44 protein-coding genes and 1 tRNA gene (1 of these 45 running past the window's edge) are annotated in these 57,671 nt (G+C 44.8%); 24 read left to right on the top strand and 21 right to left on the bottom strand.

Annotated elements, in window-relative coordinates; translation table 11 throughout:
- The first annotated feature begins 178 nt into the window (after window positions 1–178).
- The gene (locus PLE34_RS07380; RefSeq protein ID WP_324555460.1) at window positions 179–1,351 is read left to right on the top strand and encodes a class I SAM-dependent rRNA methyltransferase; all 1,173 of its coding nucleotides are present in this window, start codon (window positions 179–181) and stop codon (window positions 1,349–1,351) included.
- Between the two features lie 223 nt (window positions 1,352–1,574).
- A complete protein-coding gene (locus tag PLE34_RS07385) occupies window positions 1,575–7,763 on the top strand; it encodes an alpha-2-macroglobulin family protein (protein WP_324555462.1) in 6,189 nt (2,062 codons plus the stop codon).
- Between the two features lie 1,092 nt (window positions 7,764–8,855).
- On the opposite strand, the gene fusA is transcribed toward PLE34_RS07385, so the two are convergent.
- A complete protein-coding gene (fusA, locus tag PLE34_RS07390; protein WP_324555463.1) occupies window positions 8,856–11,000 on the bottom strand; it encodes an elongation factor G in 2,145 nt (714 codons plus the stop codon).
- A 346-nt stretch (window positions 11,001–11,346) separates the two neighbouring features.
- On the opposite strand from fusA, the gene PLE34_RS07395 reads away from it, so the two are divergent.
- A complete protein-coding gene (locus PLE34_RS07395; RefSeq protein WP_324555464.1) occupies window positions 11,347–12,621 on the top strand; it encodes an NAD(P)/FAD-dependent oxidoreductase in 1,275 nt (424 codons plus the stop codon).
- Window positions 12,622–12,628: 7 nt separating this feature from the next.
- Here PLE34_RS07395 and PLE34_RS07400 read toward each other — a convergent pair whose 3' ends face one another.
- The 5 genes from PLE34_RS07400 to PLE34_RS07420 form a co-directional block, all read right to left on the bottom strand.
- A complete protein-coding gene (locus PLE34_RS07400) occupies window positions 12,629–13,336 on the bottom strand; it encodes a DUF2490 domain-containing protein (protein ID WP_324555466.1) in 708 nt (235 codons plus the stop codon).
- A gap of 127 nt (window positions 13,337–13,463) precedes the next feature.
- Complete coding sequence (rpsG, locus tag PLE34_RS07405; protein WP_324555467.1) at window positions 13,464–13,931, bottom strand: 30S ribosomal protein S7; 468 nt, start codon at window positions 13,929–13,931, stop codon at window positions 13,464–13,466.
- Between the two features lie 51 nt (window positions 13,932–13,982).
- Entirely contained in the window at window positions 13,983–14,363 is a 381-nt protein-coding gene (rpsL, locus tag PLE34_RS07410) for a 30S ribosomal protein S12 (RefSeq protein ID WP_116876838.1), read from the bottom strand.
- Between the two features lie 89 nt (window positions 14,364–14,452).
- The gene (locus PLE34_RS07415) at window positions 14,453–14,920 is read right to left on the bottom strand and encodes a hypothetical protein (RefSeq protein ID WP_324555469.1); all 468 of its coding nucleotides are present in this window, start codon (window positions 14,918–14,920) and stop codon (window positions 14,453–14,455) included.
- Window positions 14,921–15,193: 273 nt separating this feature from the next.
- On the bottom strand, window positions 15,194–16,258 hold the full coding sequence (locus PLE34_RS07420) for a branched-chain amino acid aminotransferase (RefSeq protein ID WP_324555472.1): 1,065 nt from the start codon (window positions 16,256–16,258) through the stop codon (window positions 15,194–15,196).
- Window positions 16,259–16,323: 65 nt separating this feature from the next.
- Here PLE34_RS07420 and PLE34_RS07425 point away from each other — a divergent pair, with 65 nt between their 5' ends.
- Genes PLE34_RS07425 through PLE34_RS07445 form a run of 5 tightly spaced genes read left to right on the top strand, consistent with a single transcriptional unit; the run spans window position 16,324 to window position 19,420 of the window.
- Window positions 16,324–16,821 (top strand): hypothetical protein, encoded by a 498-nt coding sequence (locus tag PLE34_RS07425; protein WP_324555474.1) that lies wholly within the window; start codon window positions 16,324–16,326, stop codon window positions 16,819–16,821.
- Between the two features lie 9 nt (window positions 16,822–16,830).
- Window positions 16,831–17,409, top strand: a complete 579-nt coding sequence (gene rdgB, locus PLE34_RS07430; RefSeq protein WP_324555476.1) for an RdgB/HAM1 family non-canonical purine NTP pyrophosphatase — start codon at window positions 16,831–16,833, stop codon at window positions 17,407–17,409.
- Between the two features lie 57 nt (window positions 17,410–17,466).
- Entirely contained in the window at window positions 17,467–18,024 is a 558-nt protein-coding gene (locus tag PLE34_RS07435) for an RNA polymerase sigma factor (RefSeq protein WP_324555478.1), read from the top strand.
- A 21-nt stretch (window positions 18,025–18,045) separates the two neighbouring features.
- Window positions 18,046–18,942 carry a hypothetical protein gene (locus PLE34_RS07440; protein WP_324555480.1) on the top strand — a complete coding sequence of 299 codons (897 nt, stop codon included), beginning with the start codon at window positions 18,046–18,048 and terminating at the stop codon, window positions 18,940–18,942.
- Window positions 18,943–18,985: 43 nt separating this feature from the next.
- A complete protein-coding gene (locus PLE34_RS07445) occupies window positions 18,986–19,420 on the top strand; it encodes an acyl-CoA thioesterase (protein WP_324555481.1) in 435 nt (144 codons plus the stop codon).
- A 25-nt stretch (window positions 19,421–19,445) separates the two neighbouring features.
- On the opposite strand, the gene purE is transcribed toward PLE34_RS07445, so the two are convergent.
- From purE to proB, 3 genes are all read right to left on the bottom strand, one after another.
- A complete protein-coding gene (purE, locus tag PLE34_RS07450; RefSeq protein ID WP_324555483.1) occupies window positions 19,446–19,970 on the bottom strand; it encodes a 5-(carboxyamino)imidazole ribonucleotide mutase in 525 nt (174 codons plus the stop codon).
- Between the two features lie 64 nt (window positions 19,971–20,034).
- A complete protein-coding gene (locus tag PLE34_RS07455; protein WP_324555485.1) occupies window positions 20,035–21,276 on the bottom strand; it encodes a glutamate-5-semialdehyde dehydrogenase in 1,242 nt (413 codons plus the stop codon).
- A 9-nt stretch (window positions 21,277–21,285) separates the two neighbouring features.
- Window positions 21,286–22,320: a glutamate 5-kinase gene (proB, locus tag PLE34_RS07460; protein ID WP_324555487.1), complete on the bottom strand. Its 1,035-nt coding sequence runs from the start codon at window positions 22,318–22,320 to the stop codon at window positions 21,286–21,288.
- A 232-nt stretch (window positions 22,321–22,552) separates the two neighbouring features.
- Between proB and PLE34_RS07465 the strand changes: the two genes are divergently transcribed.
- The 9 genes from PLE34_RS07465 (at window position 22,553) to PLE34_RS07505 (ending at window position 30,176) form a co-directional block, all read left to right on the top strand.
- Window positions 22,553–23,275, top strand: coding sequence for a Crp/Fnr family transcriptional regulator (locus PLE34_RS07465; protein WP_324555489.1), 723 nt, complete (start codon window positions 22,553–22,555; stop codon window positions 23,273–23,275).
- 127 nt (window positions 23,276–23,402) lie between these two features.
- Window positions 23,403–23,645, top strand: coding sequence for a hypothetical protein (locus PLE34_RS07470; protein WP_324555491.1), 243 nt, complete (start codon window positions 23,403–23,405; stop codon window positions 23,643–23,645).
- The gene (locus PLE34_RS07475; protein WP_324555493.1) at window positions 23,630–23,926 is read left to right on the top strand and encodes a type II toxin-antitoxin system RelE/ParE family toxin; all 297 of its coding nucleotides are present in this window, start codon (window positions 23,630–23,632) and stop codon (window positions 23,924–23,926) included. The genes PLE34_RS07470 and PLE34_RS07475 overlap by 16 nt, the downstream gene beginning before the upstream one ends.
- 545 nt (window positions 23,927–24,471) lie before the next feature.
- Window positions 24,472–24,657 carry a hypothetical protein gene (locus PLE34_RS07480; RefSeq protein ID WP_324555495.1) on the top strand — a complete coding sequence of 62 codons (186 nt, stop codon included), beginning with the start codon at window positions 24,472–24,474 and terminating at the stop codon, window positions 24,655–24,657.
- Between the two features lie 23 nt (window positions 24,658–24,680).
- A complete protein-coding gene (locus tag PLE34_RS07485) occupies window positions 24,681–25,601 on the top strand; it encodes a c-type cytochrome (protein ID WP_324555497.1) in 921 nt (306 codons plus the stop codon).
- A gap of 17 nt (window positions 25,602–25,618) precedes the next feature.
- Window positions 25,619–27,286, top strand: a complete 1,668-nt coding sequence (locus tag PLE34_RS07490) for a cbb3-type cytochrome c oxidase subunit I (protein ID WP_324555499.1) — start codon at window positions 25,619–25,621, stop codon at window positions 27,284–27,286.
- Window positions 27,287–27,364: 78 nt separating this feature from the next.
- Window positions 27,365–28,111, top strand: a complete 747-nt coding sequence (locus PLE34_RS07495; protein WP_324555501.1) for an SCO family protein — start codon at window positions 27,365–27,367, stop codon at window positions 28,109–28,111.
- Window positions 28,104–30,050, top strand: coding sequence for a cytochrome b N-terminal domain-containing protein (locus PLE34_RS07500; protein WP_324555503.1), 1,947 nt, complete (start codon window positions 28,104–28,106; stop codon window positions 30,048–30,050). Before PLE34_RS07495 ends, PLE34_RS07500 begins: the two co-directional genes overlap by 8 nt.
- 39 nt (window positions 30,051–30,089) lie before the next feature.
- Window positions 30,090–30,176, top strand: a tRNA-Ser gene (locus PLE34_RS07505).
- A gap of 110 nt (window positions 30,177–30,286) precedes the next feature.
- On the opposite strand, the gene PLE34_RS21845 is transcribed toward PLE34_RS07505, so the two are convergent.
- The 4 genes from PLE34_RS21845 to PLE34_RS07520 all read right to left on the bottom strand — a co-directional run bounded on the left by PLE34_RS21845 (window position 30,287) and on the right by PLE34_RS07520 (window position 33,511).
- On the bottom strand, window positions 30,287–30,391 hold the full coding sequence (locus PLE34_RS21845) for a hypothetical protein (RefSeq protein ID WP_502875863.1): 105 nt from the start codon (window positions 30,389–30,391) through the stop codon (window positions 30,287–30,289).
- A gap of 179 nt (window positions 30,392–30,570) precedes the next feature.
- On the bottom strand, window positions 30,571–31,158 hold the full coding sequence (locus PLE34_RS07510; protein WP_324555505.1) for a tail fiber domain-containing protein: 588 nt from the start codon (window positions 31,156–31,158) through the stop codon (window positions 30,571–30,573).
- A gap of 398 nt (window positions 31,159–31,556) precedes the next feature.
- A complete protein-coding gene (locus PLE34_RS07515) occupies window positions 31,557–32,309 on the bottom strand; it encodes a hypothetical protein (RefSeq protein WP_324555507.1) in 753 nt (250 codons plus the stop codon).
- A gap of 5 nt (window positions 32,310–32,314) precedes the next feature.
- Entirely contained in the window at window positions 32,315–33,511 is a 1,197-nt protein-coding gene (locus PLE34_RS07520; RefSeq protein WP_324555509.1) for an RHS repeat domain-containing protein, read from the bottom strand.
- 595 nt (window positions 33,512–34,106) lie between these two features.
- Between PLE34_RS07520 and PLE34_RS07525 the strand changes: the two genes are divergently transcribed.
- The 5 genes from PLE34_RS07525 to PLE34_RS07545 all read left to right on the top strand — a co-directional run bounded on the left by PLE34_RS07525 (window position 34,107) and on the right by PLE34_RS07545 (window position 40,005).
- Complete coding sequence (locus PLE34_RS07525; protein WP_324555511.1) at window positions 34,107–34,307, top strand: four helix bundle suffix domain-containing protein; 201 nt, start codon at window positions 34,107–34,109, stop codon at window positions 34,305–34,307.
- Between the two features lie 221 nt (window positions 34,308–34,528).
- Window positions 34,529–35,302, top strand: a complete 774-nt coding sequence (gene xth / locus PLE34_RS07530; protein ID WP_324555513.1) for an exodeoxyribonuclease III — start codon at window positions 34,529–34,531, stop codon at window positions 35,300–35,302.
- Window positions 35,303–35,514: 212 nt separating this feature from the next.
- On the top strand, window positions 35,515–36,915 hold the full coding sequence (locus PLE34_RS07535; RefSeq protein ID WP_324555515.1) for an arylsulfatase: 1,401 nt from the start codon (window positions 35,515–35,517) through the stop codon (window positions 36,913–36,915).
- A 2-nt stretch (window positions 36,916–36,917) separates the two neighbouring features.
- A complete protein-coding gene (locus tag PLE34_RS07540) occupies window positions 36,918–38,453 on the top strand; it encodes a sulfatase family protein (RefSeq protein WP_324555517.1) in 1,536 nt (511 codons plus the stop codon).
- Between the two features lie 43 nt (window positions 38,454–38,496).
- On the top strand, window positions 38,497–40,005 hold the full coding sequence (locus tag PLE34_RS07545; RefSeq protein WP_324555518.1) for an alpha-L-fucosidase: 1,509 nt from the start codon (window positions 38,497–38,499) through the stop codon (window positions 40,003–40,005).
- 85 nt (window positions 40,006–40,090) lie between these two features.
- Here the strand turns inward: PLE34_RS07545 and PLE34_RS07550 are convergent, their stop codons facing one another.
- The 8 genes from PLE34_RS07550 to PLE34_RS07585 all read right to left on the bottom strand — a co-directional run bounded on the left by PLE34_RS07550 (window position 40,091) and on the right by PLE34_RS07585 (window position 45,963).
- A complete protein-coding gene (locus tag PLE34_RS07550; RefSeq protein ID WP_324555520.1) occupies window positions 40,091–40,522 on the bottom strand; it encodes a QcrA and Rieske domain-containing protein in 432 nt (143 codons plus the stop codon).
- A gap of 23 nt (window positions 40,523–40,545) precedes the next feature.
- Window positions 40,546–41,442, bottom strand: a complete 897-nt coding sequence (locus PLE34_RS07555; protein ID WP_324555522.1) for a DUF5777 family beta-barrel protein — start codon at window positions 41,440–41,442, stop codon at window positions 40,546–40,548.
- A gap of 113 nt (window positions 41,443–41,555) precedes the next feature.
- Window positions 41,556–42,101 carry a YceI family protein gene (locus PLE34_RS07560; protein WP_324555524.1) on the bottom strand — a complete coding sequence of 182 codons (546 nt, stop codon included), beginning with the start codon at window positions 42,099–42,101 and terminating at the stop codon, window positions 41,556–41,558.
- Between the two features lie 298 nt (window positions 42,102–42,399).
- On the bottom strand, window positions 42,400–42,768 hold the full coding sequence (locus PLE34_RS07565) for a c-type cytochrome (protein WP_324555525.1): 369 nt from the start codon (window positions 42,766–42,768) through the stop codon (window positions 42,400–42,402).
- Window positions 42,769–42,780: 12 nt separating this feature from the next.
- Window positions 42,781–43,167 (bottom strand): OB-fold protein, encoded by a 387-nt coding sequence (locus tag PLE34_RS07570; protein ID WP_502875864.1) that lies wholly within the window; start codon window positions 43,165–43,167, stop codon window positions 42,781–42,783.
- A 46-nt stretch (window positions 43,168–43,213) separates the two neighbouring features.
- Window positions 43,214–44,461 (bottom strand): outer membrane beta-barrel protein, encoded by a 1,248-nt coding sequence (locus PLE34_RS07575; RefSeq protein ID WP_324555527.1) that lies wholly within the window; start codon window positions 44,459–44,461, stop codon window positions 43,214–43,216.
- Entirely contained in the window at window positions 44,449–45,024 is a 576-nt protein-coding gene (locus tag PLE34_RS07580; RefSeq protein WP_324555529.1) for an RNA polymerase sigma factor, read from the bottom strand. The genes PLE34_RS07575 and PLE34_RS07580 overlap by 13 nt, the downstream gene beginning before the upstream one ends.
- A gap of 594 nt (window positions 45,025–45,618) precedes the next feature.
- Window positions 45,619–45,963, bottom strand: coding sequence for a hypothetical protein (locus PLE34_RS07585; RefSeq protein WP_324555531.1), 345 nt, complete (start codon window positions 45,961–45,963; stop codon window positions 45,619–45,621).
- A 315-nt stretch (window positions 45,964–46,278) separates the two neighbouring features.
- On the opposite strand from PLE34_RS07585, the gene PLE34_RS07590 reads away from it, so the two are divergent.
- Entirely contained in the window at window positions 46,279–55,011 is an 8,733-nt protein-coding gene (locus PLE34_RS07590) for a GH36-type glycosyl hydrolase domain-containing protein (RefSeq protein WP_324555532.1), read from the top strand.
- A gap of 191 nt (window positions 55,012–55,202) precedes the next feature.
- Window positions 55,203–57,671 carry the 5' portion of an aconitate hydratase AcnA gene (gene acnA, locus PLE34_RS07595; RefSeq protein WP_324555534.1) on the top strand. 255 nt of this gene lie beyond the right edge of the window, so 2,469 of the gene's 2,724 nt are visible here — the first part of the coding sequence; it begins with the start codon at window positions 55,203–55,205; its stop codon lies off the right edge, out of view.

Raw genomic sequence — 57,671 nt, forward strand, 5'->3', positions numbered from 1 at the left:
CACACCCCTATTCAATACTAAAAGCTATTTGAGAATAAAATACCTAATCCTATTGTCGGATTAACAATGGCTTCCGTCTTTAGCGACAGCGGGGGGACAGCAGCGCTGCCACGGGCAAAAATACCGGACGGATCAAATTTTAAATTTCAAATTTTAAATCCCATCTACCTTTGCCCTCATGATAAAAGTACAATTAAAGCAAACAGCCGGCAACAGGATCCAAAACGGGCACCCCTGGGTATTTGGCAATGAAGTAAAAACAATAGAAGAAACCTGTACCGGGGGAGAAATAGCGGAAGTATTTACGCACGACAATAAATTCATAGGCAGGGGATATATTAATCCCAAATCACAGATCATTGTACGGTTACTGACCCGGAACAGGAATGAAACAATTAATGATGATTTTTTTTATACCCGGCTATTAAAAGCATGGCAATACCGGCAGCGGCTGGGATACACAGAAAATTGCCGGCTGGTTTTTGGCGAGGCCGACGGCTTACCCCAGCTTATTATTGATAAGTTTAATGATTATTTTGTTCTGCAAACCCTTGCCTTAGGCATTGATGTGTGGAAGCCGGCCATTACAGGGGCATTACACAGGATATTCAATCCAAAAGGTATTTATGAACGCAATGATGTACCCGTGCGGGAACTGGAAGGACTGCCGCAGCAAAAAGGGTTTTTATCTGCATCATTTGATACCAATATTATCATCCGGGAAAATGGATTACAATTTCATGTTGATATAGCGAACGGACAAAAAACTGGTTATTTTTTAGACCAGCAGGATAACCGGCGCGCCATACAGCATATAGCAAAAGGAGCGGAAGTGCTGGGCGCTTTTTGTTATACCGGCACTTTCGAAATTCATGCGGCACATTATGGGGCCAAATCTGTTTTAGGTTTGGATATTTCGGAGAACGCCTGCGCACAGGCCCGGGAAAACGCCCTGCTCAATGGCTATAGCGATGTTTGCCGCTTCAACTGTATAAACGCCTTTGATGCGTTGAAAACCTGGTCGAAAGAAGGAAAACAATATGATGTGGTAATGCTCGACCCGCCTTCCTTTACCAAAAGCCGGGCAAATATTGAAAGAGCCGTTGCAGGCTATAAAGAAATTAATTTACGGGGGATGAAGCTCCTGAAACCCGGGGGATTTCTTGTTACATCCAGTTGCACCAGTTTAGTGCAACCGGAATTATTCCTTGATATTATTACAATGGCGGCCAAAGACGCCCGCAAAAAATTACGCAGGGTAACATTCCAGGCACAATCGGCCGATCATCCCATCGTTCCGGGTATGGAAAACACCAACTACCTGAAATTTTTGATCGTGGAGGTGAGTTGAGCAATAGTGCTCTAGGAAGCACCGCAGCTATCGCTGAATTTTGCAGAACAGAAAAATCTGCGGGTATGCTGCGTAATCAGCGAAGCTTATTTTGGAATACATGCTTTTGGCATTTGCCGATTGATTTGTTTATTTTTATGCAATTCCTTTTACCCCGGCATCTCTTATTGCGAATGGGTTCCCTGTTACCCGTTAATTTTGAATATCATCCAAATAGAACAACATGAAATTTTTGAAACACCTGCTACTCTGTATACTATCCTGCTTATTATTCATACAACTTAAAAGTCAAACCAAAATGAGCTATGATGATGCCTGGAAAAAAGTTGACCAGTTGATCAATGAAAAGGGATTGCCGCAGTCGGCGCTCACGGAAGTGCAAAAAATATATGAGCGGGCAAAGAAAGAAAAGAACAATGCGCAATTAATCAAAGCCCTCATCTACCAGGTCCATCTCAATATTCCCTCCACAGAAAACGGTGCGGAAGAAAGTATCCGGAAAGTGGAAACAGAGATACAAACAGCGCAACCGCCTGTACGTTATATTTTGCAGTCGGTAGCTGCCGGCATGTACTGGCAATACCTCCAAAATAACCGTTGGAAATTGTATAACAGGACCAATACGGTGGCTGTTAATAAACAAGACGTTGCTACCTGGACCTTAGACGACCTCCATGAAAAAATAAGCGCGCTCTACCTGGCTTCAATAGAAGATGAAAAATTATTGCAGCAAACCCGGCCCGAAGCATACGAACCTGTTATCATTAAAGGTAATACCCGGAACTTACGCCCTACCCTGTATGATCTCTTAGCGCACAGGGCACTGGATTATTTTGAAAATGACGAAAGGAATATAACAAAACCCGCTTACGCTTTTACCATCAATGAAAATGCAGCATTTGACCCGGTGGCTGATTTCATTCATCATACTTTTCAAACGAATGATTCTTCTTCCCTGCACTATAAGGCACTGCTCATTTTCCGGCAATTATTATCTTTTCATAGCAATGATGCGGCACCCGATGCGCTGATGGATGCCGATTTACGCAGGCTGCAATTCGTTTACCGCCATGCGGTAATACCCAATAAAGAGGAGGTTTACCGCCTGGCTTTAACTCACCTTACAACGCAATACGGCAACCAGCCCGTAACCGCGCAGGCCCGGGCGCTGCTGGCCCGGTATTATTTTCAGCAGGGCAGCATCTATGATGAAGCAAAAGGGAATGAAGACCTGAAGTATGCCTTTAAAACGGCCAAAGAAATTTGCGAAAGCACAATGACTGATTTTCCCAAAACAGAAGGCGCTGCTAATTGCAGCAACCTGCTCAACAGCATACTCCGCAAATCGTTAACGCTCAAAACAGAAAAAGTAAATGTTCCGGGAGAGGCCTTCAGAACCTTAGTGAACTATAAAAATTTCTTCACCTGCCATTTCCGGGTTATACCAATAAACAAAGTACTTAAAGCACAGTGGGAAAACCGCTACGAAACCGCTTACTGGAATAAGCTCACTGCCCTGCCCGCTGTACGCTCATGGCAACAGGAGCTGCCGGCAACAGACGACTTCCGCGATCATTCGGTTGAAATAAAAATTGACGCCCTGCCCGCCGGAGAGTATATTTTGCTGGGAAGCATAAACAATGATTTTACCACTGCTGAAAACCTGCTGGCAGCACAGCTCTTTTATGTATCCGACATCAGTTATATTAACAATGGCAATACCTATTTCGCTTTGCACCGTAATACCGGCCAACCCCTGTCGGGCGCTTCGGTGCAGGTATGGACTTCCAAATATGATTATACAGACAGGAAAAACAAATTACAGAAAGCGGAACAGGTAATAGCAGGTAAAAATGGTTTATTTGAACTGAACGCTGACGGCAAAACCAACCGGAACGCCCGGTTGGAGATCAGGTGGCAAAAGGACTACCTGTTCATGGATGATTACCAATACCTGTATACCCGCTATAATGCAAATGATATAAGTGCAACAGCGGAAGAATTTGAGCGGGAAAACGCAAGGGTATATTTTTTTACCGACAGGAGCATTTACCGGCCAGGACAAACCATATATTTTAAAGGTATAGGCATTACAAAAAATGCTACTGCCCGTAAGCCCACACTTATTACCGGCAAAACCGTAAAAGTATATCTCCGGGATGTGAACAGCCAGGCATTGGATTCACTCGCCTTAAACCTGAATGAATATGGTTCCCTGCACGGACAATTTCGCTTACCTCAAAATACCCTCACCGGAAATTTTGCCATATGGGTAGAGGAATATAACCAGAGCAGCCAGTATTTTGCTGTAGAAGAATATAAACGCCCGAAGTTCCTGGTAGCCATCAACAAGCCGAAAAATAGTTATAGGGTGAACGATACCGTTACCATTACGGGTTCAGCCAAAGCCTATGCCGGTAATAACATCAGCGGCGCCTACGTAAAATACAGGGTATCACGTAGTGCCAGGTTTATTTATCCCTGGTTGTATTACCGCAGGGGAATGCCCAATACAACCCCAATGGAAATTACGAACGGCACCACAACCACTGATGCTGCCGGAAATTTTACTATTCATTTTAATGCCATACCCGATCTTACCATCAGCCAGTTACTCGACCCCATCTTTGATTATACCATTGAAGCGGATGTAACGGATATTAATGGTGAAACCCGCAGCAGCACGGAAATCATACAGGTAGGATATAAAGCCATTCAATTAGCTATTACTTTGCCCCAAAACGGGCCGCTTGCGGCAGACAGCTTTACAACGCTTACGATCAGCAGCAAAAACCTGAATGGTGAATTTGAACCGGTTAATGCGCAGGTGAATATATATCCATTACAGGATCCGGGGCGCCTTATTCGCAGCAGGTACTGGGAAAAGCCCGACCAGTTCCTTTACAGCGAAGTTGAGTTCATTGCACTTTTTCCGCACGATGAATACAAAGATGAAGCCGATTACCACAACTGGAAAAAAGAGGCGGTTGTATATGCTGATTCCCTTACTACGGCAGCCAATCTCAAATTTCAAATCTCAAATTTCAAATTCCCCCGGGGCGGCTGGTATGCCATAGAAGTAACAGCCAAAGACAGGTTTGGCGCCGAAGTAAAAGCGATGGAATATGTGCAGTTGTACGACAATAAATCCAAAACGCTGCCATCACCGTCATATACCTGGAACACAGGCCTACCCCATGCTATACAGCCGGGCGAAACCGCTTCCTTTCTCAGCGGCACTTCGGCTAATGATGTGTTTATGATTCAGCAAACAGACAGGGACATTCAAGGCACTCCCCGTCCGTTGAGCACTGCGGCACAAAACAATTCCGAAAGCGCTTACCAGTTTCTTATATTGAATAATGAAAAGAAGGATTTCCGTTTCGCGGCAACGGAGGATGACCGTGGCGGTTTTGGCATCCTGCAGTTCTTTGTAAAGAATAACCGTTTTTATGCCAACAACCATATTATTAATATTCCATGGAGCAATAAACAACTCGATATCAGCTTTACTACTTTCAGGGATAAGATGGAGCCCGGCAGCCATGAAAAATGGGAAGTGAAAGTAAGCGGCAAACAAGGTGAAAAAGTAGCAGCGGAAATGCTGGCCGCCATGTATGATGCATCGCTTGATCAGTTTAAGCCGCACAGTTGGTCTGTGCCGGGCATATGGCCGGTATACTATTTTAGCAGCTACTGGAACGGAGGGCAGAACTTCACGGAAGTGCAATCGCAGGAAAGAAACGACCTGGGAAATGCATCAGGGAAAGCACACGAAGTATTCATCAAAAATTACGACCGGTTGATTGATGCGGAGATCTCCCGGATGAATGAAGTTGTTGTGGTTGGTTATGGCAGCCAAAAACGCAGCATGGGAGTAGCGGCAGAAGCAGCGCCTGCAGCACCACCTACCCAAATGGCAATGAATGAAGGCTTTATGGAGGCCTCAAAACTTACCGGCACAGCCCCTGCTCCCGGCACAGAAGAGGCTTCAGCTACAACTCCGGGAAACAATACGGTTATCCGTAAAAACTTCAACGAAACCGCTTTCTTTTTTCCGGACCTGAAAACCGACAGCGCAGGCAATGTATCATTTAGCTTTACCGCGCCGGAAGCATTGACCCAATGGAAACTAATGACATTGGCCCACACCCCTTCCCTGGCTTTAGGGTATGCCCAACAGTTAGCCGTTACCCAAAAAGAGCTGATGGTGCAACCCAATGCGCCGCGCTTTGTACGGGAAAAGGACAGCATGTTTTTCAGCGCTAAGCTTGTGAACATAGGCGACAGCCTGATTAATGGATTTGCCAGATTAGAGCTCATTAACGCCGCCACCAATCAACCGGTGGATGATCTGTTTCATAATGCCGTGCCGGTAAAAAGCTTTTCCCTGTTACCGGGTCAAAGTGAAGCATTGCTGTTTCAGCTTACTATTCCCGAAAACTTTAATACGCCATTATTATACCGGATCAGCGCAACTTCTTCGCCACGTGTTAGCGGAATCACACTTTCCGACGGTGAAGAAAATGTATTGCCGGTATTGAGCAACCGCATGCTGATAACAGAAACCCTTCCGTTGAATATGCGCGGCCTGGGCGCCAAACAATTCAAATTTGAAAAGCTGCTGAAGCTGGATAATACACCCGCTTCAACCCAAAAGAATTATGCACTAACGGTTGAATATACCGCAAACCCTGCGTGGTATGCCGTGCAGGCACTGCCTTACCTGACCGAATACCCGTATGAATGTTCGGAGCAAACCTTCAACCGGTATTACGCCAATACATTAGCCACGCTTATTGCCAACAGCGCCCCACGCATAAAAGCGGTATACGATAAATGGCGTACCGATTCCGCAAACAGCAAAAGCCTTGTTTCGGGCCTTGAAAAAAATGAAGAGCTGAAAAGCATATTACTGCAGGAAACACCCTGGGTATTGCAGGCGCAAAGTGAAACAGAACAAAAACAAAAGATAGCGTTATTGTTCGACATGATGCGCATGGATAATGAAGCCGCAACGAACCTGAACAAGCTGAAGGATATGCAAAGCTCTAATGGCGGCTTCGTGTGGTTTAAAGGAGGAGAAGAAGACCGCTATATCACCCAGTATATTATAACCGGCGCGGGGCATTTGCAAAGATTAAATGCCTTGTCTGAAAAAAGTTATGCTGAATGGAATGAGATCATAGAAAAGGCATTGCGCTATGCCGATGCGAGGATAAAAGATGATTATGACAACCTGCTAAAACAAAAAGCGGATCTTAAAAAGAATAACCTTACAGGCATAGCGATACAATACCTGTATATGCGCAGCTTCTTTGAAAATAAAAAAGCAGATGCCAAATCCCTGAAAGCATATGATTACTATAAGCAGCAGGCAAAGCAATTCTGGTTAAAACAAAGCCCTTACTTCCGGGGCATGATCGCGCTGAGCCTCTACCGTGATAACGACAAAATCACACCCAAAGCCATCCTTGCTTCGCTCAAGGAAAATGCCATTACGCATGAAGAGCTGGGCATGTACTGGAAAGACAACCGGCGGGGATATTACTGGTATGAAGCGCCTGTAGAAACACAGGCCCTGCTCATTGAAGCCTTTAATGAAATAACACAGGACGCAAAAGCCGTGAATGATATGAAGCTGTGGCTGCTGAAACAAAAGCAAACACAGCACTGGGGCAATACCAGGTCAACCGCTGAAGCCAGCTATGCATTATTGCTGCAGGGAACAAAGTGGTTAAACGATCAACCCGGGGTAGCTATCCAAATGGGATCGCAGAAGTTTTCTTCTTCAGGAAATGACGAAGCGGGTACAGGATATTTTAAATACAGGATCAACGCAGATGCAATAACGCCTGCAATGGGTAATATACAGGTAAGTGTATCTTCATCTTCTGCTCCCGCGCAGCAAGATGCGGGAAGCTGGGGCGCCGTGTACTGGCAATATTTTGAAGACTTAGATAAAATAACGGTACCGGCAGAAAATAAAATGCCCCTGCAGCTAAAAAAGCAATTGTTCAGAGAAACAAATAGCGACAGGGGTCCGGTGCTTCAACCCGTGGACAGCAGCACGATACTGAAGGTGGGCGATAAAATAAAGGTAAGGATTGAATTGCGGTCAGACAGGGATATGGAGTATGTGCATATGAAAGACCTGCGTGCTGCGGGAACGGAACCGGTAAACGTATTGAGCCAATACAAATGGCAGGACGGGCTGGGCTATTACGAAAGTACCAAAGACGCCTCCACCAGCTTCTTTTTCAGTTGGCTGCGTAAAGGCACTTACGTGTTCGAATACCCGCTGTTTGTTACGCACCAGGGAAATTTTTCGGTGGGTGTGGCTACCATCCAGTGTATGTATGCCCCTGAATTTATATCGCATTCCGAAGGGATAAGAATTGCCGTGCAATAAAAAGCATATGCATGGCTTAACATAACCTGAGTTTTGGATGTTATTAGACTGAGTAGGAAAGCATTATTTCACGCAGTGCACGCAAAGATTCGGCGTGCGCAAAGAAGAATACTTTGCGCACGCTGCTTCGCTGTGTACGCCGCGAGAAATGATTGGTCAAGTATTTCCGAACATCCAAAATTCACGTTAACATATATCAACTGCTTAGCGGTAGCCGGGTTCAGGAATATATTTACGGGCAAAACATTAAGCATATACCCGCGTATAAGCAATAATACTTATCGGGCAAAACCTCCCAAAAAACGAAGGTAAAAACCAGCCTGCCGAATAAAATTCCTTTAAGGGTAAATCTGTAGCATCTTTACACTATCGAATCATTAGGATAGATGATCACGAAGTAAAAAGTAAAAGAAGTTGCTTAAATCGCCCGCTAAAAAAGGGTAAAAATATTTACGCACTAACCCGCAGCATTATTGAAACATAGCCGGTCATACACGACCGGCTTTTGTTTTTGCGATACTGGCACATTTGCCCCAACCAGGATGGTAACCAACCATATCTTTCCGGTTATCATTTGTTTATCAGGATAAGTGATAAACGAAAAAGTATCTATCCTGCCAGCAGGAAGCATATATAGCAGCATCAAAAATAGCCTCTATTTTAATCTAAGCACAAACACTTAACGGGCAAAAGCTCCCGTAAAACGGAGAAACAAATCACCCCGGCGAATAAAGTTCCGCTAAGGGTAAATTCGCAGCATCTTTACATTATCGAATCATTAGGATAGATGATCACAAAGCAAAAAGTAAAAACGAGGTTGCTTTAATCTTTCGCCAAAAAGAATAGCATCTTACGCACAGACAATTATGTTTATTGGAATAATAGCCGGGCTGCAGTGCCCGGTTTTTTATTTTGGAGTAACATCATATCGTATTAATTCACCCTGCGCATAACACCTAAAAGCAGGTTCATTCTTGCTTTGCTGTTGTGCAAGCAACAGGAAACCCAAATAAAAAAACCCGCCCTACCTTCGCAGAACGGGTTATTATTTAAGTGTATCTTTTTTACTTATCACTTACCACTCACCACTCATTACGCCGTTACCTTTCCTTTCACCTTTGCAATTACTTCTTCAGCTATATTATTCGGCGTAGGATTATAATGACTGAACTCCATGGTAGATGTTGCGCGACCTGATGTTAACGAACGCAGTTGGGTTACATAACCAAACATTTCGCTCAACGGTACTTTGGCCTTAATTACCTGCAGGTTATTACGGGTATCCATGCCTTCTAATATGCCGCGGCGGCGGTTGATATCGCCGGTTACATCACCCATGTACTGATCGGGTGTTAATACTTCTACCTTCATAATAGGTTCCAGCAGTACGGGTTTAGCTTTACGGCCTGCTTCACGGAATCCGCTTTTTGCACAAAGCTCAAACGACATAGAGTCGGAATCCACATCGTGAAAGCTACCATCAAATACACGCACTTTCATGTTTTGTACGGGATAATTGGCCAGAACCCCGTTGCCCATAGAAGTTTCAAATCCTTTTTGTATGGCAGGTACAAATTCACGCGGAATAGAGCCTCCAAAGATATCATTCACGAACTGGAACGCTTTACCCGGGTTTTCATTCATCCACTCTTCATCGGCAGGCCCCATTTCAAATACAATATCGGCAAACTTACCACGACCACCGGTTTGCTTTTTCAATACTTCACGATGCTCAACTTTAGCGGTAAACGCTTCCTTATATGCCACCTGCGGCGCACCCTGGTTCACCTCTACTTTAAATTCGCGGCGCATCCGGTCTATAATAATTTCCAGGTGCAGCTCGCCCATTCCGCGCAGGATAGTTTGGCCGGTATCTTCATCGGTATTTACCCGCAGCGTGGGGTCTTCCTCTACCAGCTTACCGATAGCTATACCCATCTTATCCACGTCAACCTGTGTTTTAGGCTCTATCGCAATAGCAATAACCGGTTCAGGAATGAACATGTTTTCAAGGGTAATGGGATGGTCTTCATTACAAAGCGTATCGCCGGTTTTGATTTCCTTAAACCCAACAGCAGCGCCAATATCTCCGGCTTCAATAAAGTCAACAGGATTTTGCTTATTGGCAAACATTTTCATGATACGGCTGATCCTTTCCTTCTTACCGCTTCTCACATTTAACACATAAGAACCCGCATCTAAGTGCCCCGAGTAAACCCGGAAGAATGCCAGGCGCCCCACAAAGGGATCGGTCATGATCTTAAAAGCCAGTGCAGCAAAAGGTTCCTTAGCATCGGGGTGGCGGATTTCCGTTTCGCCGGTATCCGGATTCACACCTTCTATAGCCTCAATATCCATAGGAGAAGGAAGATAGCGGCAAACCGCATCCAGGGCAGTTTGTACGCCTTTGTTCTTAAATGAAGAGCCGCACATCATAGGCACGATGCTCAGGTCAATTGTTGCCTTGCGAATGGCGGTATGCATTTCGTCTTCTGTGATCGTATTGGGATCATCGAAAAACTTCTCCATTAAATTGTCATCGTATTCAGCAACGGCTTCTACCAAATGACCTCTCCATTCATTGGCTTCTTCCAGCATATCAGCAGGCACATCAATTTCATCAAAGGTCATGCCCTCCGTTTCATTATGCCAGATGATACCTTTCATTTTAATAAGGTCTACCACCCCCTTGAAGCCTTCTTCCGCACCAATGGGTAACTGCAACGGAACAGCTTTAGCACCCAGCATTTCCTTTACCTGTTTTACTACATTTAAGAAGTCGGCGCCGGCGCGGTCCATCTTATTTACAAACCCTATACGCGGTACTTTATACCGGTTTGCCTGGCGCCAAACGGTTTCGCTCTGGGGCTCAACACCATCCACGGCAGAAAACAGGGCGATCAGCCCGTCTAACACACGCATGGAGCGTTCTACTTCTACGGTAAAATCCACGTGGCCGGGCGTGTCAATGATATTGAAACTATATTTTTTTGTATCAGGCGTTGGCTTTCCTTTTACGGTAGGAAAGTTCCAGTGGCAACTTACCGCTGCAGAAGTAATGGTAATACCTCTTTCTTTTTCCTGCTCCATCCAGTCGGTAGTGGCAGCACCGTCATGCACTTCCCCTGTTTTATGTATCATACCGGTATAGCGCAGAATACGCTCTGTAGTAGTGGTTTTGCCTGCATCAATGTGTGCCGCAATACCAAAGTTTCTCTGAAATTTTAAGTCTGCCATTTTATTGGGGATTAAATATTTTTACTTTTAATATATATTAAAGCGTATTGCACTCCAACTATATTTTTTTGAGGCGCAAAGGTAGCGAAATTAGTGTGAAAACAATAGCATGCCCTTTCTAAAATTTTATATAGAAAAAACAGGGAAAACCAGGGCAGGTTTGGTAGCTTTATCATCTTGATAATGTGTGCTTGGTTCATCAGCAGAACCCCAATCTCCTGCCCCACAGGAAGCTCACCGGGAGTCAGGCATTTTAGCAATGTACCGAATAAGCGGCAACAGAAACGGTGAAAACCGGCGGACGGGCAGTTTTCTATGACAAACAATGTAGAAAGGGAATTAAATAATGACAACAAAACAAGTAGTAATTATAGGGGGTGGATTTGCAGGTATTAACCTCGCTAAACATTTATCGGATAAAAGCGGGTTCAACGTTACGCTGGCAGATAAAAACAATTATAATTTCTTTCCGCCACTGCTTTACCAGGTAGCTACCGGTTTTTTGGAAGCGTCTAATATCAGCTACCCGTTTCGGAAAATGTTCCAGGGCAAAAAAAATATCCGCTTCCGGATGGGCGAATTATTGAAAGTTGTTCCGCAGGAGAATAAAGTAGTGTTGTCATCCGGTGATCTGGAATATGATTATTTAGTGCTTGCCACGGGAACGGAAAGCAACTATTTTGGGCTGGAGAATGTGAAAGCAAACGCCATTCCCATGAAAACAGTGAATGATGCGCTGGAAATGCGCAATTACCTGCTGCAGCAATTAGAAAATGCCACGCTTACCCCGGATAAGACAGAAAGAGAAAAGCTGCTTACCATTGTTATTGCCGGTGGAGGACCAACAGGAGTGGAAGTATCGGGCATGCTGGCAGAGATGAGAAAATTTATTATCCGTAAAGACTATCCCGAATTCAGGGGGGCAAAAGATCAAAGCCATATTTATTTAATAGACGGCGGCCCTCAGTTACTGTCGCCAATGAGCCCCAGATCTCAAAAAGATACCTATACTGCTTTATGTAAATTAGGTGTTGAAATTAAGCTGAACATACAGGTAAAGGATTATATAAATGACATGGTTGTCCTGTCCAACGGAGAACATATTCAAACCAAAACACTCATTTGGGCTGCAGGCGTTTCCGCAAAAACCATAGCCGGCATCCCCGGCACTTCCTATGGACGGGGCAAACGGCTTTTGACAGACGCGTTTAATAAAGTGCAGAACACTTCCAATATATACGCTATTGGAGATACCTGCCTGCAAACCAGCGACCCGGATTTTCCGGAGGGACATCCCCAGGTGGCGCAGGTAGCCCTGCAGCAGGGGAAAAACCTGGCGATTAATTTTAGAAGAATAGCGGCACAACAGCCACTTCGCCCTTTCCGTTACAGAGATAAAGGTACAATGGCAATTATAGGGCGCAACAAAGCCGTTGCCGATTTACCTAAACCTCCATTGCATTTCAGGGGATTTATCGCCTGGTTCATGTGGTTGTTCATTCATCTTATTTCTTTGGTTACCTACCGCAATAAAATAACCACGCTTTATAACTGGATGATTGCCTATTTTACCAAAGACCAGGCGCTCCGGATGATTATAAGACCGCTGAAAAAAGAATAGCCGGCTGTTAATCCATTAAATTAGGGATCCTTTCACCCTCGTCATCATACTCAAATTGCAGCATAAGCGAAAATTGGAGGAAGTTTTTAGCACCGCGCTTGCTAAGCGTATAATTGTACTGGTTTACATACCCGGCCTGAATGGTAGTAACCGGCGTTAATATATAGCCTGCACCTGCAAAAAACCGGTTACGTTCAAAATGAGGGGCTTTGTTATTTAAAAAAATTTCATCGTAAGCATTCAAATAAAATGTACCAGGCACTAATCTGGCATTATTCAAAGGCAGCATCATATTTAAACGGTAGCGGAACCGGTTACGGTAACCATCACTCATCCATTTTTGCTCTGCGCGATAGCGATGCTCTATCTTCAGCCGCTCAAGGTATTGGTTCATGGTAACCTGTTGCCAGATCCGGAACTCTTCACTATCAAACGGCTTAGCAAAATTTCCTTCGCCTGCATAAGTAGCGTACCTGCCTGCACCGGCCAAAAACGAAAAGTTGCTGTTAATGCTATAGCTCAGTCCGCCTTTTATTTCGTAGTAAAAAAAATCATCAAAAAAACTGTTTGATCTGGTCTGCAGCTCTGTAAAAACTTCCCATTTCTGGCTTAAGCTTAATTGCGCGTTAACCACATGCCAGGTACCCAGCCCCTTGTTTTGGGAAAAGGTAAGCTTTGAGAGCAGCAAAATAATGATGGTAATTTTCAGTTTCATTTCCGTACAATTTACACGATCAGTCAGGTATTCAGGGCAGGTATTGCAAGCCGCACCTCTTTAATAAATAAATACCCTGCCGTGAAACAACAGCAGGGTATATCAGTGCAAAAATATTAAAATGATTTTATATCCTGAAATGGGCGAATGCTTTATTGGCATCGGCCATACGGTGGGTATCTTCTTTCTTTTTAAAAGCTGCACCCTCGCCTTTACTGGCAGCTATAATTTCATTGGCTAACTTATCTGCCATCGTTTTCCCGTTCCTGTCGCGGCTATAGCGGATAAGCCATTTGATGCTAAGCGATATTTTACGATCGGGACGAACTTCTGCGGGAATCTGGAACGTTGCACCACCAATTCTGCGGCTGCGTACTTCCACCCCCGGTGTAACATTGTTCAATGCGCGTTTCCATATTTCGTACCCGTTTTCACCGGATACTTTTGAAACACGGTCAATGGCATCATAAAATATATCGTAAGCCGTACTTTTTTTGCCACCCCACATTAAGTTATTTACAAAACGGGTAACCAGCTTATCGTTAAACTTTGGATCAGGTGCTAATGGTAATTTTTTAGCTTGTGCTTTACGCATGTTGGTTAAATATTATTACGCTAATCAGTTTACTTGTATTATACTTTAAAGCTATTTCTTGGCCTTCTCTCTTTTTGTTCCGTATTTGGAACGGCTTTGCTTACGGTCTTTTACTCCCGCAGTATCTAAGCTGCCCCTTACAATATGGTAACGAACACCCGGCAGATCCTTTACACGACCGCCCCTGATCAATACGATAGAGTGTTCCTGCAAATTATGTCCTTCACCAGGTATATAGGCAATTACTTCCACCTTATTGGTTAAACGTACTTTTGCCACTTTACGCAAAGCGGAATTAGGTTTTTTGGGAGTAGTGGTATATACACGGGTGCATACGCCACGACGCTGCGGACAGCTATCCAAAGCCCTTGATTTGCTTTTTGCTCTGATGATCTCTCTACCTTTTCTAACTAATTGTTGTATTGTAGGCATTCTTACCTTTTATTTTTGGGAGGGCAAAGGTAAGCGGCTTGTTGGGAAATACCAAAATTTATAAGTTCAAATTATTAAAAACCCGCCGTTTATTTAATTTCGCCTGTGGCCTGTACATTTGCGCCGTTCATGATCTTGATGTAATAGCCCGTTTTACTGATCAAATCACTGTATTTTACAGGAAGGTTGGATCCGCTCCCCATAACCGGGTTCACTATTAAACTACCTGTTTTGCCATTAACGGAACCCAGGTAGGAAAAAATAAGTTCATTTTCCGCCTCATCTTTAGTATTGATCACGGCGTCGAAATTTATGCCGTCCTGCCGGTAAGGTTCGCTTATAGTAATGGTTAACCGGGCATTTCCATCCGCCAACTGGTCAATACGAAAATTGCCCGCTTCCACTTCGGCACCGCTTGAATAATTAAATAACTTATACGTTCTGAAATCAAGGTTGGGATCCGGATTGTTATTATTATCTTTTTTGCATCCTGCAAAAATTGCTGACAATAAAAGAAAGAAAGCCAAAATTTTCGATCCGGTACGCTGTTTTATCATAATAAACTGTTTTGCTACGATAGCTACAATTCCGTACCAGACTTATCCTTTACACCACAATTCATTTAAAAGCTTTCTAAAACTTTACTTTTATAAGGTTTGTTTAACGTATGGATACCGGATTTCATCCCTTAACAGGTGGCATCTTCATACAATCAGCTACAGCAAAGCTTTTCAGCCCTTTTTTAAAAGCAGAAATAAAAATGCAGAACGCATAAAAAAAGTCATTGCGTAAATGACTTTTATAATAATACGGGGTATTTTTTCCTCAATTTATACCGGCAGCATCCACTGATGGGTATCCGGTGATTTTCCCTGGCGGATAGCATCAAGCTTTTTCTTTATTCCCGCGCTCAGCGTCCAATCTTTTTCACTGAATTCCATTACATAATCCTTATACCTCACCTTTTGTATCATAGCAATGGTGGCGGCCGTTCCTGTGCCAAATGCTTCCTGCAGCCTTCCCTCCTTATGTGCTTTAATTACCTCGTCGATATTAATACGCCGCTCTTCCACCGGTATATTCATTTCTTTTAAAATAGTAATTACACTTTTGCGCGTTACACCATCCAATATCGTTTCTTCTTCTAAAGAAGGCGTTATGGCAGTATGGTCAATAACAAAAAAAACATTCATCATCCCTACTTCCTGCAGCCATTTATGTTCGGAAGCATCTGTCCATAATACCTGGTCGTAACCCAGCTTCTGCGCCTCTGTAGCAGCAATCAGGCTGCCGCCATAGTTTCCGGCATTTTTTGCAAAACCAACACCCCCGGGCGCCGCACGGGTATACCTTTCTTCCACCAGTATGTTCATTGGCTTGGGAAAATACGGCCCGGTAGGACTTAAAATGATCAGGAACTTATACGTTTGGGAAGGGCGCACCCCCAGCATGGCATCGGTAGAAAACATAAAGGGCCTGATATACAGGGAGTGATCCTTTTTAGCAGGGATCCAGTTTTTATCTATGGCAATAAGGCGGCGCATCCCGTCAATAAACAGCTCTTGCGGCACTTCGGGCATATTCATCCTTGCGGCCGAGATATTAAACCGCCTGAAATTGTCGTATGGTCTGAATACAAAAGCGTTGCCCTGCTCATCTTTATAAGCCTTAATGCCTTCAAAAATAGCCTGCCCGTAATGCAGGGCCGCCAATGAGGGTTCTAACAATAAAGGCTGGTAGGGTTTGATCTCCACATTCGTCCACTTCCCGTTTTCATATTCTGCTTCCAGCATATGATCTGTAAAATATTTTCCAAAAGGCAGGTTTTCCAGGTCAATATCCTGCAACTTGCTTCTTTCCGTTTTTGTAACCTGAATATCCATCGCGGCAATCATAAAACACTATTTTTGTTGCAAAGAAACGAAAAAACCCGATGGCAGGGAAGCCACTTATAAATTAAATGAGTCTTAAAAATATCATATTACCCGAAAACGTGATAGCAAGCCTGTATACGGCGCCGATCATTTGTATGCCAGATGCAGCAGGCAATGAGGCTGCACCCGAAGCCCACATAAAATTCCTGGGCTCCAACCAAAAACACATCACTATAGTGGTTAATGCAAATGATGCTCCATTCCTCAGCGACAAATCTTTTATCTTCTTAACCGGGGTTCTTACTGCCTGCAGGCTGAACGTGGCAGATGTGGCCATCATTAACATACATCAATCCACTAATAATCATTACCTAAGCCTTAATGCTGCTACCAAGCCACAAACTGTGCTTCTTTTTGGCGTATCGCCACAGGATATAGGATTACCCCTTCATTTTCCTCATTTCCAGGTGCAGCCGTTCAACAATACAACTTACATATGCGCTCCTCCTTTAGACAGCATTGAAGCAAACAAGCCGCTTAAAGCTAAGTTATGGGCAAGCTTAAAATCGGTTTTCCAACTGTAATACAACCTTATGCAAAAGCTTATTTTCGCTACCAATAACCAGCATAAAACAGAAGAGATCCGTTCCGTATTAAAAGGACGGTTTAATATCATAACCCTTGCAGAGGCAGGTATTGATATTGATATCCCTGAACCTTTTGATACCCTGGAGGAAAATGCAAAAGAAAAAGCAACCACCATTTATAACTTAACCGGAATAAGCTGCTTCGGGGAAGATACCGGACTGGAAACCAACGCGCTGAATGGTGAGCCGGGTGTTAAAAGCGCAAGGTACGCCGGAGAGGAAAGAGATTTTGCTGCTAATATAGAAAAACTACTGAACAGGCTAAGAGGTAAAGCAGACAGAACAGCCCGGTTCAGAACGGTGATCTCTTTAATGCTGGAAGGCAGGGAGCACCGGTTTGAAGGGATCTGCGAGGGATATATTGCCGAAGAACCCCGCGGAGAAAAGGGATTTGGATATGATCCGGTATTTATACCCCTCCACAGCAATCGTACATTTGCCGAAATGAGCCTGGCTGAAAAGAATCAATACAGTCACCGGGGGAAGGCTATGGAACAATTAGTTCAGTTTTTAATAAAAATATAATCGTACTATCGCCTTACCGTTAAAACGAAAAGAAGAAAATTGATCTTTGTTGATTAAATGTCTTTACCAAGCAACCATACCATCAGTGAAAGCGACTTAATAAGAGGTTGTATAGATGGAGATCGCCGTATGCAGGAATATTTATACCAGCGGTTTTCTCCTAAAATGTATGCAGTTTGTCTTCGTTATGCGGGTAAAGCCGAAGATGCCCAGGATATTTTACAGGATGGATTTGTGAAAATTTTCAAAAACCTGCATATGTACCGGGGTGATGGCTCATTTGAAGGCTGGATAAGAAGGATATTTGTGAATACGGCAATTGAGCATTATCGCAGGCAGGTGAATCTTTACCCCGTTACCGAAAACCATGAAAACCTGCTTGAAACTAAGGAACTATCGGCTCTTGACAGTTTAAGCATGAAAGACCTGATGAAGATGATCCAGGAACTGTCGCCAGGCTACAGAACAGTGTTTAACTTATATGTAGTGGAAGGCTATTCGCACAAGGAAATCGCGGAAATCGTTGGCATCAGTGAAGGAACCAGTAAATCGCAGTTGGCCAGAGCAAAGGGCGTACTGCAAAATATGATTAAAACAAAAAGAACACTATCATAATCCGCATCCTTAACTCTGATCATGAAATGGACAAATGAATTATATAATCATGAAGTTAATCCACCCGTTCACGTGTGGGAGCGGGTAGTGCATGATCTTGATAACGAACTTTTGGTATTCAGGAACAGGTTATACGATGTGGAAATTACCCCCCCGGAAAATAGCTGGGAACTGATCCGGCATACCCTCGATACCCCTCACCTTGCCGCTCCCAAAAGCTTTGGTATAAAAAAAGGACTTCGGATTGCTGCCGCGGCGGCACTTATCGGCATTTGTTTTTTTGCGGCTAATTATTTTATAGCAGGCAGCGATCAAAGCAAAACTACCGGCCAAAAAACATTACCCGCCAACAAAACCGGCGAGCAGCCGGATATTCCTTCTGTTGCCGGCAGTACAGAAGATGCTGGTATTACCGCTCCGGAAAGCAACAAGCCAATGATCGCTTCGCAGACCACCACCCGCAAAAACAAAACACAGCCCCATACCCCCTTAAATGATTTTTACAGGGAAGCAGCCACTTTTAATGCACCTCCTGTTTCATCCATACCATACGACAATACGGCCATTACCGACCGCTATGACCTAGATCATGCTGCCGCCAAAAGGATCCGCAATTTAAAAGGTGAGGTAAAAGAAGATGTACGTTTGATGGATTTACCCAACAGCTATTTTTTAATGACGGGTCCCAACGGGCAATCGGTAAGGGTTTCTTCCAAATTCAGAAATACCATTCAATACCTCAACGGCAGTGGAAAAGAGGAGCTGCTGGATGTTATTCTCAGGGAAAGCCAGTACTGGAGAAATCAGTTCAAGGCATGGAAAGAAGAAGTAGGTCATTCCACTTTTATTCCTTCCGCAGAAAACTTTATGGATATTTCCGAGCTGATGAAACTGTTACAGCAGCACAACAACAAATAATGCTCCATCACGTTGCCGGATTATCTTTGTCAAAAAACAAAACATGCCCAGGATAAAGCTTGAACTGCCGGAACACTTTTCTTTTCATACAACAATCCCCATTCGTATTACCGACATTAATTACGGCGGACATGCCGGCAATGATAGCATGCTTTCTATTATCCATGAAGCCCGGATGCAGTTTTTACAGCAGCAGGGCTATGATGAAACAAATTTCGCAGGGGTTGGACTTATTATGAGTGATGTAGCCATTGAGTTTAAAAAGGAACTGTTTTACGGGGATGCGGTACACATTGCCGTTACGGCTACCGCGTTTGAGCGGGTGAGCTTTGATATACTTTACAAGCTGAACACAACCAGGAACGGAAAGGATATTACCGTTGCCGCTGCCAAAACGGGCATGGTTTGCTTTGATTATACTACCAAAAAAATAACCTCCGTTCCGGAAGATGCCAGGAGGAAGCTACTGGCAATTTGAAAAAGTTAGTTATTCATACCCGGCATCAATGATCAAAATCATTGCTCCAGCCACCGTCTTTTAGCTTTCCCGCTTTTTTAAGCACTTCATCCGCCAGGTTTTTTTTATAGGTGGCAAGGCTTTCACTAACAGCCTTATCAAAGGCGCCGATTATAGTAGCCGCCAGTATACCGGCATTTTTGGAAGCATTCAGGGCCACGGTAGCTACCGGTATGCCGTTGGGCATTTGCAAAATAGATAAAATGGAATCCCAGCCATCAATAGAGTTGGAAGATTTAACGGGAACGCCGATAACAGGCAATGTAGTAAGCGAGGCTACCATGCCGGGCAAATGTGCTGCCCCGCCGGCGCCTGCAATAATAACCTTTAACCCTCTTTCTTTTGCTTTGGAGGCATACTCCACCATACGCAGCGGTGTGCGGTGCGCCGATACCACGGTAAGCTCAAATGGTATGGCAAAATCTTTTAAAATGGCGGCGGCGTCCTGCATTACAGCAAGGTCGCTGTCGCTGCCCATAATAATTCCTACAAGTGGCTGTATGGATGACATATTGGTTAGATTTTAATTTTGTGGTGAGCCAATATACACACTTTCACATTTTCAAATTACCCGATCATCTCACCTGCCCATTACCCCGTATAACCCATTTCTCCGTTACTAATTTTTCCAGCGCAAAGGGTCCGCGGGCATGGAGCTTTTGCGTAGAGATGCCGATTTCGGCGCCCAAACCAAATTCTTCCCCATCGGTAAACCGCGTGGAGGCATTATGGTACACGGCCGCGGCATCTACTTCATGTAAAAAATATTCCGCCTGCTTTTTATCTTCTGTTACGATCGCTTCGGAATGTTTGGTAGAATACTTGCGGATATGGCTAACGGCTTCAGCCGAATCCTTCACCACCTTAACAGCGCATTTCAGATCAAGGAACTCTCTTCCAAAATCTGCAGGCTGCGCTTTCCGCAAATAAGGATATCCTTTTAAGAGTTTGTAAGCAGCGGGATCGGCAAAAATCTCCACTTTAAACTGTTCCAGTTCCGGCTGCAATTTTTGTAAAAAAGCCGGGGCAACAGACTGGTCTACCAGCAGCGCGTCCATAGCATTACATACCGACGGGCGGGATACTTTTGCATTTACCGTGATCTTAACGGCTTTACTGATATCGGCTTTCTTTTCCACATACACATGGCATACGCCCGCTCCCGTTTCTATAACCGGCACCAGGCTGTTCTGACGCACATAACGGATAAGCCCATCCGAACCGCGCGGGATCAGCACATCCACATATTGTGTGGCGGTAAATAATTCCTGCACGGTTTCCCTTTCCGATGGCAGTAAAGTAACCACAGCCCCGGGCAACCCGTTCTTTTTAAGCACCTGCTGTATAATGCGTACGGCTGCGCGGTTGGAATTTTCCGCCTCCCCGCTACCTTTGAGCACACAGGCATTGCCACTGCGAATGCATAAAGCGGCAATATCAAAAGTAACATTGGGTCTTGATTCATATACGGCTCCCACCACTCCCAGGGGAACCGCTATTTTTTCGAGCAATAAGCCATTCTTCAGCTTACGTTTCTCCAAAACCCTTCCCGATGGGTTGGGCAGGCGGCTCACCTTACGGATACTTTGTGCGATACTTTTAATTCTTTTTTCATCTAATCGTAAACGATCCGTACGCGGATTGGCAGCATCCTGCTTTGCCACATCAGCATGGTTTGCTTTCAATATGGATTTTTGCTGCTTTTCAAGTTCATCCGCCAGCATCAGCAAAACTTTCTTCAACTGCTTATCGTTCATTGCCCTTAGTTGGGGAGCCGCTTCGTAGGCTTTCTTTATTTGTGCAATGGTAGTACGCATCTTCTTTTATTAAAAAATCACAATGTCATCGGCATGTGCCGCTATAATATTTTTATGTGCAATTTGTTTGCTGATCTCGGTTCCGCTGAGCTTTGCTTTGGCCACGCCTACAATGGTTTCCTCTTCATCAATAAGCTGAATGACCTCTCCTGCAACAAAACTACCTTTTACTTTTTTAATGCCTACCGTGAGCAGGCTCTTCCGGGCGTGCAGCGCTTTTTCCGCACCTTTGTCTATATACACACCGCCGATGGTGATAGACCCGCTGGCCAACCATTTCTGGCGGGCTTTGAGGTTGGAGGCCTGCGCAGTAAAGGTGGTGCCGCTTTTGCCCTGCAGCGCCGAAATTAAGGTATCCTTCCCGCTTAAACCACAGATGATCACGCTTATTCCAAGCGAAGCGGCCAGCCTGGTGGAGGTGAGCTTGGAGAGCATACCGCCCAATCCCAGGCTGGACTTTGTTTTGGTTACATAGCCGAGTATGGCAGCATCAATTTTTTGTACGGTGGGTATGATGTTTTTTTCAGCATCCATCAACCCCCCTGCCGAGGTGCACAGGATCAGCGTATCGGCATCAAAGCCAATGGCGATCAATGTGGCCAGCTCATCATTATCGGAAAACTTGAGCTCGATATTGCTTACCAGGTCGTTTTCGTTTACTACCGGTAAAATATCGTTCTGCCAGAATTCACCAAAGGTTTCTTTCAGTTGCAGAAATTGTTTCCGGTTGGAGAAATGATGCCTTTCGCACAGGGCCTGCGCCACCGTTATACCATGCGCCGAAAAATATTGATGATACAATTGAATGAGCATGGGATTACCCACCGCTGCTGCTGCTTTTCTTTCTGTTAATGTGCCCTTGTATTTTTTAAAAAAAGATTTACCGCTGCCTACTGCCCCGCTGGATACCAGCACGATATTATATGTTTTACCAAGGATGGCAATTTGTGCAGCTATGTTTTTTATAACAGACTGATCAATCCTTCCTTCCCCATCGGTAATTACGGCCGTGCCTAACTTAATGACCAATACTTTTTTAAGCATGAATAAAACTTCTGTTGTAAAAAAGAGCACAAAAATAAGGATAAAGGAGATTGGAATATAGCCCGTGCCGGATGCAGCAAAGCAAAAAGCAAATAAAGATCAGGTGGCCGGTTAAGCAAGATCATAAAACAGGCAGGCAGAAAGACGGATTTTACGATTGCTTTTACTGGTGAGAAGGAAATGAAATAAAGCCGCCGGCATTGTTATGGAACATGCTAAATAATGACCCGATATGGCAATAACCCGGTACGATTGCATTACCTGCAAGGTCAGGAACTGCTCTATCCTCAATAGTTGCGATACGCATACGCTTACCGCCATCAGTACCTATAAGCTATCCAAATCGCTTCAAAAAGGAGAAAGGCTTTTTTCGGAAGGTGACCCTGTCCTGGGCGTTTGCTTTATTAAAAAAGGATTTCTTAAAGTAGAGCTGAACGGAAAGCAGGGCCGGCCGCTGATCCTGCAAATTGCCGGCAGGGGCGCCGTTTTTGGCCACAGGGCAAATGCCGGTCACCGCTGCCATACCAGCTCTGCAATTGCAGTATCTGATGTGTTGTATTGCTATATACCGTATGACCTGTTTGATGAAATTGCTGATAAAAGCCCGGTGCTTAAGCAACAGATCATTAACCAGTTCCTGAATGAACTGCAACTGGTGGAAAAAAAGGCCGTTAACCTGGCGCACAAAACCGTACGGGAAAAAGTAGCGGAAGCGCTTTTGCTGCTCGCGGAAGCGTACCAGTATGAAGAAAAGAAACAAAGCTTTCGCATTAGCTTCTGCCGGCAGGATATAGCCGACCTGGCAGGCACTACCAAAGAACAGGTTTCAAAAATATTAAAGGACTTTGAAAAGGAAAAGCTGATCAAATGCGCAGCCAAGAAATTCAGCTATCTCCATACCGGCATGCTGCGGAGCATCTCCAACCAATGTTCATTACCTGGGGATGGAAAGTAAGACATTACTATTGCAGCATACCATCACTATAGTGGCGACATAAGCCACAGCAAGGAGAAATTTGTCTCTAATTTTTTCACTACTAAACTCCCGGAAATTTTATTAATTTTAATGAAATTTTTGGGATATGAATATCAGTGATAAAAAGACTGAAGTGCTGGAATTGATCAGACAAACAAATGACAGCACTTTAATCGATGAGGTATACGACATCCTTCACCCCGAGACAACATTGGAAAATGTAAACGTCAAAAACCTTCCGGCTAAACTGCAACAAAAAATAAATAAGGCTCTTGAAGACTATAAAAGCGGCAACTATATTACACATGAGGAGATGAAACAAAAAGTGCAGCAATGGCTTACCAAATAGTCTGGACTGCAGAAGCCGATAATGATTTCCATTCAATTATTAATTATTTAAAACAAAATTGGTCTGAGCATTCAGCAGAAAAATTTATAACAAGAACATTTAAAAAGCTGGAACGCATCGCTCAGGCGCTCTATGTACCAAGATTTACTTCTCAACCCAATATTCAAATGATCGGGCTGGATAAGAAGAATGTGCTCTTCTTTATAATAGAAGAGAATTATTTAGTATTGTTGAGTATTTATCCTTATAAAAGGGATATCACAAAAAGTAAATATTATTGATCAACGATATCATAACGCAGTACGACTGTATTGCCTTCCTATTGGTGTGTGAAGACTCACGCCAGGAGGGGAAATGCTTACTTTTTCCCAATCGGTGTGTGTCTTCACACACCGAAACATTCACTCCTTATAATGTGTCAAGAAACAAAATTCATCAATACCTTTTAAATAGAACATCGCACTACTCCACCTGTAATCTTCAGGCAGGCTGCATAAAGCCCATTTTTCAACTATAGGGTTATTATGAAAAATAAACATCCTGCAATTCCATTTGGCTTTGCCTTTTGTGCTGTATGTTCATAGGCAATCTTTGTTAGAGAAGTATGCTCACAAATATAGGTAAAATGTATGCTGGTGGGTGAAGACACCCACCAGTAGGGGAATCATTCACTACCCGGTGAAGGAAAATAATACTATTTGTTTCAAAAAAAATACGAAAACGTAATTACCGGCACATTAATCTGCCTTCAGGCTGTTTCCGCTATCGCATCCCTGTTAGCTTTATAACTGCAAACAGTTGTTATTCACTGTTAAAACATTTCAACATGGAAAACAATCAGCAACAGGAAAAAGAAAAGGTTCCATTTTCGAGAATGATCATGGACGATTTTATGCTACTGCTTTTCTTAGGCGTAACCATCTATGCCATCTTTTACCTGCTATGGGGCGTAATGGAGCTTTCTAACCTCCCGGCTATTCCGGAAGCCATTAAAGATGCCCTGATCAAATAAATTCTTCACCCAAAACCATACGTATGAGTTTATTCAGTCCGGCAGAAGGATGGTACGACAAAAAAGTATCCAAAGATGAAAAAATGTGGATGGTCATCGCCCTTGTGCTTTGCATCATGCTTTTTGTATGGATGATCATGTGGCATGTATACGGAAAGCAGAACCCTTCCAACATTACTTACCGTACAAGCACGGCGGAGTTTTCTAAGCTTAGTGAAGCTTATACCAAACAAAATATGATCGGCGTGGATAATGGCATCCCCGTGGTGCGTCCACAGCCCAACAGCGATGTTTTTGTGATGAGTGAAATGTGGAGATGGAGCCCGGTGATGATCCTGCAAAAAGACCAGTCGTACAAGATGCACATCTCATCCAAGGATGTGGTGCACGGGTTTTCCATACAACCGGTGAACATGAATTTCCAGGTATACCCGCAATACGATTATGTGCTCGAATTTAAGCCTACCGAAGCCGGGGAATACAAGGTGATCTGCAATGAGTTCTGCGGTATAGGGCATCATACCATGATCGGTAAGATCGTAGTGATCGGGAACGAAGAAGACCTGAAACTATACGGCTACGAAAATTTCAAAAAAGCGCCTGATCCGTTACCTGAAAAAAAGAACGAACCGCTGACGGAAACGGAAATGGCTTTACTGGGCGAGCAGGTATATACGCTGAAAGGGTGCGGCGCCTGCCATAAAACAGACGGCAGCAGCCAGATCGCCCCGGCATGGAACGGCTTGTTCGGCAAAGAGGAGGAAGTAATAGAGAACGGTAAGAAAACCAGTGTTGTGGTAGATGAAGCCTACATAAGGGAATCCATTAAAAACCCGCAACAGAAAATAACAGTTGGCTTCGAGAACACACCTATGCCGGTGTTTCCGGTAACAGATGAAGAAATTGAACAACTGATCGCCTACATCAAAACATTAAAAAACTAACCCTAAAACCTGATACCATGTTTCGTACTTGCGATATAACAGGGTTTAAAGTAGACCTGCAATCGGAAAAGCTCATCCGTTACAACGCGGTATTCGCGGTTATTTCCTTATTGCTCGCCGTAACCGCCGCCATATTGCTGGTTTTTACCCGGTACCAGCCGGTGCACCTGCTGGGCGCCGAATGGTATTACCGGCTGGTAACCTTTCACGGACTGAACGCGCTTATTTTCTGGATCATTTTTTTTGAGATCGCCGGCTTATATTTTGGCTCAACCGTAGTGCTCAATACCCGGTTTTGCGCTCCCCGGCTGGGCTGGATAGCTTTTGCGCTGATGGTGGCAGGGCTGGTGCTGTCCAACATCATTATTTTGATGGGGAAAGCGGATGTAATGCTCACTTCCTATACCCCGCTCAAAGCGCACCCCCTGTATTACTTAGGTATTATACTTTTTGCGGTAGGCGCATTGCTGGCCGTTATATTATTCTTTGGCAACCTTATGATCGCCAGGAGGGAAAAAGCATACGGCGATACCATGCCGCTTTTTACCTACGGTTTAACAACGGCAGCTATTATTGCGGTTATTACATTAGCCTCCGGGGCGCTTATCTATATCCCTACTTTTTTATGGTCGCTGGGGCTGATAAGCAATATTGACCCGGCAATGTACAAGCTCATCTGGTGGGGACTGGGGCATTCCTCACAGCAAATAAATGTGGCGGCAATGGTATCCATCTGGTACATGGTATCTTTTTTAGCTGTTGGCGGCACTTCTATTAATGAAAGGGTATCGCGAACAGCCTTTGTGCTTTATATCCTTTTCATTTGCCTGGCATCTGCCCATCACCTGCTAACCGACCCCGGCGTAAGCAGCGCATGGAAAGTATGGAATACCAGCTATGCCATGTACCTGGCTGTGCTGGCTTCCATGATACATGCTTTTGCGGTGCCCTCTTCATTTGAATCGGCACAGCGCAGGTGGGGATACAATAAGGGCTTGTTCCAATGGCTGTCGAAAGCGCCCTGGGGCAATCCTGCTTTCTCATCCATTATTCTGGCCATAATCGGCTTTGGATTTATTGGCGGCACCACAGGAGTGATATTTGGGATGGAACAAACCAATATTATAGTACACAATACAATAGCCATTCCCGGCCATTTTAAAGGAACCGTGGTAATAGGCACCACCCTCACCTTTATGGGCATTACCTATTATTTGATTCCGCTGATCTTCCGCAGAAAGATCGTTGGCTTCGGATGGGCCAAATGGCAACCCTGGATGTTTTTTGTGGGAATAGCCCTGCTGTCTATATCCATGATCGTGCTCGGGCAAATGGGTGTTCCGCGGCGGCACTGGGATTCCACTTTCTCGGGGGGACCTTTTACCTACAATTTTAACCCGGCGGTAGATTTTTTCTGGGCGCTGATGATGCTGGGCGGCACGCTGGCATTCCTGTCTACCCTGGTATGGATACTGATCGTGGTGATCTCCGTTTTCTTTGGGCCGAAGGTAAACGGGCCGGAGGATATGCAGCTCGCCATTTCGCCCCTGGCGCCGCAAGCCAAAGCGCATAAAGGATTTGAAGCACCCGGCACACTTGTGCTTACCATTATATTTTTACTGGTTTTCCTGGCGCTCTTTTTCCTGAACTGGAAATGGCTTGCCGCAACATGGAACGTGAACTAAATGCAATACCCGAAGAAAAACCCTGATGTTTAGAAATTCATACCGGGGCCGGGCCCCGGTATTATTAACCTGGCTGATATGAAATACGCGCATTTATGGATATTACCGGTATGGCTTTTATTAAGCGGGTTCAATTTCCCCAATGAAAAAAAATTCCTCGCGCAAAAAGCGGTGAATATTGAGGTGTTCGATGCTGCCGGCAATAGCTTCGAACTGTTTACCCTGCTGGGTAAAAAGCCGCTTATTATTTCGCCTGTGTATACCAGGTGCCATTCGCTGTGCGGCGTAATCAGCAATGGCGTTCAAACGGCAATTACCGGACTGGGCAGTTTGGGAAAAGATTTTACAATGGTTAGTTTTTCTTTCGACAGCAGCGACAAACCAATGAACCTGGCAGCTTATGAAAACAGGTGGAAGATGGACGGCATAAACTGGAAAACCATTTCCGCATCCGCGGAAAACATACAACAGTTCATGTCATCCATTGACTACCAATATGACTATGATCCAGCAACAAAGGAATTCAACCATCCTTCTGTTCTTATTGTGCTAACGCCGGGAGGAAAGATATCAAGATACATCTACGGCATAAATCCTTCCAAAAAAGATATAAAGCTTGCCGTAATGGAAGCCATGGCCGAAAAAACAAGGCCGGGCATCATTAAAGGCTTTTACCTGCGCTGCTTCGGGTACGACCCCGTTTTAAAAACCTATACAATAGACTGGCGGTTTATTATATCCACGTCGGCCGGTTTGCTGATGATCAGCCTTATAAGCATACTTTTTATAAGATCCTTTATTGTAACAAAAGACCAGCATGGATAAACAAACCGATACCTGTAATGTCATTAAAGAGCGTACCCACGGACACCAGCTATTCCAAAAAATATCTTCCCGGCTTGGAAAGGTATACTCCACCGGCTTAAACCCTCTCTATCACCTGGGGAGCATTGCTATTCTGCTTTTTGTTATTGCCTGCATTTCCGGTATTTATATTTTTATTTTTTACAACATCAACCCGCGTCATGCCTGGGATTCGGTAGAAGCCATGTCGGCCAATATTTTTAACGGGTGGATGAGAAGCATTCACCGGTACTCGTCGGACCTGCTGGTTATTTTTATACTGCTGCACCTGCTGCACACTTTAATAACGTCGAAGTTTAAACGATTGGTTTCCTGGATCAGCGGCATTATTTCATTCCTCATCGTTATCCTCATCGGGGTAACCGGTTATATATTGGTGTGGGATCAGAAAGCCAAGCTTACGGGCTACCTTACCGCCAGGCTGTTCTCCGGCCTGCCCATTTTTGACCCGTCTATAGCCGGCGCTTTTTTATTGAATGACCTGAGCACCGTGGGCGGCTTTTTTAAAGTGGCGCTGTTCGGGCATATTGCTTTTTCGCTGATAACGGTTATCATTATATGGATACATGTGCTCCGGATATCAAAGCCAAAGATATTCCCTCCCAAAAAACTGATCCTTTATTCCGTTATCGCTTTGAGCATTATATCGTTTTTATTTCCTGTAAAAAGCGATCCGCCCGCACAGGCATCCAACCTGCCGATACATACTACTTTCGACTGGTATTATTATTTCGGCTATTACCTCATGAAGCTGTTCAGCGTTAATCAAAACTGGATCATCTTAACAGGTTCGGGGTTGCTGCTGTGCATTATACCTTATATTTTCAAACGAAAAAACAGGCCGCCCGTTCATATCGACCTTGATCAATGCGACGCCTGTAACCTTTGCTCCTATGATTGCCCTTACGAAGCCATTGACATGCTTATTACGAACGGGGAAAGGAAAGCGATACTCTCACCCGACAAATGTGTGGGCTGCGGTATCTGCATTGGTTCCTGCGCCGAACACGCCATCAGTCATCCGCAGTTTCCGGAGCTTGCATTGCACCCGCAGAACAAAGCCGATATTACCCTTTTCAGTTGCAGCTACTTCCCGGAACCCGAACTACCCCCCGAGCTGAATATTGTGCATTATAAGGTTCCCTGCACGGGGAGCGTAATGCCAAAGGATGTGCAGCAGATACTGGAAAACAATAGCCGGAAGGTTGCGCTCCTGAGCTGTGAAGACTGTTATTACCGCCTGGGAAAAACATGGACCATAAAGCGGTTCCTGCGGAAAAGGGCTCCCACGTTTTCAAAAAAATATGACGCGTCTAAGCTGAAGTTGTTTACACTAACCCAATACAGTAAGGAAAAGCTTCTTGCGTTTTCTGACGAAAGGAATGAGAACGGTAAAAAACAGGATAAGCTGATCATTGCAGATCATGAAAAAAGCCACCCTGTTCTTTCGGTGCTGATCCTTACTGTTTTTTTTGCATGCATGATCCCGCTAAGCAGCACGGTAGTCCGTTTTTTTAACCCCGAAGAAAAAACACTGATCGTAAACTTCAAATATATTTCCACTCCGCAGGAATATGAACAGGGTAGCTCCGCGGCAAAACACATGCAGGCGCTGACTCCGGTGGTGAAAAAGAGAAGCCCGGTGGCGCTGAAAATATTTTCATCGCAGGATCAGTCCCTGCTTTATGAAAAGGAATATACGCCAAGAGGGGTACGCCAGGATATTGCCCTTTTTATTTACACGCAGTTAACCATTGAAGAAGATGATGTAGATATTGAGCTAAGGGAAACAGCTTTCCCGGAAAAACAATTCCGGCTGAACAATGTGCAATTGAAAAAAGGCGATGGAACATTTGTGGTATTTAAAGACAATAACCTGACAGTAGCGGGAATACACTGATTTTAAACAGAAATAAATACATTTGCGCTGTTCATTAAAGGAGAGATGCCAGAGTGGTTGAATGGGACGGTCTCGAAAACCGTTGTACTCGCAAGGGTACCCAGGGTTCGAATCCCTGTCTCTCCGCAAGCGCCGGGGATCATAGCAAGTAATCCCTTTCTCTACGCCTTTGCCCGCCAAAGCTTAGCATAGGCGGGCTTTTTTATGCGTGATAACTTTATTCTCAATCATGATCTTCAATAGCGGATGACCTCCACCCATTCCTTCCGATCCTGATCTGTAGAAAGATAATTAAACCGAATGGCTGGTTTTTCCTTTGGATCCGATGACCTGATCAGCACGGATCCCCGGGATCAGAGTTCACTGGGTTAATATACACCTGGTATCCATAACTCATATACGTTAGAATTTGTACGCTACACTGGCAATGAAGTTGATCCGCTTTTGCGGGTTCAGCGACCAGTAACCAATATAATATTTAAGTCGCGCAGGGGTTTTCATCAGGAGCCATTGTGGCCAGCTATGAAACCCTGGCGCTGAACGAAGCTTTTAATTCAGCAACTTCTGTTTGCAGCTCCTGTATCGCTTTTATCAGAACGGGTATAAGTCCTGTGTAGTTTAATAATTTCTTACCCTCATTGTCAGTTCGCACCAACTCCGGTATCAGCAGTTCTACATCCTGTGCAAGCAGTCCCAGCTCCTGGTGGTTAACCCTGCCAGAGGGGTCTTTAAGAAGTTGGTAGTTTACCGGCTTTAATTTGCTAAGGGTTGACAAGCCATACTTTACAGGCGTAATATTTGTTTTGGCGCGGCTGTCGGAGTAATTAAAAACGGCGCCAACTGCCAGGTCGTTAAAAGTGCTTGTTTGCGTGTTGTAAAAAACACACCAGTTTGCCGTGGTGGCTATCCTGCCATTCCATATATCAAACTGGAAAAATTTGGAAGCATTGGTATTGTGTGTTACATACAAGCTTCCTTGTACAGTTGTACCATAATTGGTTTGGGCCGGCACTCCACCGATAGTTATATAGCCGGGAGTTAAATTAATTTGCGCAAAAGCAATTGACGTTAGTAACAAAAATGATAGAGATAAAGTTTGTTTTTTCATTTTGATCGGGTTTAAAGTGTTTGCGAAACGTTTTTAATAATTTTGATTTGAATTAGTATGGATATAATTTTATGTATACCGAAGAGTTATCTGCATCGCGAATGCGGAGCATGAGCAGACTCTGCAAATAGCCGAATATTTCAATTTACAAATTCAGTATAACATGCACACAACGTCCCCATTATAAACAAGTAACACTCAACCATCAGGTCGGCTATTCACAATAACACTGCTACAGACTTGCGCCAGTACCGTACCTTCTCAAACTCCTGTTGTTGGTGATTCCAACTCACCTTTTCCTCCCACGAACACCAACAATGACTGCAAGAGAAACCAAAGGGTCCTTGACAATAGACTATCGCTAATAGCAAAATAGCAGGGCCTTAGGCATATTCAATCTATTTGTTGTTTATCTCCTTTATCAAAACAGATTTTTTTGATAAAGTGCAAGTATCAATTCGTAGACTATTCTTTTGCTTTTCGATATAATTAATATTCTCGATTGAAAACTCCCCACCAGTTAGTACAAAGCCCTTTTTACAAGGCAAAAAAACATCATTCAAAATAAATTTTTCATTTTTCCTCATTGTATCTGACCCCAGCAACTCACTATTACTGGCAATGTAGTTATCTCTTATTTTCCTATTTGCAGATAGGAGATTAACTCCAGTATCAAAATTTACAACCCAAATGTTCCCTTTGACTTCAAATAGTTTTACTAAAATATTGTCGATCCTTAAAATAACGGTTTCATTAGTAAAATTATCAACCGTGCCATTCGAGAGATGAGCTAAATATTGTTGCAAAAAGTTTGCTACTCTTGAAGTATCTTTAAAAAAGTAGCTATCATAATCAGATGTATCTTTTGAGTATCGTAAATACGAATCATGATAAACCGGCAAAAAATTATAAATCTTAGAATAGTCACTAAACCTGTTAAGATTTAAATGTTTCATTTTTCTCAATTTCTTGATAAATACGCTTTTATCTGTATTGGGTTTTAGAGGAACTAAGGCTAATCTAAGAAAATCAATTTGGTTACCCTGTGGGGTTTGAATTTCTAATAGAAAGTATCTGTCTATTTTTTTATATGTCTGATTAAATCCTAACAAAGGCAGTAATAAACAAAATATATAAATCGATTTTATCATATAGTTTAATTATTTGCACGAGTAATCTTTACTTCTTTCATATTTGGCTTTGGAGAAGTTGATTTACCATCCCAACTAGGGAATATTCTTTTTCGTGTTTCATCGCTTATTTCGAGTTTACGTCTCCCACCAATATCATTTTTAAAAGTCAGGCCTTCCATTAATACATTTAGCAAATCGGTGACTGTAGGTGCACTTTTACCATCTTTAGTCATTACACCATTCTTATCAAAGTTTGATAATCTTATTAAGTTTCCATTCTTATCTAATTCTGAGGCCCCATCCGTATAGTCTTCATTGTGCTCCAAACGTAATGTGTGCCCTATTTCATGAGCAATAATTTTTGGACTATTGCCTAAAATAGTCTCCGTTTTAGTATTTGCTTTTTGATTTATAACTTTTGCAACATCCTTAGTTAATATTCTATTTACCGTAATTTTCTTATACCAAAAGTAATTCCTCCAACCAGCTGTCATAGCAACTGGACCTAAGTCAATAGGAGGTATTTCCGCACCAGAATTATCACTTTTTAATGTATAATTTACATTGATCATAGTCTGATCATCAGCAAACCCTTTATCGCTTATGTTACCTGCATAAACATTTGAATACTCATCAGTAGCAGAAGCTTTCATAGCTTCTTCCAAATTAGATTTCTGAATTGTATTAGTTATGAAAGACACTGTAAAAAGCTCATCATTAAGCTTAATCTTAGTACCATTTAAGGCCTTCCATAACCCCATAGCATTTTCGAACTCATTTTTATTATCATCAGAAACTGTGTACGTATTATATATGATTTGGATTTGTCCATTGCCATTCTCGTCATAAAATATTTTTAAGATATAATCTCTGCCATCAATATCGGCATTTACAATTGGATTATTAGCAGAAAAATTATACGGGCTTAAATTTGGATATTTATTCATTTTTTGATCAATACTGAACCACCTTCCCAAACGTGGATCATATATTCTTTCTCCAAAATCTAAAATATTACCTTCCCCCTTCACTTCATTATCATTCTCCTTCCCGTTAAACCCATACTTATATTTTGCACCTGCATTCGAGTATGTTCTTCCCGGCATTAACATCCCAAATGCGTAATAGTCCTGTGAAGTTAATACTTCCGCCGTATAATAGTCTATCACCGTATCGCTATCCTCATCAATACCTATTTTCCTGTCGCTTATCGTTACCATCACATTGCCCAAGTGGTTAGTGAGCTCATAAATACGTTTACCTTCCGTACCGTTGGTTACCGGGTCGCCTGTAGCGTTGTAATATTTTAGAATTGCATTTTACGTTTTATGCCGACCCTGAAAAGTACTTTATGCTGCCGTGCAACGGCGATTATTTGGCATACGCTTTTAAGTTTAAAAAAGACAGTTGGAAGAAAACGTACTTTGACCCATTCAGCGAAAATTTGGAGGACATTCAAAAAGGAAAAATTGTAAACCCTTTTGCTAAAACCTAAGGGAGGACAAAGAAGCCAGCTACCAGGCCGGTTGGCAAAAATACAGGTAAACGAATAACGTTTTTCAACTTCCGGTTCTTTGTTGTAGCTTTTATTCCGGCAAAAGGAACGCTATCGGCAAAAAATTATATCTTAAACTGAAAAATAATATTCAACTTCAGTATGCCGGTCGGGACGGAATGCTTCGATCCGCACTTCGCCAACCCTGCTCGTTGTATGTCACCCTAAACAGCATCCAACTTAAATTCAAACACCCATGACTTGGCACGGTTTATTTCACCAAAAGATTTTTTCAGAAATACGATAGAACGATAGACCAAATGGTACAAGCCGCCAGGAGTGGCAGGCAGAACATTGCCGAAGCAAGCATGGCATCCGCAACCTCAAAAGAAACAGAAATAAAACTGACAAATGTTGCCCGTGCAAATTACCTGCTAAGTCAGCAAATAAAACAATTGGAAACCGCCTTCATTAAAGAGGGCGGCTTACGTGAAAGAATGACAAAGGCGAGAATTAATTAGAGAAGGCATTTATTAATGATGGTGGTTTAAGAGAAAGAATGACCAAAGCAAGATTAGATAAAAGAAACAAAAAATAATGTTTTGTGCGACTTACGGGACATCAGTCACATCGTAGCTTTAGTCATACGAGTCTCCAAAGTCCCGGGAGAAAATGAACAGCAGCAGGGCGCAAACAATTGACTTATTTTTCAGTTATCTTTATCCCACACGAATAATGTAAAATGAAAATTGCTACTTACAATGTAAATGGCGTAAACGGGCGCCTGCCGGTATTGCTCCGCTGGCTGGATGAAACAGCGCCGGATATTGTTTGCCTGCAGGAATTAAAAGCACCGGAAGAAAAATTTCCGGAGCAGGCCCTACAAGCCGCGGGTTATAGCGCCATCTGGCACGGGCAAAAAAGCTGGAACGGCGTTGCCATCCTGGCGCGTAACTATGAAATCAGCGAGGTATGCCGTGAACTGCCGGGCGACCCGGAAGATCTGCATAGCCGCTATATTGAAGCAGTCATCAACGGCATTGTTGTGGGTTGTCTTTACCTGCCGAACGGTAATCCCGCTCCCGGGCCAAAATTCGATTATAAGCTGCGCTGGTTTGAACGCTTAACGCTTCATGCTGGCGCACTCCTCGCATCCGGCAAGCCAACGGTACTAACGGGAGATTATAATGTAATGCCAGCAGAGCTTGACGTGTATAAGCCGGAACGCTGGGTAGACGACGCGCTGTTCCGCCCTGAAGTTCGTGCAGCGTTTAAAACCCTTGCAGCGCAGGGATGGACGGATGCAATACGAACACTTTATCCGGATGAGAAGATCTATACGTTCTGGGATTATTTCCGTAACGCATACGAACGTGATGCGGGTTTGCGTATTGATCATTTCCTCCTTAGTCCAAACCTTAGCAGTCGCCTGGTTAGCGCGGGTGTAGACCGGCATGTAAGAGGCTGGGAAAAAACAAGCGATCACGCCCCGGTATGGATTGAACTGGTCTCCTGAAAAAGAGAAAAAGCATATCCTGCTTTCCGGGCAATCAAAATTCGTGTAGCCATTGCCGGTATAGCAGCTTCCGAAAATATGGAATGGAAAATATACACGCTCTTCGTTTCTCTCACTTAACGGAAATTCTTAAAGCCGGCAATGTCATTTTCAGACCTTATTTTACGGTTTTGTATCTTGCAGTGATCAGAAATTCAAAAAAATAACACATAATGCTAAAGGCAGCCGTTCTTTTTCTTTATTGTTTCTTATCACTCACCGCTTTTGCGCAAACCAAACCTAATATCGTTTTTATCCTGGCCGATGATATGGGCTATGGCGACCCGGGTTGCTACGGCCAAAGGCTGATTGAAACGCCTCATATTGATCAACTGGCTGCCGGCGGAATACGCTTTACACAATTCTATGCAGGCACATCAGTATGCGCTCCTTCCCGTTCTTCCCTGCTCACGGGGCAGCATACCGGCCATACCCCTGTTCGGGGCAATTATGAAATTCAGCCCGAAGGACAATTGCCATTACCCGACACAGCCTATACCATGGCCGAAATGCTGAAAAACGCAGGATACGTTACAGGCAATTTCGGCAAATGGGGATTAGGATACCCGGGTTCTGAAGGTGCCCCCAATCAACAGGGCTTCGATCGTTTCTTCGGATACAACTGCCAGCGCCAGTCGCACAACTATTTCCCCGGTCACTTATGGAATAATAACACCAGGATTGACTACGCCAACACCCCCGCCAGCCAGCAATACTATGCGCCAGACCTTATACAAAAAGAAGCCCTTGCATTTATTGATGAATATAAAACAAAACCTTTCTTCCTGTATCTCTCTTACACTTTACCGCATGCCGCTTTGCAATTACCCCAAAACGACAGCCTGCTGGATTACTATAAAAGAAAATTTAACGAACAGCCGCAAGTTATACCCGCATCATGGGATGGTAAAGGCTATCAACCCCAGGCTTACCCGCATGCGGCTTATGCGGCAATGGTAACCAGGCTGGATCATTACGTGGGACAGGTAGTGGAAAAATTAAAAACGCTGGGGCTTGAAAAAAATACCCTCATCATTTTTACAAGTGACAATGGCCCGCACCGCGAAGGCGGTAACGATCCCGCATTCTTTAACAGCAGCGGCGGTTTCAGGGGAATAAAAAGAGACCTGTATGAAGGCGGCATCCGCACTCCTGTGATCGCTTATTGGCCGGCTGTTATTACAAAGCCCAAAGTATCCGGTTTTACAGGAGCCTTTTGGGATTTTATGCCCACTTTTGCCGCAATAGCCGGCGCACCTGTGCCACCTCATACGGATGGCGTTTCCCTGTTGCCCACGCTTTCATCCAAAGGCAAACAAAAACAGCACCCGTTTTTATACTGGGAATTTCATGAAGACGGCGGCAGGCAGGCTGTTCGCATGGGCGAATGGAAAGGGGTACGCTTAAACGTTATGAAAGACCCCGGCAGCCCCCTGGAATTATACAACCTCGATTCCGATCGCGGTGAAACAAAAAATGTTGCTATGGAAAATCCTCGCATTGTGCAAAGCATACAACAGATCATGCAAAATGAACATACAGAAAACATACATTTTCCTTTTCTTAAAAATTGATCATGAAAAAGCTCATACTAACCGCACTGATCAGCTTTACCATCTGTTCGGTGATAACAGCGCAGCAAAATAAGAGCCGTCCCAACATCATCATCATTCTTTCTGATGACCACGCTTACCAAACCATCAGTGCTTATGGAAGTAAGCTGATGCAAACCCCTAATATAGACCGGATCGCCAAAGAAGGGGTGCTGTTCAACAAAGCCTATGTTACCAATTCTATCTGCGGGCCTAGCAGGGCAGTGTTGCTTACCGGTAAGTACAGTCATAAGAACGGGTTTAAAGACAATGAAACTTCTAACTTCAACGCCGGCCAGGATCTGTTCGTAAAACAACTGCAGGCTAACGGGTATCAAACCGCCTGGATAGGCAAATACCACCTCGGAACAAAGCCGCAGGGTTTTGATTTCTGGCAGATATTTCCCGGGCAGGGCAGCTATTATAATCCGGATGTGCTGATGATGGACGGCAGCACCAAAAGAATAGAAGGATATGCTGCCAATATTGTGGAGGATATAACCGAAAACTGGTTAAACGAACGGGATACGAGCAAGCCCTTTTGCCTGGTGATCGGGCATAAATCAACCCACCGTACATGGCTACCCGACACAACAGACATGGGGATGTTTGATGCTATAACTTTTCCTTTGCCCGAAAATTTTTATGATGATTACGATAACAGGGCCGCGGCAAAAGTGCAGGATATGACCATAGCCAGAACCATGATATTAGGCTATGATCTGAAAATGCTGCCTGCCGGTAATAAAGAACCCGCCATTACCCGCATGAATGCCGCCCAACGCGATAAATTTGATGCCTATTATCAGCCTGTTTATGCAGATTTTCAAGCACGCAACCTGTCGGGCAGGGCGCTAACAGAATGGAAATACCAGCGCTATATGAAAGATTACCTGAGCACGGCTGCTGCATTAGACAGGAATATCGGCCGTACGCTGGATTACCTGGATCAGCATCAGCTAACAGATAATACGATCGTAATGTATTTATCGGACCAGGGATTTTATATGGGCGAGCATGGCTGGTTTGATAAGCGCTTCATGTATGAAGAGTCGTTCAGAACACCCATGATGATGCGCTACCCCGGCGTAATTAAGCCGGGTACAAAGCTGAACGAATATGTAATGAACCTTGATATTCCGTCTACCTGCTTAGACGCCGCCGGTGTGGCTATACCCGGAGACATGCAGGGGAAATCCATACTGCCTTTGCTGACCGGTAACAAAGTAAAAGGCCGGGAGGCGATGTATTATCACTATTATGAAAACGGCGAACATGCCGTATCGCCTCATTTTGGCGTACAAACAAAACAATATAAGCTCATCCGTTTTTATAAAAGAGTGGATAGCTGGGAACTGTACGACCTGCAAAAAGATCCGCACGATATGCATAACCTGTATGGTAAAAAGGGATATGAAAAAATTACGCGGGAGTTGAAGTCCCGGCTCAATACATTGATAGCACAATATGAAGATGAGGATGCAAAACAAATACTGAAGGGCAAACAGGCTGAACAATAATTGCCATCTTAATGACACAAAAAATCACTTTATACGAAGCAAAATGAATAAGAACAAACTGATCGCTTTAGCATGTACCCTATTATGCAATATAGCTTTCGGCCAGGAAGCAAAAGAAAATTATGTGCTGATACAACCCGGCGACACGGAAAAAGATATCATTGCCAAAGCGGCAAATGTAACACCTGCACCACGACAACTGCGCTGGCAGCAACTGGAGCTCACCGCTTTTTTTCACTTCGGGATAAACACTTTTACCGATAAGGAATGGGGTGATGGAACCGAAGATCCCGTCCTTTTCAATCCCACGGCATTAGACGCGAAACAATGGGTGCTCGCCGCCAAGAACGCCGGTATTAAGCAGGTGATCATCACCGCAAAGCACCACGACGGGTTTTGTTTATGGCCTACAGCAACCACGAATCACTCTGTAGCAGCCAGCCCCTGGAAAAATGGTGAAGGAGATGTGGTAAAAGAAGTAGCCGGCGCGTGCCGGGCCTATGGCATTGGCTTTGGTATTTATGTATCACCCTGGGACAGGAATGCTTCCGTATACGGAACAGATGCCTACAATGACTTTTTTGTTGCGCAGCTTACGGAATTGCTTACCCGCTACGGCCGTGTAGACGAAGTGTGGTTCGATGGCGCCAATGGCGAAGGACCTAACGGGAAGAAACAGGTATATGATTTTGAGCGATGGTATCAACTGATCCGCAAGCTGCAACCCGCCGCCACCATCGCCATTATGGGGCCGGATGTAAGATGGGTAGGCACCGAGAGTGGCTATGGCCGCGAAACGGAATGGAGCGTAGTGCCTGCCGATAATTTAGATCAAACGGAAATTGCTTCGGGATCACAGCGCGATCTTGTTTTTAAGCCCCAGGGCGATATGACGGGCAATGACCTGGGCAGCCGGGAAAAAATAATAAATGCCAAAGGACTCGTATGGTATCCTGCCGAAACAGATGTATCTATACGGCCGGGCTGGTTTTACCATGCCAGGGAAGACGACAAAGTAAAAACGCCTGAAAAGCTCTTAGATATCTATTACAGTTCGGTAGGAAGGAACGGTGTTTTACTGTTGAATATCCCTCCCGATAAAAGAGGTGTGATACACGAAAATGATATGGCTAACCTGGTGGCATGGAAGAAAATGATTTCCGAAACCTTTGCCGTTAACCTGGCCAATGGCGCAGGTACCAACATCGGCAAAAGCGGGAAACATATCCTTGACCAGGATTATGATACCTACTGGACTACAAGGAAAAAGGATACCACTGCCGTAATTGAGCTGAACCTTAAAGGAAGCAAAACCTTTGACGTGCTGCTCCTGCAGGAAAATATTACCATTGGCCAACGTATTGAAAAGTTCGTGCTGGAATACCAGGAGGGCAAGGAATGGAAAACCATTACCACAGGTACAACGGTGGGGTATAAACGACTGATCCGGTTTGACCCGGTAACGGCAAGCAAAGTGCGGCTGCGTATCCTGTCATCGAGATTAAACCCTACGCTCTCTGAATTTGGATTGTATAAACAAGCGGCACCATAACCCCGAAGGGCAGTCTCAGGTTGCAGGTTGCAAGTTACAGGTTTCAGGTTTCAGGGATAAGACACTGTAATTTACGACCTGTACCCTAACTAACCGTGAGCGTATTGCTATTAACCGTTACCGTGTATTTTTTTAAAGAAGATGGCGCGGGGCCCATGGTTACGGTTCCGCTTACATTGTATTCACTGCCATGGCAGGGGCATTTAAATCCGTTGGAGCCTACATAATCTACCGTGCATTGCTCATGCGTGCAAACCAGGCTTAGCGCCACAAAAGATGCAGCCACGTTGCCGGCTGCCGTTCTGATAACAATAACAGTACCACTGGTTTTTGAGCTGCCTACAGCAGTAAGCTCCGAGGTAAGATTAGCGGTGAGCAAAGCGTTTCCACCTCCGCCGCCGCCAGGACCGGGCGTAGCATTATTATCGGAAGACTTGGAACAGGCTGCTAATAAACTTCCCGCGCATACGGCAACGGTTACCTGGCCAATGTCGTTAATAAAATTCCTGCGATCCATATGTTTCTTTTTATAATGAAATATTAATGTTTCCTGCTTAAATTGAAAGAGCGTGAAATATTGAATCCGAAATAAATATCCCCCTTACCCCAGCTTCCCGTAGTACGCCCGAGGAACAGCGGCTCCACCATGCCCTGTGAGTTGGTTACGTGCACCTGGAAAACATGCCCCCCGGTTTCAATATCAAATCCGGCGGAAAATGAATTGTATACTTTGAATGAATTGACCTGGTTGCCGGGCAGATAATTATATTCCACATTTATACTCGAGCGCTTCGTGATCTTCATTCTTCCGCCCATGCCCAATGCAAACACATCATTTTTATCCACTGCCGCAGGCACCAGGTTATAATGCAGCCAGGCAGGCGATAACTGCAGCGACAAATTGCGGCTGAGCTTTCGCGCTACCAGCAATTGTACGGTGTAGCTGGTACGGTACTTTGCATTGAGATAAGGCTTGTCGCTGTATCTTAACGATGTATAGGCTATGCCTGCCAGCGCCGTTACAGAAACCGGGATGCGTTTCCCGGCACCTTCTGATTGCCGCAAGAGCTTACCTTTCAGATACCCGTCGTATGTTTTCTGAAAGGTACTTCGTCCAATGCCAGCCGTTAGCTCATCGGTAAGGCCGTAGTCGAACCCCATGCGCATTGTGGCATTGTCTAATCCAAAAAACTCATACGCCCCTTCATTTATTTTTCCAAAACGGTGCATGATCATAAACAGCAGCACACCCTTTGCCGGGGTTTCCACAGATTGCGTGTTAATGATGTGCGTGCCCTTAAATGTTGCTGTAACACGCCCCCCCTGTTTATCCGTCATCATGGAATCTTCCAGCATATGCAGCAGGCTGGAATCCTGGGATATTGCTATCTTACCAAAGCAGGTACATAAAAAGAAAAACAATGCATAATATTTCATCCGTATATTTTTAATGTTTTAATGGCCGGACGCCTGCCTGGCCGGAAAACAGGGAACGCCCTGATATATATTCCCCTTTATGTGAAATATTTTACGTGGGCGTTTCATATGGTTTAGTTTACAGGTTTGCAGCTAATTTTTACCTGCACATCAATTTGCCTGGCGATCTTGTCTCTTACAATACCGGGAATGGTAATATCAAAATCCTGCGGTAAAAGATTAAACCGCGCCGTTCCCGTTAGCCCATCCGCAGTAACCTCCAGTGTGGCCGGTGTACTAATAGACTTTTCCACACCATGCAATGTAATTACGCCCTGTACCCGGATGTTGTATATCTGCGGCTTTTGCAAATCAACATCACCGGTAAACGTTCCCTTAAAAAGGGATTTGGGATACCTGTCGCTCTCTACATAGTTCTCATTAAAGTGTTCCTGCATCAGTTCCTTCCTGAACAAAAAACTTTTCATGAGCATGGAAAAGGCCATCGTTTTCTGCGAGAGATCAATAGCCGCATATACCTGGTTATTCTCTGCCTTAATATCTTCCATTGGCGTTTTGGAAAAGAATTGAATAACACCCGTTCTGGTAATATACACCTGCGCAGATGCAGCCGGAATTACCAGTGCGCAGAACCCGATATATAGTATAAACTTCTTCATTCACTGATTTTTTTGAAATGAATCGTTTCCCCTGACACCTCACACCTGGTAAAGCCGTCAGCGATCAGCTATCGGGAGAGTAGCTATTAACAACAGAACAGATATTCCTTCTTTCACTTCTCACCTTTCTCTTCTCCCCGAATTTCGGATTTCGGCCTTCCGGCTTCGGATTTTAAAGTTGAATTTTATTTGGTTTTTGTTATTTGCCTTTTGGTGCTTTGCAATCAATCAGCAGTACAAAGAAGGAGTATTCATCCCATCATTAGTAGTTACTCACTGATAGCTGATATCTCATACCTCACTCCTGCCCCGCTCCTCCCGCTATCCACGCTTTTATTTTATTGATCTCACAATCAGAAAGCTTTCCTCCGTTATCCGGCATTGGAGGATAACCGTTAGCATGCGTAATAACACCTATAAGATTACCATTACCGGCCTGTATTTTCAGGTTAGCATAGCCATCTAAGCTAACATCGCCGTTAACGATACCATTGGCATGGCAGGAATAACAGTTGGCAGCAATAATGGGTAAAATATCCCTGCTGTATTTCATGCCAACGGTATCGCACTGCTGCGGCATCAGCACATCTTCCGATGCTTTGGAGCAGCTTCCCAAAGCCGAAATAAAAAAAATCAGCGCCCATATATAGAGAAGACTACGGATCATACGTTTCAATTTTTATAGAATGATGATACAATCGGTGAGGTTAACATCCATGTTAAAGCCTGTACATTTTCCTTTCACCACCACTTCCATCCCCTCTTTTATATGGTTCATTTCTAACGATGATGCCGGTGAAAAAAAACAGCTTATACCACCTCCTCCCGGTTGCATACCGAGCATTAATACCGCGTCATTACCATTGAGAATAATATCATCCACCCTTCCTTTAACTTCAATTACTTTATTTAAAAACCTTTCATCCGCCGCTGTCTCATCGCTATGGTACCCTTCATACAACAGCGCAGCACTGATGAACAGTTGCGTGTTTTTACCGGATATATCTTCCCGTGGCTTATTATACCAGTACCAGGCCACGGCAAGACATACAAGGGCCACTGCCAAAAAAATTATTATTTTTTTTCGCATTCCTGCTATGCTGTTATTATGATTAATGGAATCTTTTCCCGATACCTAAAAATATACCTGCACTGTTTAGTGAAAGATTACCCTTACCCATACCCGAAACAGGCACCCTGAAATAAGGTTCTGCACGCAACTGGAACGACTTTCCTATCTTTCTTTCATATCCCGCCCCCAGGTTCACTGCCGCCAGCCAGACCCGGGAATTTTCCCTGTAGGTATACCCCTTTGTATGAACGTTGCCATAATATGCATAAGTGTAATTATAATATTCCCTGTTCATTAAATATGAAGACATGCCACCCGTGAGAAACCAGTTGGCCTTTTTGCCACTGCTGAAATTATAGCGAACATTCACCGGCAGGGTTATCATACCACAGTTACCGTTAACCGAATAAATTTCAGCATTGTTCCAGTATTGCCCCAGTTTCGACTTATCAAAATATTCGCCTTTGGTATAATACTGCTTTTTTTCCCATAAAGCGCCGGCTTCCACCTGCCACCGGTTGCTGATCCGGTACCCGAATAATAAACCGCCACTGTACCCTACTCCCGATGTTTTTTGAAACTTAACCGTACTTATATCAGGTGAAACCAATGCCTGTATATAGAAATAGCGGTTTTTTACCGATGGCAGCACTGGTTTTACCTCCTCCCCTGCTGCTGATTCCGGCCGGGTTTTATGGCCATTTTCCCGGGTAGCAGCATTGTGCATAATATATCTTTCTTCCGTTAGTGCCGGCAATACCCTGTCCCTGATCCCTGCTTTTTGCAGGAGCAAAGCAGGCGCATACAACAAACCCCCTAATGACTCTCCTGCTTTGTCCTGCATATTTCCCAATTTATCCCTGAAACCGGTTATATGCTGTTGGGTTTTCATAGTACCCGTTTCCTTTCCGGCAGCTTTATGAGTTGCTATACCCTTCTTTTTCTGCGCGTCTGCAAAAACAATTGTTTCATCCGGAACGGCACCCTCAACAGGAATAGCGTGGCCGGGCTGCTGCCGGTAAGTAACCGGTGCTATATTGCTTATAGAACGGTTATTGAAATTTTTGTCCCAGGTATTATGCGCCATCCATCCGGCAGGGAACAACAGGAGCCACCAGAAGATAAAGCGTCGCTTTTTCTTCTTTTTACCCGTTTCCGGTACATTAGCTTTGCCATGTAAAGCAGCGTGCACACTTTCCCAGTCGGATGCATTTTGGGTATCCACCTCATAGCCTTCCGCGGCTTTACGGAAAAGCGTTTCCATATCGTCGTTCTTCAGGTAAAACATAACACATTATCCTTATTATCTTTTACAAGGTATTTTTGGAGGAAAGCCCTGGCCCTGGCAAGGTTCGACTTTGACGTACCTACGGAAATGCCCAGCATCTTACCAATTTCCTGGTGCGAATACCCGTCAATAACATAAAGGTTGAACACTGCCCTGTACGAGGGGCTCAGCTTTCTTATCAGCTCAATGATCTCTTTGTACAGCAATTGCTCATCCGACCGCACTTCAGCCTCATGACCATTCCATACCTCTTCGCTAATGGGCTGGTACTTCCTTTGCGCCTGGTTTACACGTATATAATCTATGGCTGTATTGATCACTATCCTGCGCATCCAGGCCATGAGCAAACTTTCTACGTTAGCGGCATGCGCATATTCGAATTTGCCAAACGCCCTGAATATTTTCACAAAAGCATCATTGGTAACCTCGGCTGCTGCCTCATAGCTGCTCAGGTAACGGTATACTGTTTTCAGTGCAAAACCCAGGTATTTTTCGTAAAAAACCTTCTGACATTTCGCATCATTGGCAGTACAGCCTCTTACCAGATATAACAATTGTTCCAAACCGCGGTAAACTTTATTAATGATAATTACGGAGTTTGCCCGCTAATGGTTGCGCAGCAACCCTGTTTTTTATAAAGCCGGGAGTAACCTATACTATTTGGTTTCAAATGCATTGCCCGAGCCATCAGATTCCTGCTCATCAATATCTTCTTTTCTGAAACTATCAATTCGGTTTACCCTCCGTCTCAAATCGCACCATACGTACTTTTCCTGTGCAGGCAGGTACATTATGCAAGCTAATATTTTAATGAAACGGAGTGTGGCAGCGGCTTTTATTTTTCAGCATCTGTCGTTTTTACCCTCCGCGTACCAGGTTGCTATTTCTGCTCCTTAGTAATTTTCCGGTATCGTAGTAATGAAACTACAGTCGCTTATAAAAAAATTTTACACCACAATCATATAATACACTATTTTTTTACACATCTTATTCACGTTCCTTTGTGCAACAAATCCAGATCCTGTTTTAAGATTCCTAATCCCTGATCCAACACCTGAGAGAAAATTTATATCCAATATCTCTGACAAAACCTGAATTGCGGCAGAAGATGAACGAAAGTGAATTCCATTCCTCTGATACTAACCGGAAATTATTTTTCATTTTCTGCTGCTTTCATTTTGATTGTTATCACCCCAGGAAATTTCCTTCACCGCCGCATGAGACTTCAACTCCCTGATTATACCGGCAAATTCCGCTTCATCCATTTTATTAAAGACAATATGAACGCTGGTTTCATTTTTTGTGCTGTTCATTTTATTTTGTACCCCTGCAACATGGCTGTTAAAAAGTAAGCTACTCATTATTTCCGCCATGTTTACAGTATATATTGTGGCGAACTGAAGCTGCCTTTGATCAAGCATCACTTTTTCATGCCTTAATACGTTAGCAAAACCAAACGCCGATACCATCATAATAAGAGAAGCGCCTAAGCAAACCATCATATGCAAAAAAAGGTGAGGAAAAAATTCCACAATGAACCTGCCCGTTATCTATTAATTTTTAAAACCAGGGTACAAATATGATGTCGGATTACATAAGTATATTTTTTTTATCCGGCTTTTTGTATTATTATTCCATTCATTCTGCATACTTCCCCAGGATGATGTGCCTTGCTACTTTTTACGCGCACAGTATACACGCTTACATTTGTTAACGCAGCAAACTACAGAATTGGGCTATAGCGGAGGCATAATTATTGGCTGATAAGGGAAAACGAGGCAGATGGTTGGGGCTGACAAATAAACATATACCTTACAATGAAATTTCAAAATAAAGAAAAGCAAAGCAAAGATGTATTTTCCGAATTGTTTCCTCAAGCCATTTCGGCACTAAAAAAAACGATTATCACACCCCTGTTTTCGGACAATCTTTTTCATAAATACGCCAATGAAAAGCCTCCCCTGCGTTCCGAGCTTTTTTCCATGCAGCAAATGGAAAATCATGCCAGGAGCCTGGCAGGCAAGCATATTTTAACCAGGGCCGAGCCTTCCGAAAAGATGCTGAAACGGTTAGGAGAAAATGAAAGCCTCCTGATGGAAATATACAGCCTGTTAACGGAAACCGTGAAATCCAGTATCCGCATTGCACCTGCGGGCGAATGGCTTTTAGATAATTTTTATCTCATTGAAGAACAGGTAAACACCGGCAAAAAACACTTACCCAAAGGCTACAGCAAAGGTTTGCCCCAGCTTGCCAATGGCGCTTCAAAAGGTCTGCCACGTGTATATGATATTGTGGTAGAGCTGATATCACACAGTGACGGAAGAGTAGATACAGAGAGCTTATCTGGTTTTATAAATGCTTACCAGTCGGTAACACCGCTCCAGTTAGGAGAGTTGTGGGCTATCCCCATTATGCTCCGGCTCGCGCTGATCGAAAACCTCCGCCGCTTATCTACCGAAATAGCTTTAGACATCCTGCATAAAAATTTGGCCAATTACTGGGCAGACCAAATGCTGGAGACGCTTGATAAAGATCCTAAAAACCTGGTGGTTGTGATTGCCGATATGGCCAGGTCAAAACCACCGGCAGAAGGCGCATTTATTGCAGAGCTCACCAGGAAGCTGCAGGGCAGGGGCGCCTCGCTCAGCCTGCCACTGAGCTGGATCGAGCAATTCGTTTCAGACATGTCGTTAACCGGCGCCGAACTGGTACACATTGAAAACCAGAAACAGGCGGCAAGGCAGGTATCCGTAAGCAACAGCATCAGCAGCCTGCGATTTTTAAACAGCGCCGACTGGCGCACGTTCGTGGAAACGGAAAGCATCGTTGAAAAAATACTGAATGAAGACCCGGACGCAGTGTATGGAAAAATGGATTTCTATACAAGAGACCACTACAGGCACGTGGTTGAAAAAACAGCAAAGTACAGCGCCCTGTCTGAAGAAGCAGTTGCAAAAATAGCGATACGCCTTGCGCAGCTCTGTCCTGAAAAGGGCAGAAAAAAGCATGTAGGATATTACCTGGTAGACAGCGGGGTAAGGCAGGTTGAAAAAATAGCAAAGGTAGATATGCCTTTCACCCAAAAGTTGCGTAATCACCTGGCTGCAGTTCCCTTATTTTATTATCTCTCCGGCATTGCCCTGCTTTCGTTTTTGTTTTTCAGCATACTCACCCGCCATATTAATGAAAGCCTGCCAACCTGGCTATATGTAATCTTGCTGCTCGTTTGTGCTATTGCAGCCAGCCAGCCGGCTATAACACTTTTTAACTGGATCACAACACTGCTTACGCACCCCAACCCGTTACCAAGAATGGATTTCTCTTCGGGCATACCGCAGGAAAGCAGTACGCTTGTAGTTATACCAACGATGCTTACCAGTACCGATGCCGCCGATAACCTGGCAGAAGCGCTGGAAGTGCGGTATGTAGCCAACCGTGATGATCATCTGCACTTTGCACTGCTTACCGATTTTAAAGACGCGGAAACAGAAACCCTGCCGGAAGATGAGGCGTTGCTTGCATATACTAAAAACAAGATCACGGCGCTTAATGAGCAATATGGAAGAAACACCAACAACATTTTCATGCTGTTTCACCGGCCGCGTAAATGGAATGAAAAAGAAGGCGTATGGATGGGGTACGAACGCAAACGGGGCAAGCTCAAAGAATTGAATGCCCTGCTGCGGGGTACGGGAGATGAAAACTTTTCATTGGTAGTGGCCGATAAAAGCCTGTTTCCAGATATTAAATATGTTATCACACTTGATACAGATACCAAATTACCCAGGGAAGCCGCGTGGAAAATGATCGCATCACTGGCACACCCGCTCAACAAAGCGGTGTATAGCCCCGGGAAAAAAAGAGTAACGGAAGGGTATACGATCTTACAACCCCGCGTGTCCAACAGCCTCCCCGGCCCAAGAGCTTCCTGGTATGCCCGCATACACGGCAACGAGCCCGGCATTGATCCATATACCCGAATGATATCTGACGTATACCAGGATCTTTTTAAAGAAGGTTCTTTTATTGGAAAAGGGATTTACGAGGTAGATACTTTTACCCAATCGCTCAGGGGCCGGTTTCCAGAGAACCGTATTCTTAGTCACGACCTGGTAGAAGGCTGCTATGCCCGCTCAGGATTTTTGAGCGACGTGCAGTTGTATGAAGATTATCCGCCGAGCTACTATGCCGATATGCAAAGGCGTCACCGCTGGATACGCGGCGACTGGCAGATATTAAGATGGCTGTTCCCCCTGGTGCCTGCACCCGATAAAAACTACAGGAGAAATCCGCTGAGCGCTTTATCGTGCTGGAAAATATTCGACAATATCCGCAGGAGCCTGGTAGCCCCCGGCCTGGTAGCGCTGCTGCTATACGGATGGCTGTTCTCATCCGGCAGCTTCTGGACCCTTGCGGTAGCGGGTATCATTATTATTCCTTCTTTTATTAAAATAGTATGGGAAATATTCAATAAGCCAAAGGACATCGGCTTTTATCCGCACCTTTTATTCATGATGCAGTCTGCAAAAGATCATTTCCTCCGCCATTTGCCTGAGCTTATATTCCTACCCTATGAAGCCTTCGTTAATATGCATGCTATTGTGCTCACGGCCTGGCGCATATTTATTTCAAAAAGAAACCTGCTGCAATGGAATCCATATGGCAATTCCGTTCGTTCCGCTCCAAAAACACTTTTCGGCAACTATATAACCATGTGGATAGCGCCTGTTTTTGCAACAGGGGTATTAATGTATTTATTTTACATAGACTCGTTGGCCGCTATAATTGACCTGCCTTTATTAATAAGCTGGATGCTTTCCCCGGGCATTGCCTACCTGATCAGCATGCCCCGCAAGCCAAAGCGCGCCGCCCTCAGCGCCGATCAAACTGCTTTCCTTCACAAATTGTCGCGGAGAATATGGGCCTTCTTTGAAAAGTTCGTAACCGATGAAGACAACTGGCTTCCCCCGGATAATTATCAAAAACAACCGGGTCCAAAAATTGCGCACCGCACCTCCCCTACCAATATCGGCTTATCCCTACTGGCCAATCTTACCGCTTATGATTTTGGCTATGTATCAGCAGGGAGACTGATGGACCGAACCACACGCACATTCCGTACGGTGCAGGCATTGGAGAAATATAAAGGACACTTGTATAACTGGTACGACACCATAACACTATCCTGCCTGCAGCCAAGATATATCTCAACTGTTGACAGCGGAAATTTCATAGGCCATGTTATTACCTTAAAACAGGGTTTGCTGCAATTAAAAGAAAACAGGATCTTTTCTGACCGTATGTTAGGGGGGCTGTTGGATACCATTGCTGTAATACTCGAAAAGAATGAGAAGGTCATCCTGTTGCAGGAGCTGAAAAAAGATATAGAAGCCGCACAAATCAATCCTCCGCAATCTCTCGGGGATGTAATGGCTACAATGGAGCAGCTTAAAAACAAGTATCACATTATCGTTCGTCAATACGAAAACGCCGATAAGGAAACCGGTAAAAAAGCCCGCGAATGGGTGGCATTGCTGGGCGTACAGTTGAACGATATCACCGGCGACCTCATTACCCTTGCTCCCTGGTTATCATTGCAACCCCCGTCTCCGGCATTTCACGATATTATTAACGATATGGATTATATCCCTACGTTAACGCAATTGTGCAGCATACAAACAGCGCTGTTGCCTACAGTAAAATCCTTTTACCGGCCATCCAACACAGCAGCAGAAAATGACTGGCTCGACATGCTGGTGTCTCATATCATCCAGTCTTCCAAACGCGCCAAAGAAAGGATACAGGACCTGGAAGACCTTGCAGAGCAGTGTGACGAATTTTCGGATGTGGAATATGATTTCTTATACAGCAAAACACAACACCTGCTGGCCATTGGCTATAATGCCGAAGAGCACCGCCGCGATAACAGTTATTATGACCTGCTGGCCTCCGAAGCAAGACTTGGGAATTTTGTAGCCATAGCCCAGGGGAAACTACCGCAGGAAAGCTGGTTCGCACTGGGCAGGCAACTCACCAGCTTTGGTTCAGCACCCGCGCTGCTTTCCTGGAGTGGCTCTATGTTCGAATACCTTATGCCCGATCTGGTAATGCCTTCGTATGAAAATACGTTACTGGATCAAACCCAAAAAGCCGTAGTGCAAAAACAAATTGATTACGGCAATAAAAGAGATGTGCCCTGGGGTATTTCCGAATCAGGATATAATATGATAGATTCTGCTATGAACTACCAGTACAAAGCCTTTGGCGTACCCGGAACGGGCTTCAAGCGCGGACTGGGAGAAGATCTGGTGATATCGCCCTATTCGGCTGTTATGGCCCTTATGGTAATGCCTGAAGAAGCGTGCAACAATCTTCAGCTCATGGCAAAAAAGGGTTTTACCGGTACCTATGGTTTTTTTGAAGCGATAGATTACACGCCTTCCCGTTTGCCAAGAGGACAGGAGCATGTGATCATCCAGTCTTTTATGATACACCACCAGGGTATGTCATTGCTGGCGCTTTCGCATCTGCTGCTAAACCAGCCCATGCAAAAGCGCTTCATATCGGATGTACAGTTCCAGGCAACACTGCTTTTGCTGCAGGAACGCATACCGCGTGTTACAGCATTAAGCGCCCCCAACATCCACGTTGCCGACTCCGGCGTAACGAGTAAGGAAGATGATGCCTATATGCGCGTCATCAATACGCCTCAAACCGCCACTCCCGAAATACAACTGCTTTCCAACGGCAGGTACCACGTTATGGTATCGAATGCAGGCGGCGGCTACAGCAGGTGGAAAAATATTGCAGTAACCCGCTGGCGCGAAGACAGCACCTGCGATAACTGGGGGAATTTCTGCTTCATAAGAGACCTGGAGAATAATGAATTCTGGTCATCGGCTTACCAGCCCGCATTACAGAACGGCGATCATTATGAAGCCGTATTCTCGCAGGGACGGGCGGAGTTTCGCCGGCGCGATTTTTCCATTGAAGCGCACACCGAAATTGTGGTATCGCCCGAAGATGATGTGGAGCTCAGGAGATTACACCTTACCAACCGGTCGCGAAAAAAAAGGATAATTGAAGTAACCAGCTACGCCGAAGTGGTGCTGGCGCCTGTAGGTGCAGACGCCGCGCATCCGGCATTCAGCAACCTGTTTGTGCAAACCGCCCTGCTGCGGGAAAGCGATGCTATTGTATGTACACGCCGTGCCCGTTCGCAGGATGAGCACCCGCCTTCTATGTTTCATTTAATGAAAGTACACCATGCTGTTGTACAAAATATAGCTTATGAAACAGACAGAACAAAATTTACGGGAAGGGGTAACAGCATTCATCAGCCGCTATGCATGCAACAAAGCCATCCGCTTTCCTCTACCGAAGGTTCCGTGCTCGACCCGGTGGTTTCCATCCAGTACCGCATAGAAATTGCACCGCAGCAAACCGCGGTAATAGATATGATTACCGGCATTGCGGAAACAAAAGAAGGCTGCCATGACATGATCGGGAAATACCAGGATAAATTCCTCGTAGACCGCGGATTTGAATTATCATGGACGCACAGCCAGATCGTATTGCGGCAGATCAATGCCACGGAAGCAGACGCGCAATTATATGCAAAGCTGGCCAGCGCCATCATTTATACCGATCCTGCATTGCGGGGCGCTCCCGACCTTATATCCCGCAATAACCGCGGGCAGTCGAGCCTGTGGAGCCATTCCATTTCCGGCGATCTGCCTATTGTTTTGGTGAAGATCGAGGACGTAAACAATATTGAGCTGGTAAAACACATGATCCAGGCGCACGCTTACTGGCGGTTAAAAGGAATGATCGTTGACCTGGTAATATGGAATGAAGACCATGGCAGCTACAGGCATACCCTGCAAAACCAGATCATGTCGCTTGTGGTACCGCTTGTGGGAGCGCAAATTAATGAAGACCCCGGTGGCGTTTTTATACGCTCCGCGGATCAGCTCTCCAACGAAGACCGCATCCTGTTTCAAACGGTAGCACGTGTGGTGCTGTCGGACAGGTTTGGCTCCTTAGAAGAACAATTAAACAGGCATGTGAAAATAAAGAATGTCATTCCTTATTTCACCCCGGCTAAGTTTTACCCCTCTACTCCCACGGCAGTTACCCTGCCCGAAAACCTGCAGTTCTTTAACGGTACTGGTGGTTTTTCGGCAAACGGGAAAGAGTATATTATTATAACGGAGCCGGGTAAGGTAACGCCTGCGCCATGGTGTAATGTAGTTGCCAATGCCGGTTTTGGGAGTATTATATCCGAAAGCGGCCAGGCCTATACCTGGTTAGAAAATGCACACGAGTTCCGGATCACCCCATGGAATAATAACCCGGTAAGCGACCTGGAAGGAGAATGTTATTACCTGCGTGATGAAGAAAGCGGGAAATTCTGGTCGCCTGCACCCCTGCCCGTGAGGAGTAAAACACCCTACATTACCAGGCATGGCTTTGGCTATAGCGTTTTCGAACACAGCGAAGATGGCATCTATTCCGAAATGACTGTGTTTGTTGACCTTGACCATGCGGTGAAGTTTACCGTGCTTAAGATACAGAACCGGTCGGGCAGGCAGCGTAAGCTGTCGGTTACGGGATATGTAGAATGGGTATTGGGGGAATTTCGTCCAAAAACACAGATGCATATCGTTACTACTGCCGACGGAGATACCGGAACCCTCTTTGCACGCAATGACTATAACACCGAATTTGTCAACCGGGTAGCTTTTTTTGATACCGACCGTATGCTGGAATCGTATACCTGCGACCGGAAAGAATTTATCGGCCGCAACGGATCTTCCCGCAATCCGGCAGCAATGAACAAAGTGAAGCTTTCAGGAAAATCAGGACCGGCCTTAGATCCCTGCGCGGCTATCCAAATTACCGTTGACCTGGCCAATGAAGAGTCGCATGAAATTATCTTTAAGCTCGGCGCTGCAAAGTCGCATGCCGCTGCATTGCATATTACAGAACAATTTAAAACGCATGCCAATGTTCACCAGGCTTTAGATAAAGTACAGCATTTCTGGCAGCACACCCTCGGAACCGTAGAGGTGCATACCCCCGATACAGCCTTAAACATCCTTGCCAACGGATGGCTTAACTACCAAACCCTGGCCTCAAGAATATGGGGCAGAAGCGGCTACTACCAATCGGGCGGAGCTTTTGGCTTCAGGGATCAGTTGCAGGATGTTTTATCGCTCCTTTATACAAAGCCCGGTATTGCAAGAGCACAGATCTTACTGAACGCCTCCAGGCAGTTTAAAGAAGGAGATGTGCAGCACTGGTGGCATCCACCTTCCGGACGGGGTGTGCGCACTACCTGCTCGGATGATTTTTTATGGCTGCCCTATGTAACCGCAAAATACGCAACGCATACCGGCGATACGGAAATATTAGAGGAAGTGGTAGGTTTTATAGAAGGCCGGCCGCTGAATGAAGGTGAAGAATCTTATTACGACCTTCCCTCACGTTCGGGCCAAACTGCCAGCCTGTATATACATTGCACTAAAGCGATAGAAAGAGCGCTTCGTTTTGGAGAGCACGGGCTGCCGTTAATTGGGTCGGGCGACTGGAATGACGGCATGGATAAAGTAGGTGAAAAAGGAAAGGGAGAAAGCGTTTGGCTTGCTTTTTTCCTGTACGATATCCTGAACCGGTTTGATGCGATTGCAGCAAAACGGGGTGATACAGCTTTTGCGGAAAGATGCCGGGAACAGGCTGCAATGCTGCGTAAAAACACAGAAGCGCATGCATGGGACGGACAGTGGTACCGCCGCGCTTATTTTGATGACGGCACGCCCCTGGGCTCATCGCAAAACGAAGAAGCCAGCATTGATTCTATTGCGCAAAGCTGGAGCGTATTGTCGCAGGCGGGCGATGCCAAAAGAACAGTAACCGCTATGCAATCGGCAAGTAAACACCTGGTGCGGAAAGATGCCGGGCTGATACAGTTGCTTAACCCACCTTTTGACTCCTCATCACTTAACCCCGGGTATATTAAAGGATACGTTCCTGGAGTGCGCGAAAACGGCGGGCAATATACCCATGCAGCTATATGGTTTGTAATGGCGCTGATGGCGTTGAAAGAAAAAGAGCAGGGATGGGAGTTGCTGCAAATGATCAACCCGGTTAACCGTGGCAGCAGCGCGGAAACAATAGCAACATACAAAGTGGAACCCTATGTAATTGCCGCCGATGTTTACTTTGAACCGGCGCACCTCGGGCAGGGCGGATGGACCTGGTATACCGGTTCGGCCGCATGGATGTATCAACTGATACTGGAATCCTTTTTAGGCATAAAGCAAAAAGGCGAGGAACTTTATTTTGATCCCCGCACCCCACCTTCATGGACTTCATTTAACGTTCGGTATAAATATATGGATACCTTATATAATATATCTATTAAGACAACCGGCACAGGTGAAACCCAGATAATAATGAATGGCAGGATTACCGGAAACAATTTCCTTCCTTTGCTGAATGATGGCGGAGAGCATACCGTGGAGGTTGTGACAGGAAGCTTATAGGGGTGTGGGGTACTGGATACAAGTTGCAGGGTAGAAGGTACAGGGCGTGCAGGTTGCAAGACCCATGCTACTACGAAATCCCCCTGTGACCTGTTAAACCTGAAATCTGAAACCTGAGACCTAAACATAATACCGCATCTCAAAAAAAATGCTTACATTAACCATTCTACAGAACAGATAATTTTTAAATCATGAATAATAAAATTGCCTCTCTTACAAAACTTCAGCAGGAAGGAAAAAATATCCATCGCCTTCCTTTTTCTATCAGGATCTTACTGGAAAACATCCTCCGCAACCACGATGGCTTTGCCATTACCGATGAGCACCTGCATACCCTAACCGAATGGAATGCCGCCGGATCAGATAAGGATATTCCGTTTAAACCGGCCCGTGTGCTGATGCAGGATTTTACCGGCGTACCCGCTGTGGTAGACATCGCTTCCCTGCGTGCCGAACTGATCCGGAAAGGCGGTGATGGTTCCCGCATTAACCCCGCCATTCCTGTAGACCTCGTAATTGACCACTCTGTGCAGGTAGATTTCTTTGGCACCGACTATTCCTATAAAAGTAATGTGGCCTTAGAATATGAGCGCAATGCCGAACGCTATAAGCTTTTAAAATGGGCGCAAAAAGGGTTGGATAATTTTACCGTTGTACCACCGGGCATGGGCATTTGCCACCAGGTAAACTTAGAATATTTAGCCAAAGGTGTTATAGAAAGAGACGGCTGGGCTTTTCCGGATACCCTGGTAGGAACCGATTCACATACACCCATGGTAAACGGCATTGGCGTGCTGGCCTGGGGTGTGGGCGGCATTGAAGCCGAAGCGGCCATGCTGGGACAGCCGATTTATTTTTCCTGTCCGCAGGTGGTGGGTTTAAAATTAACCGGTAAGATCCCACAGGGATGTACAGCCACTGATATGGTGCTTACCATAACCAAGCTGCTCCGAGATTATGGCGTGGTAGGAAAGTTCGTTGAAGTATTTGGAGACGGGCTTGATCATTTAACGGTTACGGACAGGGCAACTATCTCCAATATGTCGCCCGAATTTGGCTGCACGGTTACCTATTTCCCTATAGATGATCAAACGCTGGATTACATGAGGCGTACGGCGCGCAGCCAGCAACAAATTGATCTCGTAAAAAAATATTGCCAGGATAATATGCTCTGGCGCACAGGAAAAGAAGCTATTGAATATTCGCACGTATTAGAATTAGACCTGGGTAGCTTGCGCCCCACGGTTGCCGGGCCCAAACGTCCGCAGGATAAAATATTATTAGAAGAATTAGACGATAAATTCACAGAAGTGCTTAAAACAGAATTTTTAAGAGATTATGTTCCGTTTCACAGCCGTCAGGAACATGCCTGGCTGGCGGAAGGTGGTTCGGGTACTGAATTTTCGTATTCACCACGTCATGAGCATACCGATGTTACGGTAGAAAAAGAAAATGACCTGAGATCGGTAAGAATAAAAATAAAGAATAAGGAATATGTGCTGAGCGATGGAAGCATTGTTATTGCTGCTATTACCAGTTGCACCAACACGTCTAACCCTGCCGTAATGGTGGGCGCTGGTTTGGTGGCGCGAAAAGCCATTGAAAGGGGGTTGCGCTCAAAGTCGTGGGTGAAAACAAGCCTGGCGCCCGGTTCTAAAGTGGTAACCAGTTACCTGCAACGGTCGGGGTTAGCCGAAGACCTGGAAGCATTGAGATTCCATACCGTTGGATATGGCTGCACTTCCTGCATCGGCAACAGCGGCCCGCTACCGCCGCATATAGCCGAAGCTATTGACAAAAGCGAAATGGTGGTGGCATCTGTACTATCGGGCAACCGTAATTTTGAAGCGCGGGTACATTCACAGGTAAAAATGAATTTCTTAATGTCGCCCATGCTGGTAGTGGCTTTTTCCCTGGTAGGCCGCGTGGACGTTGATTTATTGCACGACCCGTTAGATTATGATCCCAACGGCGAACCGGTATACCTGAAAGATATCTGGCCTACCCAGGAGGAGATCAATGAAACGATCAAATCCTGCATGCGGGTAGAAGATTTTGAGCAGGTGTACAGTGTGATTTTTGAAGGGGAAGAAGACTGGAAGAATCTGGTAGCGCCGGAAGGCACAAAATATGTTTGGGATGATCATTCCACCTATATTCAGGAAGCGCCTTTCTTTCAAAACCTAAGCACTGTTCCCGAAAACCTAACCGATATTAAAGACGCGCGTGTACTGTTATTTTTGGGGGATTCGGTTACTACGGATCATATTTCCCCCGCAGGTGCTTTTGGCGAGCAAACCGCAGCAGGACAATATCTTCTCAGCAAAGGTGTAGCACGAAAAGATTTCAACTCCTATGGCTCACGCCGCGGCAACCATGAAGTGATGATGCGTGGTACATTTGCCAATGTGCGTATTAAAAATAAGATCACCGATAAGGTGGGCGGGTTTTCAACTTACCTTCCCACCAACGAAACGCTCACCGTTTTTGATACGGCTATGAAATACGCGGCTGATCAAACGCCGCTGATCGTGCTGGCCGGTAAAGAATATGGAAGCGGTTCATCGAGAGACTGGGCAGCAAAAGGTCCAAGCCTGCTGGGAGTTAAGGTAGTGATAGCCGAAAGCTTTGAACGCATCCACAGGAGCAACCTGGTAGGG

It is taken from the genome of Agriterribacter sp., assembly GCF_035445465.1.
Lineage (GTDB): Bacteria > Bacteroidota > Bacteroidia > Chitinophagales > Chitinophagaceae > Agriterribacter.

What these genes read in the sequence shown, in the direction of transcription:
- PLE34_RS07380 (WP_324555460.1), top strand. Translation starts at nt 179, where the DNA reads ATGATAAAAGTACAATTAAAGCAAACAGCCGGCAACAGGATCCAAAAC.
- PLE34_RS07385 (WP_324555462.1), top strand. Translation starts at nt 1,575, where the DNA reads ATGAAATTTTTGAAACACCTGCTACTCTGTATACTATCCTGCTTATTA.
- fusA (WP_324555463.1), bottom strand. Translation starts at nt 11,000, where the DNA reads ATGGCAGACTTAAAATTTCAGAGAAACTTTGGTATTGCGGCACACATT.
- PLE34_RS07395 (WP_324555464.1), top strand. Translation starts at nt 11,347, where the DNA reads ATGACAACAAAACAAGTAGTAATTATAGGGGGTGGATTTGCAGGTATT.
- PLE34_RS07400 (WP_324555466.1), bottom strand. Translation starts at nt 13,336, where the DNA reads ATGAAACTGAAAATTACCATCATTATTTTGCTGCTCTCAAAGCTTACC.
- rpsG (WP_324555467.1), bottom strand. Translation starts at nt 13,931, where the DNA reads ATGCGTAAAGCACAAGCTAAAAAATTACCATTAGCACCTGATCCAAAG.
- rpsL (WP_116876838.1), bottom strand. Translation starts at nt 14,363, where the DNA reads ATGCCTACAATACAACAATTAGTTAGAAAAGGTAGAGAGATCATCAGA.
- PLE34_RS07415 (WP_324555469.1), bottom strand. Translation starts at nt 14,920, where the DNA reads ATGATAAAACAGCGTACCGGATCGAAAATTTTGGCTTTCTTTCTTTTA.
- PLE34_RS07420 (WP_324555472.1), bottom strand. Translation starts at nt 16,258, where the DNA reads ATGATTGCCGCGATGGATATTCAGGTTACAAAAACGGAAAGAAGCAAG.
- PLE34_RS07425 (WP_324555474.1), top strand. Translation starts at nt 16,324, where the DNA reads ATGAGTCTTAAAAATATCATATTACCCGAAAACGTGATAGCAAGCCTG.
- rdgB (WP_324555476.1), top strand. Translation starts at nt 16,831, where the DNA reads ATGCAAAAGCTTATTTTCGCTACCAATAACCAGCATAAAACAGAAGAG.
- PLE34_RS07435 (WP_324555478.1), top strand. Translation starts at nt 17,467, where the DNA reads ATGTCTTTACCAAGCAACCATACCATCAGTGAAAGCGACTTAATAAGA.
- PLE34_RS07440 (WP_324555480.1), top strand. Translation starts at nt 18,046, where the DNA reads ATGAAATGGACAAATGAATTATATAATCATGAAGTTAATCCACCCGTT.
- PLE34_RS07445 (WP_324555481.1), top strand. Translation starts at nt 18,986, where the DNA reads ATGCCCAGGATAAAGCTTGAACTGCCGGAACACTTTTCTTTTCATACA.
- purE (WP_324555483.1), bottom strand. Translation starts at nt 19,970, where the DNA reads ATGTCATCCATACAGCCACTTGTAGGAATTATTATGGGCAGCGACAGC.
- PLE34_RS07455 (WP_324555485.1), bottom strand. Translation starts at nt 21,276, where the DNA reads ATGCGTACTACCATTGCACAAATAAAGAAAGCCTACGAAGCGGCTCCC.
- proB (WP_324555487.1), bottom strand. Translation starts at nt 22,320, where the DNA reads ATGCTTAAAAAAGTATTGGTCATTAAGTTAGGCACGGCCGTAATTACC.
- PLE34_RS07465 (WP_324555489.1), top strand. Translation starts at nt 22,553, where the DNA reads ATGGCAATAACCCGGTACGATTGCATTACCTGCAAGGTCAGGAACTGC.
- PLE34_RS07470 (WP_324555491.1), top strand. Translation starts at nt 23,403, where the DNA reads ATGAATATCAGTGATAAAAAGACTGAAGTGCTGGAATTGATCAGACAA.
- PLE34_RS07475 (WP_324555493.1), top strand. Translation starts at nt 23,630, where the DNA reads ATGGCTTACCAAATAGTCTGGACTGCAGAAGCCGATAATGATTTCCAT.
- PLE34_RS07480 (WP_324555495.1), top strand. Translation starts at nt 24,472, where the DNA reads ATGGAAAACAATCAGCAACAGGAAAAAGAAAAGGTTCCATTTTCGAGA.
- PLE34_RS07485 (WP_324555497.1), top strand. Translation starts at nt 24,681, where the DNA reads ATGAGTTTATTCAGTCCGGCAGAAGGATGGTACGACAAAAAAGTATCC.
- PLE34_RS07490 (WP_324555499.1), top strand. Translation starts at nt 25,619, where the DNA reads ATGTTTCGTACTTGCGATATAACAGGGTTTAAAGTAGACCTGCAATCG.
- PLE34_RS07495 (WP_324555501.1), top strand. Translation starts at nt 27,365, where the DNA reads ATGAAATACGCGCATTTATGGATATTACCGGTATGGCTTTTATTAAGC.
- PLE34_RS07500 (WP_324555503.1), top strand. Translation starts at nt 28,104, where the DNA reads ATGGATAAACAAACCGATACCTGTAATGTCATTAAAGAGCGTACCCAC.
- PLE34_RS07510 (WP_324555505.1), bottom strand. Translation starts at nt 31,158, where the DNA reads ATGAAAAAACAAACTTTATCTCTATCATTTTTGTTACTAACGTCAATT.
- PLE34_RS07515 (WP_324555507.1), bottom strand. Translation starts at nt 32,309, where the DNA reads ATGATAAAATCGATTTATATATTTTGTTTATTACTGCCTTTGTTAGGA.
- PLE34_RS07520 (WP_324555509.1), bottom strand. Translation starts at nt 33,511, where the DNA reads ATGGTAACGATAAGCGACAGGAAAATAGGTATTGATGAGGATAGCGAT.
- PLE34_RS07525 (WP_324555511.1), top strand. Translation starts at nt 34,107, where the DNA reads ATGGTACAAGCCGCCAGGAGTGGCAGGCAGAACATTGCCGAAGCAAGC.
- xth (WP_324555513.1), top strand. Translation starts at nt 34,529, where the DNA reads ATGAAAATTGCTACTTACAATGTAAATGGCGTAAACGGGCGCCTGCCG.
- PLE34_RS07535 (WP_324555515.1), top strand. Translation starts at nt 35,515, where the DNA reads ATGCTAAAGGCAGCCGTTCTTTTTCTTTATTGTTTCTTATCACTCACC.
- PLE34_RS07540 (WP_324555517.1), top strand. Translation starts at nt 36,918, where the DNA reads ATGAAAAAGCTCATACTAACCGCACTGATCAGCTTTACCATCTGTTCG.
- PLE34_RS07545 (WP_324555518.1), top strand. Translation starts at nt 38,497, where the DNA reads ATGAATAAGAACAAACTGATCGCTTTAGCATGTACCCTATTATGCAAT.
- PLE34_RS07550 (WP_324555520.1), bottom strand. Translation starts at nt 40,522, where the DNA reads ATGGATCGCAGGAATTTTATTAACGACATTGGCCAGGTAACCGTTGCC.
- PLE34_RS07555 (WP_324555522.1), bottom strand. Translation starts at nt 41,442, where the DNA reads ATGAAATATTATGCATTGTTTTTCTTTTTATGTACCTGCTTTGGTAAG.
- PLE34_RS07560 (WP_324555524.1), bottom strand. Translation starts at nt 42,101, where the DNA reads ATGAAGAAGTTTATACTATATATCGGGTTCTGCGCACTGGTAATTCCG.
- PLE34_RS07565 (WP_324555525.1), bottom strand. Translation starts at nt 42,768, where the DNA reads ATGATCCGTAGTCTTCTCTATATATGGGCGCTGATTTTTTTTATTTCG.
- PLE34_RS07575 (WP_324555527.1), bottom strand. Translation starts at nt 44,461, where the DNA reads ATGTTTTACCTGAAGAACGACGATATGGAAACGCTTTTCCGTAAAGCC.
- PLE34_RS07585 (WP_324555531.1), bottom strand. Translation starts at nt 45,963, where the DNA reads ATGATGGTTTGCTTAGGCGCTTCTCTTATTATGATGGTATCGGCGTTT.
- PLE34_RS07590 (WP_324555532.1), top strand. Translation starts at nt 46,279, where the DNA reads ATGAAATTTCAAAATAAAGAAAAGCAAAGCAAAGATGTATTTTCCGAA.